General features: G+C 66.1%; 50 protein-coding genes, 2 pseudogenes and 1 other annotated feature (2 of these 53 cut by a window edge). Of the genes and pseudogenes, 26 read left to right on the plus strand and 26 right to left on the minus strand.

Annotated elements, in window-relative coordinates:
* Both ACXYX3_RS26225 and ACXYX3_RS26230 read right to left on the minus strand, forming a co-directional pair.
* On the minus strand, positions 1-442 hold the 5' portion of the coding sequence (locus ACXYX3_RS26225; RefSeq protein WP_458609614.1) for an ABC transporter permease. 665 nt of this gene lie to the left of the window's left edge; 442 of the gene's 1,107 nt are visible here — the first part of the coding sequence; the start codon lies at positions 440-442; its stop codon lies off the left edge, out of view.
* Complete coding sequence (locus tag ACXYX3_RS26230) at positions 439-1,980, minus strand: sugar ABC transporter ATP-binding protein (protein ID WP_458609615.1); 1,542 nt, start codon at positions 1,978-1,980, stop codon at positions 439-441. The genes ACXYX3_RS26225 and ACXYX3_RS26230 overlap by 4 nt, the downstream gene beginning before the upstream one ends.
* Before the next feature lie 142 nt (positions 1,981-2,122).
* On the opposite strand from ACXYX3_RS26230, the gene ACXYX3_RS26235 reads away from it, so the two are divergent.
* Positions 2,123-3,364, plus strand: a complete 1,242-nt coding sequence (locus ACXYX3_RS26235; protein WP_458609616.1) for an LVIVD repeat-containing protein — start codon at positions 2,123-2,125, stop codon at positions 3,362-3,364.
* Positions 3,365-3,375: 11 nt separating this feature from the next.
* The gene (locus tag ACXYX3_RS26240) at positions 3,376-4,533 is read left to right on the plus strand and encodes an MFS transporter (protein ID WP_036425668.1); all 1,158 of its coding nucleotides are present in this window, start codon (positions 3,376-3,378) and stop codon (positions 4,531-4,533) included.
* On the opposite strand, the gene ACXYX3_RS26245 is transcribed toward ACXYX3_RS26240, so the two are convergent.
* Positions 4,520-5,254: a GntR family transcriptional regulator gene (locus ACXYX3_RS26245; RefSeq protein ID WP_029372771.1), complete on the minus strand. Its 735-nt coding sequence runs from the start codon at positions 5,252-5,254 to the stop codon at positions 4,520-4,522. The genes ACXYX3_RS26240 and ACXYX3_RS26245 overlap by 14 nt on opposite strands.
* A 396-nt stretch (positions 5,255-5,650) precedes the next feature.
* Here ACXYX3_RS26245 and ACXYX3_RS26250 point away from each other — a divergent pair.
* Positions 5,651-6,913: pseudogene (locus ACXYX3_RS26250) on the plus strand (IS3 family transposase).
* A 39-nt stretch (positions 6,914-6,952) separates the two neighbouring features.
* Here ACXYX3_RS26250 and ACXYX3_RS26255 read toward each other — a convergent pair.
* The 5 genes from ACXYX3_RS26255 to ACXYX3_RS26275 form a co-directional block, all read right to left on the minus strand.
* Entirely contained in the window at positions 6,953-7,468 is a 516-nt protein-coding gene (locus ACXYX3_RS26255) for a TnsA-like heteromeric transposase endonuclease subunit (RefSeq protein WP_458609617.1), read from the minus strand.
* Between the two features lie 775 nt (positions 7,469-8,243).
* A protein-coding gene (locus tag ACXYX3_RS26260; RefSeq protein WP_458609618.1) for an IS3 family transposase occupies positions 8,244-9,505 on the minus strand; the annotation gives its coding sequence in 2 pieces (ribosomal slippage) (positions 8,244-9,202 and positions 9,202-9,505; 1,263 coding nt in all).
* Positions 9,075-9,206 (minus strand) — a sequence feature (AL1L pseudoknot). (Overlaps the previous gene by 132 nt.)
* Positions 9,506-9,696: 191 nt before the next feature.
* Positions 9,697-10,686: an IS481 family transposase gene (locus tag ACXYX3_RS26265; RefSeq protein ID WP_029372765.1), complete on the minus strand. Its 990-nt coding sequence runs from the start codon at positions 10,684-10,686 to the stop codon at positions 9,697-9,699.
* A gap of 197 nt (positions 10,687-10,883) precedes the next feature.
* Complete coding sequence (locus ACXYX3_RS26270) at positions 10,884-12,842, minus strand: YhgE/Pip family protein (protein WP_458609619.1); 1,959 nt, start codon at positions 12,840-12,842, stop codon at positions 10,884-10,886.
* Complete coding sequence (locus tag ACXYX3_RS26275; protein ID WP_458609620.1) at positions 12,842-13,486, minus strand: hypothetical protein; 645 nt, start codon at positions 13,484-13,486, stop codon at positions 12,842-12,844. Before ACXYX3_RS26275 ends, ACXYX3_RS26270 begins: the two co-directional genes overlap by 1 nt.
* A 245-nt stretch (positions 13,487-13,731) precedes the next feature.
* Here ACXYX3_RS26275 and ACXYX3_RS26280 point away from each other — a divergent pair, with 245 nt between their 5' ends.
* The 6 genes and pseudogenes from ACXYX3_RS26280 to ACXYX3_RS26305 all read left to right on the plus strand — a co-directional run.
* A complete protein-coding gene (locus ACXYX3_RS26280; RefSeq protein ID WP_458609621.1) occupies positions 13,732-14,757 on the plus strand; it encodes an alpha/beta fold hydrolase in 1,026 nt (341 codons plus the stop codon).
* A gap of 468 nt (positions 14,758-15,225) precedes the next feature.
* Entirely contained in the window at positions 15,226-15,933 is a 708-nt protein-coding gene (locus ACXYX3_RS26285) for a TetR/AcrR family transcriptional regulator (RefSeq protein WP_458609622.1), read from the plus strand.
* A 16-nt stretch (positions 15,934-15,949) separates the two neighbouring features.
* The gene (locus ACXYX3_RS26290) at positions 15,950-16,813 is read left to right on the plus strand and encodes a 3-hydroxyacyl-CoA dehydrogenase (protein ID WP_458609623.1); all 864 of its coding nucleotides are present in this window, start codon (positions 15,950-15,952) and stop codon (positions 16,811-16,813) included.
* A gap of 26 nt (positions 16,814-16,839) precedes the next feature.
* Positions 16,840-18,612 carry an oleate hydratase gene (locus ACXYX3_RS26295; RefSeq protein ID WP_458609624.1) on the plus strand — a complete coding sequence of 591 codons (1,773 nt, stop codon included), beginning with the start codon at positions 16,840-16,842 and terminating at the stop codon, positions 18,610-18,612.
* A gap of 750 nt (positions 18,613-19,362) precedes the next feature.
* Entirely contained in the window at positions 19,363-20,538 is a 1,176-nt protein-coding gene (gene istA / locus ACXYX3_RS26300; protein WP_458609625.1) for an IS21 family transposase, read from the plus strand.
* Positions 20,538-20,855, plus strand: a pseudogene (locus tag ACXYX3_RS26305) (ATP-binding protein); the annotation flags it as partial. The gene istA and the pseudogene ACXYX3_RS26305, both read left to right, overlap by 1 nt.
* Here the strand turns inward: ACXYX3_RS26305 and ACXYX3_RS26310 are convergent.
* The 8 genes from ACXYX3_RS26310 to ACXYX3_RS26345 form a co-directional block, all read right to left on the minus strand.
* Complete coding sequence (locus ACXYX3_RS26310) at positions 20,822-21,322, minus strand: TnsA-like heteromeric transposase endonuclease subunit (RefSeq protein WP_458609626.1); 501 nt, start codon at positions 21,320-21,322, stop codon at positions 20,822-20,824. The pseudogene ACXYX3_RS26305 and the gene ACXYX3_RS26310 overlap by 34 nt on opposite strands.
* A gap of 135 nt (positions 21,323-21,457) precedes the next feature.
* A complete protein-coding gene (dnaB, locus tag ACXYX3_RS26315; protein WP_458609627.1) occupies positions 21,458-23,659 on the minus strand; it encodes a replicative DNA helicase in 2,202 nt (733 codons plus the stop codon).
* A 471-nt stretch (positions 23,660-24,130) separates the two neighbouring features.
* Positions 24,131-24,586 (minus strand): 50S ribosomal protein L9, encoded by a 456-nt coding sequence (gene rplI, locus ACXYX3_RS26320; RefSeq protein WP_458609628.1) that lies wholly within the window; start codon positions 24,584-24,586, stop codon positions 24,131-24,133.
* Between the two features lie 11 nt (positions 24,587-24,597).
* The gene (gene rpsR, locus ACXYX3_RS26325) at positions 24,598-24,855 is read right to left on the minus strand and encodes a 30S ribosomal protein S18 (RefSeq protein ID WP_043403642.1); all 258 of its coding nucleotides are present in this window, start codon (positions 24,853-24,855) and stop codon (positions 24,598-24,600) included.
* Positions 24,856-24,905: 50 nt separating this feature from the next.
* Positions 24,906-25,418: a single-stranded DNA-binding protein gene (locus tag ACXYX3_RS26330; protein ID WP_241204395.1), complete on the minus strand. Its 513-nt coding sequence runs from the start codon at positions 25,416-25,418 to the stop codon at positions 24,906-24,908.
* Between the two features lie 66 nt (positions 25,419-25,484).
* Positions 25,485-25,775, minus strand: coding sequence for a 30S ribosomal protein S6 (rpsF, locus tag ACXYX3_RS26335; RefSeq protein ID WP_018603055.1), 291 nt, complete (start codon positions 25,773-25,775; stop codon positions 25,485-25,487).
* 113 nt (positions 25,776-25,888) lie between these two features.
* The gene (locus ACXYX3_RS26340; RefSeq protein WP_458609629.1) at positions 25,889-26,359 is read right to left on the minus strand and encodes a DUF5078 domain-containing protein; all 471 of its coding nucleotides are present in this window, start codon (positions 26,357-26,359) and stop codon (positions 25,889-25,891) included.
* Between the two features lie 86 nt (positions 26,360-26,445).
* Positions 26,446-26,745 (minus strand): hypothetical protein, encoded by a 300-nt coding sequence (locus tag ACXYX3_RS26345; protein WP_458609630.1) that lies wholly within the window; start codon positions 26,743-26,745, stop codon positions 26,446-26,448.
* A gap of 116 nt (positions 26,746-26,861) precedes the next feature.
* On the opposite strand from ACXYX3_RS26345, the gene ACXYX3_RS26350 reads away from it, so the two are divergent.
* Complete coding sequence (locus ACXYX3_RS26350; protein WP_458612240.1) at positions 26,862-27,671, plus strand: DUF1206 domain-containing protein; 810 nt, start codon at positions 26,862-26,864, stop codon at positions 27,669-27,671.
* Here ACXYX3_RS26350 and ACXYX3_RS26355 read toward each other — a convergent pair.
* The 3 genes from ACXYX3_RS26355 to ACXYX3_RS26365 form a co-directional block, all read right to left on the minus strand.
* Complete coding sequence (locus ACXYX3_RS26355) at positions 27,635-29,269, minus strand: glycosyltransferase family 87 protein (RefSeq protein WP_458609631.1); 1,635 nt, start codon at positions 29,267-29,269, stop codon at positions 27,635-27,637. The genes ACXYX3_RS26350 and ACXYX3_RS26355 overlap by 37 nt on opposite strands.
* The gene (locus ACXYX3_RS26360) at positions 29,266-31,626 is read right to left on the minus strand and encodes a transglycosylase domain-containing protein (RefSeq protein WP_241204390.1); all 2,361 of its coding nucleotides are present in this window, start codon (positions 31,624-31,626) and stop codon (positions 29,266-29,268) included. The genes ACXYX3_RS26355 and ACXYX3_RS26360 overlap by 4 nt, the downstream gene beginning before the upstream one ends.
* A gap of 154 nt (positions 31,627-31,780) precedes the next feature.
* Positions 31,781-32,212, minus strand: coding sequence for a DUF5318 domain-containing protein (locus ACXYX3_RS26365; protein ID WP_458609632.1), 432 nt, complete (start codon positions 32,210-32,212; stop codon positions 31,781-31,783).
* A gap of 110 nt (positions 32,213-32,322) precedes the next feature.
* Here ACXYX3_RS26365 and ACXYX3_RS26370 point away from each other — a divergent pair, with 110 nt between their 5' ends.
* The 3 genes from ACXYX3_RS26370 (at position 32,323) to ACXYX3_RS26380 (ending at position 35,011) form a co-directional block, all read left to right on the plus strand.
* A complete protein-coding gene (locus tag ACXYX3_RS26370; protein ID WP_458609633.1) occupies positions 32,323-33,192 on the plus strand; it encodes a DUF1707 SHOCT-like domain-containing protein in 870 nt (289 codons plus the stop codon).
* A gap of 114 nt (positions 33,193-33,306) precedes the next feature.
* Entirely contained in the window at positions 33,307-33,852 is a 546-nt protein-coding gene (locus tag ACXYX3_RS26375) for a PadR family transcriptional regulator (protein ID WP_046364566.1), read from the plus strand.
* Between the two features lie 70 nt (positions 33,853-33,922).
* Positions 33,923-35,011: an inositol-3-phosphate synthase gene (locus ACXYX3_RS26380; protein WP_241204387.1), complete on the plus strand. Its 1,089-nt coding sequence runs from the start codon at positions 33,923-33,925 to the stop codon at positions 35,009-35,011.
* Positions 35,012-35,085: 74 nt separating this feature from the next.
* On the opposite strand, the gene ACXYX3_RS26385 is transcribed toward ACXYX3_RS26380, so the two are convergent.
* Positions 35,086-36,276, minus strand: a complete 1,191-nt coding sequence (locus tag ACXYX3_RS26385; RefSeq protein ID WP_458609634.1) for an enhanced intracellular survival protein Eis — start codon at positions 36,274-36,276, stop codon at positions 35,086-35,088.
* Between the two features lie 69 nt (positions 36,277-36,345).
* On the opposite strand from ACXYX3_RS26385, the gene ACXYX3_RS26390 reads away from it, so the two are divergent.
* The 6 genes from ACXYX3_RS26390 to ACXYX3_RS26415 all read left to right on the plus strand — a co-directional run bounded on the left by ACXYX3_RS26390 (position 36,346) and on the right by ACXYX3_RS26415 (position 43,424).
* The gene (locus ACXYX3_RS26390) at positions 36,346-37,242 is read left to right on the plus strand and encodes an alpha/beta fold hydrolase (protein ID WP_458609635.1); all 897 of its coding nucleotides are present in this window, start codon (positions 36,346-36,348) and stop codon (positions 37,240-37,242) included.
* Between the two features lie 95 nt (positions 37,243-37,337).
* Positions 37,338-39,401, plus strand: coding sequence for a PhoX family protein (locus ACXYX3_RS26395; RefSeq protein WP_458609636.1), 2,064 nt, complete (start codon positions 37,338-37,340; stop codon positions 39,399-39,401).
* Between the two features lie 89 nt (positions 39,402-39,490).
* Positions 39,491-40,285 carry an LLM class F420-dependent oxidoreductase gene (locus ACXYX3_RS26400; RefSeq protein ID WP_241204383.1) on the plus strand — a complete coding sequence of 265 codons (795 nt, stop codon included), beginning with the start codon at positions 39,491-39,493 and terminating at the stop codon, positions 40,283-40,285.
* A gap of 84 nt (positions 40,286-40,369) precedes the next feature.
* Positions 40,370-42,169, plus strand: a complete 1,800-nt coding sequence (locus tag ACXYX3_RS26405) for an ABC transporter substrate-binding protein/permease (protein ID WP_458609637.1) — start codon at positions 40,370-40,372, stop codon at positions 42,167-42,169.
* Positions 42,169-42,915, plus strand: coding sequence for an amino acid ABC transporter ATP-binding protein (locus ACXYX3_RS26410; RefSeq protein ID WP_241204381.1), 747 nt, complete (start codon positions 42,169-42,171; stop codon positions 42,913-42,915). Before ACXYX3_RS26405 ends, ACXYX3_RS26410 begins: the two co-directional genes overlap by 1 nt.
* A gap of 68 nt (positions 42,916-42,983) precedes the next feature.
* Complete coding sequence (locus ACXYX3_RS26415; protein WP_241204380.1) at positions 42,984-43,424, plus strand: MarR family winged helix-turn-helix transcriptional regulator; 441 nt, start codon at positions 42,984-42,986, stop codon at positions 43,422-43,424.
* Positions 43,425-43,427: 3 nt separating this feature from the next.
* Here the strand turns inward: ACXYX3_RS26415 and ggh are convergent, their stop codons facing one another.
* Positions 43,428-44,768, minus strand: a complete 1,341-nt coding sequence (gene ggh, locus ACXYX3_RS26420; protein ID WP_458609638.1) for a glucosylglycerate hydrolase — start codon at positions 44,766-44,768, stop codon at positions 43,428-43,430.
* Positions 44,769-44,822: 54 nt separating this feature from the next.
* On the opposite strand from ggh, the gene ACXYX3_RS26425 reads away from it, so the two are divergent.
* A complete protein-coding gene (locus ACXYX3_RS26425) occupies positions 44,823-45,488 on the plus strand; it encodes an SDR family oxidoreductase (protein ID WP_458609639.1) in 666 nt (221 codons plus the stop codon).
* On the opposite strand, the gene ctaD is transcribed toward ACXYX3_RS26425, so the two are convergent.
* Positions 45,489-47,246, minus strand: coding sequence for an aa3-type cytochrome oxidase subunit I (ctaD, locus tag ACXYX3_RS26430; RefSeq protein ID WP_458609640.1), 1,758 nt, complete (start codon positions 47,244-47,246; stop codon positions 45,489-45,491).
* Positions 47,247-47,316: 70 nt separating this feature from the next.
* On the minus strand, positions 47,317-50,151 hold the full coding sequence (gene leuS / locus ACXYX3_RS26435; RefSeq protein WP_458609641.1) for a leucine--tRNA ligase: 2,835 nt from the start codon (positions 50,149-50,151) through the stop codon (positions 47,317-47,319).
* 208 nt (positions 50,152-50,359) lie between these two features.
* On the opposite strand from leuS, the gene ACXYX3_RS26440 reads away from it, so the two are divergent.
* Entirely contained in the window at positions 50,360-51,283 is a 924-nt protein-coding gene (locus tag ACXYX3_RS26440; protein WP_458609642.1) for an LpqN/LpqT family lipoprotein, read from the plus strand.
* Between the two features lie 75 nt (positions 51,284-51,358).
* Entirely contained in the window at positions 51,359-51,712 is a 354-nt protein-coding gene (locus ACXYX3_RS26445) for a hypothetical protein (RefSeq protein WP_241204375.1), read from the plus strand.
* A gap of 2 nt (positions 51,713-51,714) precedes the next feature.
* On the opposite strand, the gene ACXYX3_RS26450 is transcribed toward ACXYX3_RS26445, so the two are convergent.
* A complete protein-coding gene (locus ACXYX3_RS26450) occupies positions 51,715-52,320 on the minus strand; it encodes a YqgE/AlgH family protein (protein ID WP_241204374.1) in 606 nt (201 codons plus the stop codon).
* Positions 52,321-52,453: 133 nt separating this feature from the next.
* On the opposite strand from ACXYX3_RS26450, the gene ACXYX3_RS26455 reads away from it, so the two are divergent.
* Both ACXYX3_RS26455 and ACXYX3_RS26460 read left to right on the plus strand, forming a co-directional pair.
* On the plus strand, positions 52,454-53,761 hold the full coding sequence (locus ACXYX3_RS26455; RefSeq protein ID WP_458612241.1) for an MFS transporter: 1,308 nt from the start codon (positions 52,454-52,456) through the stop codon (positions 53,759-53,761).
* An 8-nt stretch (positions 53,762-53,769) separates the two neighbouring features.
* Positions 53,770-54,549, plus strand: coding sequence for a TIGR03084 family metal-binding protein (locus ACXYX3_RS26460; protein ID WP_458609643.1), 780 nt, complete (start codon positions 53,770-53,772; stop codon positions 54,547-54,549).
* Here ACXYX3_RS26460 and ACXYX3_RS26465 read toward each other — a convergent pair whose 3' ends face one another.
* Both ACXYX3_RS26465 and ACXYX3_RS26470 read right to left on the minus strand, forming a co-directional pair.
* Positions 54,550-55,044 carry a pullulanase gene (locus ACXYX3_RS26465; RefSeq protein ID WP_458609644.1) on the minus strand — a complete coding sequence of 165 codons (495 nt, stop codon included), beginning with the start codon at positions 55,042-55,044 and terminating at the stop codon, positions 54,550-54,552.
* Between the two features lie 5 nt (positions 55,045-55,049).
* Positions 55,050-56,516: a CCA tRNA nucleotidyltransferase gene (locus ACXYX3_RS26470; protein ID WP_458609645.1), complete on the minus strand. Its 1,467-nt coding sequence runs from the start codon at positions 56,514-56,516 to the stop codon at positions 55,050-55,052.
* 85 nt (positions 56,517-56,601) lie between these two features.
* Here ACXYX3_RS26470 and ACXYX3_RS26475 point away from each other — a divergent pair, with 85 nt between their 5' ends.
* Positions 56,602-57,375, plus strand: a complete 774-nt coding sequence (locus ACXYX3_RS26475; RefSeq protein WP_241204370.1) for an NUDIX hydrolase — start codon at positions 56,602-56,604, stop codon at positions 57,373-57,375.
* On the plus strand, positions 57,372-57,671 hold the 5' portion of the coding sequence (locus ACXYX3_RS26480) for a hypothetical protein (RefSeq protein WP_458609646.1). 2,073 nt of this gene lie beyond the right edge of the window; only the first 300 of its 2,373 coding nucleotides appear in the window; the start codon lies at positions 57,372-57,374; the stop codon falls past the right edge of the window. The genes ACXYX3_RS26475 and ACXYX3_RS26480 overlap by 4 nt, the downstream gene beginning before the upstream one ends.

Consider the following 57,671-nt stretch of genomic DNA (forward strand, 5'->3'; position numbering starts at 1 on the left):
TCGCGTAAATCACCTGCCCGGTGGCCAACGTGGCGATAAAGGCGTCAACTTGGGCCATCTCGATTAGTAAGGCATTGGCAAAGCCGATCAGCGCCCCGCCGGCCAACACCATGACGATGACCACTCGGTAGTCGAGCCCCATGATCTGCCACTTCAACGCCATGATCTGCCACAGACCGACCCCGTAACCGAACGATAGATCGATCTTGCCTGCGACCATCGGGATAGTCGCCGCGAGTGCCAGCATAAATAGTGTTGCGTTGCCGGCGGCGAGGACTTGGAAGTTGGTCAACGTCGGAAACGAGTCGGGCTTCGCTATCGAGAAGGCGAGCACGAGAAGAACGGTCAGGACGACCATGCCGTAGACCGGCACCAGCCGCCGATACCAATGCGCCCCTGACGGTGGTTCCAGGGCAGTAGATTTCAACGAGGCTTCACTCATGAGTTACTCCGTGCAGCAGTTGTTGTATCGAGGTCAGAAGCGGCAGCTACGAGGTTGCCGATGGAGAGATGGGGCCGCTCGATCTCAGCGACCACCCGGCCACGGCCGAACACCACGGCCCGGTGCGCCACCTTGGCGACTTCTTCCATATCGGTGGAGATCAGGACGACCGCAGTACTGGTGCTGGCGGCCTCGGCGAGCAACGCGTAAATATCAGCCTTGGCGCCGACGTCCACCCCCATCGTGGGTTCTTCGAGGACCAGTACCTTCCGTCCCAATCCGATCCACCGGGCAAGGATGACTTTCTGTTGATTGCCGCCAGAGAACGTATCCAGCGACAACTCCGGATCCGCGGGACGCACGCCAAATGGCGCGAGTACCTCTGTGGCGAACCGTGCTTCAGCATTGCGAGTGCTAGGCCGCCAAGAGGGACGACCCCACAAGCCCGGATTAAGGAACAAATTCTCACGCACTGTCAGACCGGCGGCGACGGCTTCCGATTCGCGGTTCGACGTACTGAATCCGATGCCGCTGGCGATTGCTCCGCGGCACGTCCGCAGATCAGCGGCGTCACCGTCGACCATGACTCGGCCCGAGCGCGGGGGCAACGCGCCCGCGAGGCAGCGACCGATTTTCTCTTGCCCAGCGCCGCGGAGCCCGCACAGTGCCACGATCTCGCCGGCCCGCACGGTGAGATCGATGGCCTCCATTTGCTCAAGCACAAGCTTGTCGATCCGGACTCGTTCGCGATCCTTCGGCGCCTCAAACACCGGGTCGTGGGCCGACGTACCGCAGATGAGTTCGACCAGATCGGCGTGTGGCAACGAATCGACCGGTCGATCGGCCACCACCGCACCGTTGCGCATGACCACCGCCCGAGAAGAGATCTCGTACACCTCGTCGAGGCGATGCGAGACGTAGATCATGCCCACGCCGGAGTCGCGAAGCTGACGCAGCACATCGAAGAGACGCTCGACATCTTGGGCGGGCAGCGAGGCCGTGGGCTCGTCCAGAACCAGCAGCTCCGGTTCGGTCACCAGACTCCTGGCGATGGCCAGCAGACTCCGCTCGGTGCGGGGCAGTGTCATAACGCGCGAGTCGGGGTCGATCTCTCCGCCGACCAGTGCCAGGATCTCCTCGGCTCGTCGACGCATCGCCCGGTAGTCGATAAGCCCGAACCTGCGCGGGTATCCGACGAGTTGGGCAATGTTCTCAGCGACGGTCATCCACTCCACCAGGCCGAGGTTCTGGTGCACGAATGAGATGCCGGCCCGGGTGTCGCCAGCCGCCAATTCCCGTCCGTTGAGCAGGATTTCACCGGCATCGGGCTTGTATGCGCCCGCGAGCATCTTGATGACAGTGGACTTACCCGCTCCGTTCTCGCCCAATAGCGCCACGATTTCACCCGCGCCCACTTCGAAGCTGACATCGCGAGCTGCGCGCGTTGCGAAGAACGACTTCTCCAGGCCGCGAATGCTCAGCAGCGGCAACTGCGAGGTATGGCCATCGCCGGTTGTCGCTTGTTGGTCGGAGGACATCGCATCAAAACCCCTTCTGCATGCGGACCGCACATGGACCCGGCAACCGAAGTACTGTAACATGTTACCTGTTAACTGCAATACATTTTTACGTGGATTGTGTCTACATCACACCCGCCTCGGATACTCAAGGAGCAAGATCATGACCCGCGAGACGCCCGACTACGCCCACAACGTGTCATTCCTCGGCTACACCGATCAGGCTGGCCGAGGCGACGGGCTCCAGGTGATGGTGTGGCGCGACCACGCGATCGTCGCGCACATGTTCTCCAACGGTTTCACCTCGATCGATGTCAGCGACCCACGCAATCCTCGTCCGGTCAGCTTCACGCCAGCACCACCACGAACGTGGAACCTTCACTTGCAGGCCGCCGACGACCTTCTGCTCGTGGTTAACGCCGCAAATCTTTTCGCGCACCCCGCTTTTGCTGACGAATCGAACTATTACGGAAAGTCCATCGGCGAGGTCTTCGCTGACCAGCCCGTCGACTACACGGCGGGTATGAGTGTCTTTGACATCTCCGATCCGGCGGCGCCTCGTCAGATAGGTTTCATGCCGGTCGACGGTGTTGGGCTACATCGGATCTGGTACACCGGCGGCCGATGGGCGTACGCATCGGCTCTTCTGCGCGGATTCACCGACTACATCTTCGTCACGATCGACATGTCCGATCCCACCAAGCCATTCATCGCCGGGCGGTGGTGGCTGCCCGGGCAGCATGTCGCCGGTGGTGAACATCCTTCCTGGGACGTGGTGCAATGGCGCTACGGCCTGCATCATGCACTGGTCGCTGGCGACACCGCTTATGGGGCGTGGCGCGACGGTGGATTGACACTGCTCGACATCAGCGATCGCACCGCACCATCGTTGATTGCGCATCGCAACTGGGCTGCGCCGTTCGGTGGCGGCACACACAGCCCGCTGCCGTTGCCAGACCGGCAGCTCCTTGTGGTGGCTGATGAAGGCATTGCCGACAATGCCGCCGATGGCATTAAGCGGACTTGGATCTTCGATATCCGGGAACCGGCGAATCCCATCTCTATCTCCACTTTGCCCCAGCCCGAGGACGCTGACTACATTGCCAAGGGCGCCCACTTCGGCCCGCACAATATGCACGAGAATCGTCCGGGATCGCTACAGACCAGCGATCTCGTTTTTATGACCTACCAAAACGCCGGATTGCGCGTCTATGACATCTCTGATGCCTTTAGGCCCCGGGAGGTGGGGGCCTGGGTACCCCCAGCTCCCGAGGTGATGTTCGACGTCAGGCCGAATCGTCCTCGCATCATCCAAAGCGCCGACGTGTTCGTCGATCCCCGCGGGGTGATGTACCTGACCGATTACAACGCCGGTATGTACATCCTTCAGTACGAAGGCGACTGAGGGTGGGTCGAATTAACCCGGCAGTCCTGGCTCTTGCTGTTGGTTCATTCGGCATCGGACTCACCGAGTTTGCAATCGTCGGGGTGCTTCCGCAGGTGGCGGAATCCTTCGGTGTAGGTGAGGCCATCGCGGGCTGGTTGGTCTCCGGCTATGCCGTCAGTGTCGCGGTGGGCGGCATTCTGCTTACCGTCGCCGCAACACGGGTCACGCAGAAGTCTGCGCTGCTGATGCTCATGGGCCTGTTCATCGTCGGGAACACCCTATCTGCCTTAGCCACAACGTATTCCACGATGCTCACCGGGCGGATCATCGCAGCCCTATGCCATGGCGCGTTTTTCGGCGTAGGTGCGGTCTTGGCCGCCGATCTGGCAGGCAAGGGTCGACGCGCTGGGGCGATCGCTTTGATGTTCGGGGGACTGACTCTGGCCAACGTCCTGGGCGTTCCGTTGGGAACGTGGATCGCCCAGACATGGGGGTGGCGCATGCTGTTCTGGGTCATCGTGGCCAATGGCATCCTCGGATTCGTCAGTATCTTGCTCTTGGTACCGCGCGCCAACACGCGTGAACAGATCACGGTGACAGTCGAATTCCGCACATTGACGCGGCCGAGTGTACTGGTGTCGCTAGGGATAACAGTGTTCGGCTTTGGCGGAATGTTTGGCGCATTTACCTACATCGCCTACACGCTGACTCGGACCAGCGGGTTCAGTGAGGCGGCGGTGCCCTGGCTGCTGGTGCTCTTCGGTGTCGGATTGGTACTGGGCAACCTGATGGGCGGACGGCTGGCCGACCGCCACGGCGAGGGTGCCTTAATCGCGCTACTTGTGCTGCTCTCGTTGAACCTGGCCGCTTTCGCTGCTTTCGCCAGATCGCCCGTCGCCGCTGCAGTCCTGTTGTTCGCAATGGGGTGCTTCGGATTCGCCACCGTACCCGCGCTGCAATCTCGGGTGCTCCGCCACGCCCACCAGGCGCCGACTCTGACGTCTGGGGCGAACATCGCCGCCTTTAACATCGGAAATGCGCTAGGGGCATGGTTGGGAGGCCTGACTGTTTCCGCGGGACTGGGTTACGCATCGACGTTCTGGGGCGCGACCGCGATGACCCTCGTTGCGCTAGTGATACTGGTGAGCGCGTCAGCGATCGATCGGCGGCGAGTCAGTTGGAAGTGAGGTAGACCTTGGCCGCCCAGAGTTGGCGTGCGGCCTCACCAGTGGAGTCGCCCAGAGCTTTGCGAATCAGTAGTTGTCCGGTGTTGGTCAGGTGCTCGCCCATGGCCTGGGCAGCCAGGCTGGCATTGCCGGCTAGAACGGCATCCACGATCGGAACATGTTCATGGTAGACCTCTCGTAGAGTTCGGAAATTTTCGAACGTCGAAGCGCCCACAAGTCGGGTGGCATCGCGGATGGACTCAACGATCTTTCGGGCATGCTGATTGCCAGCGGCCTCCAAGATTGAGCGGTGCAGCAATTGATCGTGTTGTTGGAAGAGCGCTTCTTGGTCGGTGATAGCTGCTTCGCGCATTTTCTCGAGTTCAGCCGAGATGACTGCGCGTTGCAGGTGAGATGCCTGTGCAGCGGCTGCTGCCGCCGCTGGGCATTCGAGGGCCATCCGCACGGCGAACATCTCCGCGAGATCGGTTGGGAGAGGCATCGTGATCCGGAATCCTCGGTTGCGCTCGAACTTGATCACTCCTGTCTCCTCCAATCGGAGCAATGCATCTCGGGCTGGACTTCGGGATACCCCGAGTTCGTCGGCCAGGCGCTTGACCGAGTACAGCTCTCCGGGCACCAATGCGCCATCATTGATCGCGTCGCGGATTGCTCTTATCGCTCGGTCAGTCAACGACTGTTCGGAGGAGGAAATGCGCTCGACGATCGGCCTGCCTACCATCACCCCAGAATACGTCTGCCGGTGACATGTTAGGTGCAACCTTGCTGCCCGTTGCGGTCAGCCGGCCTCGGCGCTGCGGGGCCCGAGCAGCTGGCCCAGCACCTTTGTTGGACGTGCTGTGCCCAGGGACGAGGTTGCGTGTCGCCTAACGGTTGCCAGGCCTCGTCCGCCGCCACGGGTCGATCCGGATGACCAAGCCTTTTGTAATGTTTTTTCGGTTTCGGTGTTGCCTCGATGGACAAGATCGGTCCCATGCCGGTACGCGCGAGCGAAGCACCATCGCAGGGATTGCCCTGGGTGAATCGCCCCGGGTTTGATGCGCACCGGTTATTGGTGTGCAGCCCTTGAGTCCCCCCGGCGAGTCCGGAGACTTCCCTTCTTGGGAAGGATGGGGTCATGTCAGGTGGTTCGTCGAGGAGGTACCCGCCCGAGCTGCGTGAGCGGGCGGTGCGAATGGTCGCCGAGATCAGCGATCAGCACGAATCGGAGTGGGCGGCGATGACCGAGGTCGCCCGGTTGTTGGGGGTCGGCACGGCCGAGACGGTCCGCAAGTGGGTCCGCCAGGCTCAGGTCGACGCCGGCGCCCGGCCCGGGACCACGACCGAGGAGTCCGCCGAGCTGAAGAAGCTGCGCAGCGAGAACGCTGAATTGCGCAGAGCCAATGCCATTTTGAAGACGGCATCGGCTTTCTTCGCGGCCGAACTGGACCGGCCACACCACTGATCTGCCGGTTCATCGCCGAGCATCAGGGCCATCGAGACGGCCCCGACGGTCTGCGGTGGGGTGTCCAGTCGATCTGCGCCGAGCTTGTCGGGCTCGGTGTTCAGATCGCCCCGTCCACCTACTACGAACACCTGGGGCGCCGACCCAGCCGCCGCGAGGTCCGCGACGAGGACCTCAGACCCGAGATCGCCCGTGTCCACGCCGCCAACTACGGGGGTCTACGGTGCCCGCAAAGTGTGGCTGGCGCTCAACCGCGAGGGCGTTGAGGTGGCCCGATGCACCGTCGAGCGGTTGATGGCTGAGTTCGGCCTGCGCGGGGCGGTGCGCGGCACGGTCAAACGCACCACGATCGCCGACCCCGAGGCCACCCGGCCGGCAGATCTGGTGAGCCGCCAGTTCGGACCGCGTGCCCCGGACCGGTTGTGGGTGGCGGATCTGACCTATGTGTCGACCTGGTCGGGATTCGCCTACGTCGCATTTGTCACCGACGCCTACGCCCGGCGGATCCTGGGCTGGCGGGTGGCGGCGACCATGGCCACCTCAATGGTGCTCGATGCGATCGAACAGGCCATCTGGACCCGCCAGAAGCAAGGCGTGAGTGATCTCAAAGATGTTGTCCACCATACGGATAGGGGCTCGCAATACACATCAATCCGGTTTACCGAGCGGCTCGCCGAAGCCCGTATCCAGCCGTCGGTCGGGGCGGTGGGCAGCTCGTATGACAACGCTCTAGCCGAAACGATCAACGGCCTGTACAAGACCGAGCTGATCAAACCACGTAAACCCTGGCGCACGATCGAGGACCTGGAGTTGGCTACCGCGAGATGGGTCGACTGGTTCAACCACCACCGGCTTTACGAGTACTGCGGCAACATCCCACCAGCCGAGCTTGAGGCCGCCTACTACGCTCAACGACAGAGACCAGCCGCTGGCTGAGTTCTCAGATCAGGAAGTCTCCGGACTCGCCGGGGGGACTCAGAGGAAGCGAAGATTCGCGAGTTCAATTGGCGGCGGCTCGGTCCACACTTCGTAGCGCCACCCCAACTCCTGGATGAGTTCCCGCGTCCACTTCAGGGCGTAAGAGACTTTGGGCGCAGTTGTACGGGCCATTGGTTTGACGTCGACCACCACCGGCCCGAGTGATGTTAGGAGCAGGTAGTCGGGGATGCGTCTCCGCCTCTCGCCGTCCACGACCGCCTCGATCAGGAAGGGCTGGGCGACAATAGAAGTCACTTCAGGGTCGTAGTCGGCGTAGATGAGCCTGGTTAGCTCGAGCCTGGATTCATAGATCACATGATCTTGCATTGTCGCGGACCAGTAGGTCCCGGAGTAGTGGTGCTGCCCGTACCACCACCGGAATGTCCGCCAGGGTGTGAGCGAGCACGTTGCGACGCCGTTCGCGTCATCCCAGTCGACTGTTTGGACGGCATCGTCATCACGAGTTTTGAAGGAGAGGGACGCGGCGATCGGAGGGGTGCGAAGTTCAGCCACCGGTAGCACCGCCGCGGCGCTGAGGTGTCGACACACGTGTCGGAGCGTTGACATGGGCGCAGGAATGCGTTGCAATCATGAGGTCCCTTCGGAGGGGCTTATCTGGAACTGCGGCCCTCAGGGCCGCTAGCGAGGGGCCGGGTGCCAGCCCGGCCCTTCGCCATATCTGGGGCCGCCGCTACGACGGCGACTTCTCTACGCCCGCCGAGTCGCATCCCCTCCGTCCATCGCTGGGTTGGTGGACGGGTTCAGACCAGCCGAGTCTTCTCGACACGAATCATCCACTAAGGCGCGGATTTTCGACTTCGAACCGAGGCTTGTGTAACCGGACTCGATGAGTCTGGATCCAGCTTCTGACAGGGACACGTCCCAATCATCGGCGCAGCGGTACGCGGCCTCAGCCACTTCGCGTGGTAGGCGGAATTCGACACGGACTCGATCTCGCGGACCTAGCTTTGGTCGGCTCATCTTCCGCACCTTCCTGACCACGGGTCACTTACGGCACCGGCATCGTGCCGTTGAAATGCCGATCGCCTAACGGCATCGAACACCCCGTGACGGAAGAATTGCTGCAGTTACCGTCGATTCGAATTACGCGTCGCAGCAATACAGTTCGATGTGATCAATTCCTGCACGCCGCCACGGTCTGTGTCTGTTTTGAATGAAAGCGCAGGTCACCTGCACACCCATGCGGAGCATCGTGGCATGCGAAGGTCGTTCCAAGACAGCCTAATTCAAGTGATGTGAACCGCCCTGGTTCTGCCGGAGGCTCGGGCTATTGGATTCCGATCAAAGGCTGATCGGTCCGGTATGCATCGTAGAAGGCGGCTTCGAACTCGACTGGCGGAATGTCGCCGAGGTAGCTGTGTAGCCGTGCGGTGTTGTGCCAATAGGTCCAGCTGAGGGTGGCCAGCTCGACGTCTTCGACGGTCTTCCACGGCCCGTTGCGGGCCGGTCCGTAGATCAACTCGGCCTTGTAGTAGCCGTTGACCGTCTCCGCGAGAGCATTATCGAAACTGTCCCCAACGGTACCGATCGAGGGCACCGCACCGATCTCGGCGAGTCGCTCACCGTAGCGAACGGACGTGAACTGCGACCCGGCATCGGAGTGACATATCAAGTCGTGCAACGCAGTTCCGCGTGACCATCGCGCCATCTCCAACGCGTCGAGGACCATCGAAGTCCGCATGTGACTGGCCACCCGCCACCCCACGATCATCCGTGAGTACGCATCGACGATGAAGCACACATACGCGACCCCGGCCCAAGTCGGCACGAACGTCAGATCCGTCACCCACAACTGATTCGGTGCGGTCGCGGTGAACTTCCGCTTCACAAGGTCCGGGTGCCGGGCCGCGGCTGGGTCGGGCTTGGTGGTGCGGACTCGTTTGCCGCGCCGCACCCCTTCGATGCCGGCGGCGCGCATCAGGCGGGCCACCTGATCGCGGCCGACGTCATGGCCGGCCCGGCGCGCGGTTTTCCAGAGCTTGCGGGCCCCGTAAACGCAGTAGTTGTCGGTCCAGAGCTGGCGCAACGCCGGGCCAAGGACGGCGTCCCGCTGAGCCCGCGCTGACGGCGGTCGGGTCTTGGCGTCGTAGTAGGTGCTCGGGGCCACCTGCAGGCCTGCGCTGCGCAGGACGGTGCAGATGGGCTCGACCCCGAACTCCTCGCGGTGGGTGTCGATGAAGTCGACTACTTCTTGTGTTGGCGGTCGAGCTCCGCCCCGAAGAAACTCGCCGCTCGCTTCAGAATTTCGTAAGCGCGCTTGAGTTCTCGGATCTCCTGTTCGAGTTGCTGAACCTTCTTTGACTCCAAGGTCGTCACCCCGGGGGCCAATCCTGCATCGATGTCGGCCTGGCGCACCCACAGGCGCACTGACTCCACGCCGTAGCCGAGCTGACTGGCCACCCGCGCCACCGTGCCCTGGTCGGTGCCCAGCTCGGCCCGTAACGCCCGGACCATCCACACCGCGGCGGCTTTCTCCTCGGCACTGTAACGGCGTGTCGTCGGCTTCCCGGGCGACTGTTCCTTCGGCATACCTGCATCCTCGTTTCCAAGGTCAGGAGCCTCCAACATTTCCAGGGCGATTCAAGAAGCGTTGACTCCATGGCCGTGCGCATCGCACCTAATCACCCTGCGCGGGTAATCAAGCTAGACACGCCAAACCCACTACTGCATCTGAAGCAGACAATAGCTGGTGCGGTAGGCCTGATAAACGGATCGCGCGGCTAGGTGTACTGACCTGAGAGGTTAGGTACACGGCTGGCTGGTGCTTGACCGCCGAGTGCTGTGTGGCCGCGGTGGTGATTGTAGGTGTGCAACCAGCGCGGGTACTCCTGGCAGCGTTGCTCGTCGTTCAGGTAGAGCTGGGCGTAGGCCCACTCGTCGGCCAGGGTGCGGTGGAAGCGCTCCACTTTGCCGTTGGTCTGCGGTCGATACGGTCGTGTGCGGCGATGCTCAATGCCATCGCCCAGCGCGTCCCGGAAGGCGTGCGACCGGTAACATGATCCGTTGTCGGTCCACACCTTTCGAACGAGGACCCCCTGTTCGAGGAACCAAGATTTGGCCGGTTTCCAGAACTCGGATGCGGTGTCTTTGCGTTCATCGGCCAGCATCTCGGAATAGGCCAAGCGGGAATGCGCGTCCAGGGCGGTGTGCAGAAAGTGATAGCCCCGCAACGGCTGACGGTGCTTGTTGGTCGCCCCGGTCTTGTCGGCTTGGGAATTGCGCCGACCCTTCGTGCGGCCCAGCTTGCGCCATCCTCCGCCGGCGGGGATCTTGCCCAGCTTTTTGACATCGACGTGCACCAGATCGCCGCAAGCCGCGGATTCCATGCGCCGCACGACGCGGCCGGTGGCGCGGTCAAGCCAGCGCAGTCGGGCGATGCGGTAGCGGCGCAGCACGTTGTGCACCGTGGAGACGTTGAGCCGTAGCAGGTAAGCGATCCGGGCCGGTCCCCAACGGCGGGTGACGCGCACACCGATGATGCGTCGCTCGGTCCGCGTGGGGGTGCGGTTGGGGCTGTGGTGCGGTCGTGAGCTGCGGTCGGCCATTCCGGCCGCACCCAGCTCGAGGTAGCGGTTCACCCACCGACAGACGGTGGTCACCGACACCTGGAAGCGTTCCGCCGCCCGCCGACGCGACCATCCGTCATCGACGACGCAACGAGCCAGACGCAGACGACCGGTTTCAGACAAAGGGGCATTACGGTGAACCACGAAGACCTCCGAGATCGGTGAGCGTTCCTAGACAGCTCGCACTCCACTCGGAGGTCTTCGTCTTGTCACCTCACCACGCCGTCACCAACGTCCGTGGTCAGTACAGCTAGGGCGGCCCGGTGCTGTCGAGTCAGGTCTCGCGTTGGCGCAGAGCGCCCGAGGTTTGGGAGTGCCCAAGTTCGACTGCGGCGACGTCGTCACATCTTGATCGCAGGGATTAATCTGATGATGTTCCATTGTCGGTTGCGTCGTGCCGACAGACATGAGATCGCTACGGCGACGAGTGCGATCGCCACAAGGACTCCGAGGGCTTGCCAGAGTCGGTAGTCGATGCCGCCGAGGACGAGTTCTCGTAATCCGTTGACGCCGTAGGCCATGGGGTCATACCGGTGCAGAACCTGGAATGGTCTGCTGGTGGTTTCGACTGGATACAGCCCGCCGGCGCTGACCAACTGCACCATCAGCAGCGCCATGATCAGGACGCGTCCCACCGCCGGTCCGACCAGAGCATTGACGGCTTGGGTGACGGCGACGAATACCCACGAGATGAGGATCATGAAGGCGAGCGTGGCCGCGGGGTGGACCAGATGTAACCCAAGGGCGAATCGCACTACGCAGTAGAGGATGACGGCTTGCATCGTCGCCAACGTGACCGCCGGCAAATAGCTTGCCAGTACGACGCGTAGAGCGATTACTTCAGCGGCGATGGGACGGGTTTGCAAGGGACGCAATACCATCCACAACACCAGAGCACCGAAGAATAGGGCCAGGGTGAGGAAGAACGGCGCCATCCCGGCGGCGAAGTTGGGGGCATCGTTGTCGTGCTCGGAAGTCAGTTGCACCGGGCCGCCGATGGTGTCGGCGATGGCATTCTTCTGCTGTGGTGTCCACGACGGGACCTGTCGCGCGCCGTCGGCGAGTTTGGTGGCAAGCTCGGCGGATCCACCGCGCAGCTGGGCAGTGCCTGACTTCAGTTGGTGAGTTCCATCGACCAGTTTGGTGATGCCGCTGGCCAATTGAGCGTTGCCCGAGGCGAGTCGATGCGCCCCGTTACGCAGTTGGGTGAGCTTGTCGGTCGCTGCCTGGCCGCTGCGCCCCAGGTCGTCGAGGGCCTGGCTCAATGGGCTGCCGGGGGTGCGCAGTGTTGAGGTCAAGGAGATGGCCGCCTGCTGCGCGTCGGTGAGGTGCTGGCGGATCTGCGGGGTGAATTGGTGGGTGTGCAGTTGGTCTCGGACGCCTGCGAGGGTGTTGGCGGCGCTCTGGGCGATCGGGTCGTTGCTGGTGTGCAGTTGGTCGATCACGGTGGCCAGCGTGGCCGCGGATGCGTCCTGGGCGGCGGCGATGCCGCCGATCTGGTCGGCGGCCTCTTGGAGGGCGTCGCCGCCTCGCTGGAGTTGGTCGGTGTCAGCGCCGATCTGCGCGGCGGCCTTGCTCAGCGTCAGCAGCGGGTCGGTCGCCTTGTCGATCCCCGATGAGAGCTGTTGTGCTCCCGCCGCGAGTTGGCGGGAAGCAGGCAGTGCGGTGTCGACACCCTGCACCAGCCGTCCAACGCCGTCGTCGAGGTCTGCTGCCCCGTCGGCGAGTTGGCGTGCGCCGTCGGCGGCTTGGGTGATACCCGCCCCGGAGGAGATGATGACCGAGAGCACCTGGTTAACCGCTTGCCCTGAGATCCTGGTGGACACCGCGTTGAGGATCTGGTTGATTGCGCTGCGCCCGATGGTCGTCGAGACGTAGTTGTTCGCGTCGTTGTAGATCGCGATGAGGTTTGCTTTGGTGGGTTGTCCGGTTGTCGGTGATGCGATCGCTTCGCTGAAGTCGGGCGGCATTTCGAGCATGAAGTAGTAGCGGCCGTGTTCGACGCCGCTGCGGGCTTCTTCGCTGTCTACCACGTGCCAGTCCAGGCTGGCGTCCGCGGTGATGCTTTTGACGATCTCGTCCCCGGCGTTGATGTGGTGTCCGGAGACCTCTGCGCCGCGGTCGTTGTTGACCAACGCCACGGGCATCTTGTCTACATTGCCGAACGGATCCTGGAATGCCCATAGGTAGAGCGCCCCGTACACCAGGGGCAGCAGCATCAGCACTACCATGGCGGCGCGGGTCATACGGCTGCGGCCGAATCGCTTGATCTCCGATCCGTATGCCAAGCCTGCCAACATCATTGATTCCTTCCGGTCAGGATGCGGTGATCATGCAGATCGTGCTCGGGTGCGTCATGGCCGAGCGGGTTGGTCACGCCCACCACGACGGTGAGGGTCGCCGCGATCGCACCGAGCCGGTCGACGGCGACGGCTCGGCGCTCGTTGTCGCGGACCTGTTCGAGATCGCCGACCACCAGCACCGGTCGATCGGAGAGCAGCGCCAAGGTGACTCGCAGCAGAAACAGGTCCAGATCGGACAGTTCGACGACAAAGCAGCCGGGTGCGGGCACGGGGTTATCGCCAAACACCTCCTGCAGCACTGTGGTTCCAGCGTCGGCCGAGATCCGCGCGTACCACGGCGCCAGCCACCGACACTGCTCGGTAACGACGGTGCGCACGGTGACGGATTCGTCGAGTTCGTCGATGTCGGTGAACGCGGCGATCGCACAGTGCCGTCGGATGGCACGCGGCCTCGTGTCCCCGAACACCGAGACGGTGCCGCGGGTCGGCGCGAAACGTCCGGCGATGGTCAACAACAGTGCGTCCTGCGCGGGGCCGCCGGGCATTTGAATAGCGTGAAACCCCTGCGACAACACCAGATCGACGTCGGAGAACAACGGACCGTGCTCGCCGTCCACCCCGAGGCCAGCAGCGATCACCACCGGCTATGCAGCCGACGGCGCCTCGTCGGCGGGCAGGTCTACACCTTCCTCGGCGGCCCCGTCATCAGCCTTTGCGTCCATCCGATCGGCCTCTCCTTCGGCTGCCCATCGACCCGCCGTCTGCGATTCTCAGGTCGTGGATGCTGTTGCGCTCGACACCACCGACTCGTTCCGGGGTGCAGTCATTAATGAGTATAGTCATAATTGTGTCTGGAAATGACATGACGACGACGAGGGACATCACCATGAAAGAACGGCAGGACCCCTCGGTGACGGTATCGCCCCCGGTGGTGCATCACAGCGTGGCGCTCGATGATGGGCACCGCGTCGGGGTGTCGATCAGTGGGCACGGCGTGCCACTCGTGCTTCAGCATGGCGTGGCGATGGACCGTCGCACTTATTTGCAGCTGCTGTCCCGGTTGGCCGAGTTGGGCTTCCTGGTGATCGCGCTCGATGCCGCCGGCCACGGGGAGACGGTCCCACTGCCCGAACCCCGCACGTTCTCCGGCATGAGCGCACTGACCATCCGCGCCCTCGACGCGCTGGGTGTTCGCCAGGCGGTGTTCATGGGTCACTCCATGGGCGGCCGGATGACCATCGAGCTGGCCGCTGGCCACCCCGAACGCGTGCTGGCCGCCGTGCTCGTCGATGCCGCAGCGGGAACCACGTTCGATCAGAAGGCGTTGCGCGCCAACACCGCACCGCACACCCTCGCCTGGGGGCTCGCCGCAGCCATGTGCGACGCGGTGCTGGAACAGCGGGCGCTGCGCGGGCGGGCGCATCTGCGTTATGCCCAACTGGTCGTGCAGACCGCGTGGCGCACCGTGCGTCAGCCCGCCGAACCGCTGTGGGCCATTCGGGCGATCGCCGCCGATAGCGATAGCAGTGCGAACCTGCGTCTGCTCGCGGCCAACCACGTCCCCACCTTTGTCCTTCATGCCCGCAATGATCTGATTGTGCCCTGGCAGAGCGCCCTCGACATGACCCGGCTCGCCCAGGCCACCCTGTACGAAGTGCCGGACGCCAGCCACGGCTGGATCCTGGCCGACCCGGACCGTGGCGCGACTATCATGGCGCGATTGCTCGACAACGAGCTCGAAGATGTCTTCAAGCGCGCCTGCACCCCGAACCGGAGAACGTCGCGCTCTCGCAACGCGTGGACCGACAGTCTGATTGCCGTCGACGCGCCCATCCGTCAGATGCTGGCAGGCGACCAAATCGCCGCGTCGGATTCCTCGGTATCCCCCCAGATTCCCGCGCCGAGAAGCTGAAGATTTTCAACGCAGCGCTTCCGGGATTGGTAGCTCCCCTGAGAAGATGCGCCAAGACACCACCTAATTGTTGTTGCGCAGCGCCGCCTTGGGTGCTGCCGTAACAGTTGACGACTCGCTAATCGACTTTCCACATCTGCGTCAAGGTTTGCCTTTTCGTAGACAGCGGCTCGCCGCAGGTCAGGATGGATCCTGTCGATGTCGCACCATCACAGACACCGCGAGCGACGTCGATGCGGCACTGGCCGCCGGCCGAGTGGTCCCGACGCCGCCGGGGATGCACAGTGAAGACCGACTCCTCACCGCCGGTGCCGAATTCGTCGCAGTCGGACCGCTGGAGCTTTGCACCGCACCGCCCTTCGCGCTTAGCACGCAGTTCGCCGCCCAGTCCATGGGTACCGGCTACGGCCGTAATGGCTGAGGTTGCCACCGACCAAATATTGAGTATGCTCATTGTTGAGAGGACTCATGGAGGCACTTGTGGCGTCGAAGATCGCAGACCAAACCGGTGATGGAGTGACAGGGCGCGGCGGGCGGCGACTGCGGAACATGCAGGACAAGCGCGACCGCATCTTCACCGCGGCCGCCCAGCTGTTCGCCGAACACGGCTTCGAGGCGGTCACGACCCAGCAGATCTCCGATCGCGCTGACATCGCCGCGGGCACGCTGTTTCGATACGCAACCTCCAAGGGCGACCTGTTGTTGATGGTCTATAACCAGCAGTTCCGAGCGGCGATCGACGCCGGCAAGACGGCGGCGAGCTTCTGCGACGACCCGACCGACGCGGTGTTCGCCATGGCCGCTCCCATCGTGCATGCCGCAGGACGCGATCCCGGGAACACGGTGCTCTATCAGCGGGAACTGCTCTTCGGGCCGCCCTCGGTCGGGCACCGGGCCGAGGGACTGGCACTCGTAGGCGAGCTGGAGAAATCTCTCGCAGAACGGCTTTCGGCCGCCATCACGAACCCGGACGTCAACCGCTCCGAGGTCAAGGTCGCTGCGATGCGGGCGGCGCGCAGCATCTTCGCCGTGGTGCACCTGCTGGTAGCGCAGCCGGCGACCGGAGCCCATCACGGCACCGATCCGATCCGCGAACTCAAAGAACAAGTCACCCAGATCGCGACGGGATTCGTCGCGACCACGACACTCCGCGAACAACGCCGCGGACGTCACTGAATCAAGGAGGTACACGATGTCCGACAACATCAGCGCGGTGACGGTGCTCGGCACCGGCGTGTTGGGATCGCAGATCGCATTTCAGACCGCCTACCACGGGCTCCCCGTGGTTGCCTACGACATCGACGACGACGCCCTGGCCGCAGGCCGCAAGCGCTTCACCAAGTTGATCGACACCTACGAAGCCGAGGTGGACGGCGCCGCCGACGGCAAGGCCAAGGAAGCATTCACGCGGATCCGGTTGACGTCGGATCTGTCCGATGCCGTCGCCAAGGCCGACTTGGTGATCGAAGCTGTCCCGGAAGTCCTTGATGTCAAGAAGGATACGTATCGCAAGCTGGCGACCCTCGCGCCGGAACGCACGATCTTCGCGACGAACTCCTCGACCCTGTTGCCGAGCGACCTCAAGGATCTCACCGGCCGCCCCCACCGGTTCTTGGCCCTGCACTTCGCCAATCAGATCTGGCGGTTCAACACCGCCGAGGTGATGGGCACCGCCGACACCGACCCCAAGGTATACGCAGCCGTCGTCGAGTTCGCCAATTCGATCGGCATGGTGCCAATCGAATTGCACAGGGAGAAGGCCGGTTACGTGCTGAACTCGCTGCTGGTGCCATTGCTGCACGCGGCTGCTGAGTTGGCCGCCGGCGGTTACGCCGACCCCGAGACCGTAGACAACACGTGGAGGATTGCCACCGGCGCCCCCGTCGGGCCGTTCCAGATCTTCGACATCGTCGGCCTGACGACACCGTACAACCTGTTGTCCCACGGAGACGAGGCGTCACAGCAGATCGCCGCCTGGCTCAAAGATAACTACATCGACAAGGGGCGTCTTGGTGTGGCCACCGGTCAGGGTTTCTACACCTATCCCACGAAATAGCCCATTTAGATATCGAGGAGAACGACATGTACTACAGCAGCGGCAACTATGAAGCATTCGCCCGCCCTCGTAAACCCCAAGGGGTGCAGGATAAGTCGGCGTGGTTCGTCGGGGCCGGTCTGGCATCCTTATCGGGTGCAGCGTTCCTGATCCGAGACGGCCAGATGCCCGGCAGCAAGATCACCATTCTGGAACGACTGAAACTGCCTGGCGGCGCGCTTGACGGGATCAAGGAACCCGAGAAGGGGTTCGTGATCCGAGGCGGTCGCGAAATGGAGGACCACATGGAATGCTTGTGGGACCTGTTCCGCTCGGTCCCGAGCATCGAGGTCGAGGGGTCCTCAGTGCTCGACGAGTTCTACTGGCTCAACAAGGACGACCCGAACTACTCACTGCAACGCGTCACCGAAAAGCGCGGCCAGGACGCCCACACCGACGGCCTATTCGGGCTCACAGATAAAGCGCAAAAAGACATTGTTAGGATCTTCCTGGCGACACGGGAAGAGATGGAAGGCAAACGCATCGACGAAGTCTTTGGGAAGGACTTCCTCGGCAGTAACTTCTGGCTGTACTGGCGCACCATGTTCGCGTTCGAAGAGTGGCACAGCGCCCTGGAGATGAAGCTCTACTTGCACCGGTTCGTCCACCACATCGGCGGCCTGCCCGACTTCTCGGCGCTGAAGTTCACCAAGTACAACCAATACGAATCGCTGGTGCTGCCCCTGACCCGCTGGCTGATCGACCAGGGCGTGACGTTCCGATTCGAAACCGAGGTCACCGACATCGATTTCGACCTCAGCTCCGGAGACCACAAAGTCGCGACCTACATTCACTGGACCGAAGGTGGCCAGCCTGGAGGCACCTACCTGTCGGCGAACGATCTGGTGTTCACCACGATTGGATCGCTGACCGAGAACTCCAACAACGGCGACCACCACACCGCCGCCCGTCTTGACGAAGGTCCCGCACCGGCGTGGGATTTGTGGCGAAGCATCGCCGCCAAGGACCCCTCGTTCGGTCATCCGGAAGTGTTCTGCGACAACATCGCGCAGAGCAAGTGGGAATCAGCGACCGTCACCACCATTGACGCCCGGATCCCCGAATACATTCAGAAGATCTGCAAGCGTGACCCGTTCAGCGGCAAGGTCGTCACCGGCGGCATCGTAACCGTCCGCGATTCGAGTTGGCTGCTGAGCTGGACCGTCAACCGCCAACCCCACTTCAAACAGCAGCCCGCCGATCAGATCGTGGTGTGGGTCTATTCGCTGTTCGTCGACCGCCCCGGAGATTTCATTAAGAAGCCGATGCAGGACTGCACCGGCGAAGAGATCACCCAAGAATGGCTGTACCACCTCGGCGTGCCCGAGGGTGACATCGCTGAACTCGCCGCCACCGGCGCCAAGTGCGTTCCGGTGATGATGCCGTACGTCACCTCGTTCTTCCTCCCCCGCCGGGCTGGCGATAGGCCCGACGTTGTCCCCTCTGGTGCAGTGAATTTCGCGTTCATCGGCCAGTTCGCCGAAACGACACGGGACACCATCTTCACCACCGAGTACTCGGTGCGCACCGGGATGGAAGCCGCCTACCAGCTGCTCAACATCGAACGTGGTGTCCCCGAGGTGTTCAACTCCACCTATGACATTCGTAAGTTGCTGTTCGCCACATCGCGCCTCCGCGACGGCGCAGAGCTTCCCTTGCCGGGGCCTGATTTCGTCCGGAACCGGATTGTGCGCAAGCTGGATCAGAGCGAAATAGGCGAACTGCTCACTGAGTTCGGACTTATCGCAGGAACGAACTGACTGACAGATCTCCGGGGCACCGGCTCTTCCATAACCGCCTGGGACCCTTGACACGCCGTGTCTGGCTCGCGAGCACACAGGATTTTAGGTGTGTTCGCGAGCCAGACACGGCGTTCTGCTTGATGCATGGTGCACTGTGGAGACCCTCAGCCGACAGTCGCTGAGGCCTGAGCGTACGCGTTCGAATCCGCGCGCAGGACATCGTTGCGATGGCCGAGTCCTGGCCCAAAACTCAGGGAGGGAAACATGCGACCCTAGGTTTAGTGCGACAGCCCACACCCGCAAAAAACCCTACGCTCTCTAAGATCTGGGTCCATCCCCTAAGTGGGATCGACAGTCCTTATCCGTTCGATTCCGAATGGTGATACTTGGCTTCGGATAGGCCTGGCAGCACCACCGTGATACCGACGGGTTCCATTTCTGCCTTCAAGATCTCGCTGGGCCGCCGACACCGAAACTTGGTCGCCGCGTAATCCCCCGAGACGGCCACGCCACGGGTGACGCCGTTGAGCGACGACATATTGACGATGTGCTCGCTTCCACTGACCTTCTGACCTGTCCCACAAACGTGTTGATCCAATTGAAGACTTCGGTCGGATTTGATGCCGACCATACGATCGAAGAACTCGTGTCAATTCTGGTCGAAAAGTGAGCAGGTGATTCCGGTCGAAAAGTGAGCACCCTTCTGATTGGAGAGTGATCACTGTGGAGGACTGGGCCGAGATCCGCCGGTTGTAACGGTCGGAGAAGTTGTCGCATGCTGAGATCGCGCGGCGGCTGAAGCTGTCGCGTAACACCGTGGCCAACGCGGTGCATTCGGAGTCGCCGCCACGCTATGAACGGGCGCCGGTGACGTCGTCGGCCTGGTTGGCGGTCGAGTCGGCGGTACGGGGGCTGTTGCGTGAGTATCCGACGATGGCGGCCTCGGTGATCGCCGAGCGGGTCGGCTGGAGCGGTGGGCACTCCTGGTTCGCGGAGAACGTGGCGAGGATCCGGCCGGAGTACGCCCCGGCCGATCCGTGTGACCGTCTGGTGCATCTGCCCGGGGAGCAGGTGCAGTGCGATCTGTGGTTTCCCGGTGCGCTGGTGCCCGATCACGCCGGGGTGCTGCGGTCGTTTCCGGTGTTGGTGATGGTCGCGGCGTATTCGCGGTTCATCGCCGCGGTGATGCTGCCGTCGCGGATCACCGGGGATTTGTTGGCCGGGATGTGGCAGCTGCTCTCCCGTGACTTCGGTGCGGTTCCTCGGAACTTGTTGTGGGACAATGAGTCCGGCATCGGTCAGCGTGGTCGGCTCGCCCAGGGGGTGTCCGGGTTCTGCGGGGTGCTGGGCACCCGGCTGATCCAGGCCCGCCCGTACGATCCCGAGACCAAGGGCGTGGTGGAGCGAGCCAACGGCTACCTCGGCAGATCGTTTCTTCCTGGTCGGACGTTCTGCTCGCCGGCGGACTTCAACGCCCAGCTCGTCGACTGGCTCAGTGTGGTGGCCAACGTGCGCCGCCATGCCACAACCCGGCTGATCCCGTCCGAGGCGCTGATCACCGACCGGGTGGCGATGGCCACCCTGCCGCCGGTCGCTCCGGCGACCGGGACCACGGTGAGCTCCCGGCTGGGCCGCGACTACTACGTGGCGATCGCCGCGAGTGCGTATTCGGTGCATCCCGAGGCGATCGGGCGGATGATTACCGTGACCGCCACCCTGGACAGGGTCCGCGCCCACTGCGGCGACAGGATGGTCGCCGATCATGAAAGGTTCTGGGGTGCACACGCATTGGCATCCGATCCGGCACACGTCGCGGCGGCCTCGGTGTTGCGGCAACAGTACCTGCACGGACGAACCGGCCCTGAGGGCCGATTGGAGGTCGACGTGGAGGTCGCCGACCTGAGCGATTACGACGCGGTGTTCGGGACCGGGGAGGTCGCCTGATGGCCGCTAAGCGGACCGCGGCGCCCGGTGAGGTCGACAAGCTGATCGCCCACCAGTCCCGACTGTTGAAGGCGCCGCGGATCGGCGGGCACTACGCCCGTCTGGCCGAGCAGGGCCGCGCCGCGGGGTGGTCGTTGGAGGACTACCTGGCCGCGGTGCTGGCGGTCGAATCGAACGCTCGCGCTGAATCCGTGGCACGGCAACGTATTCGGTATGCCGGGTTTCCGGCGATCAAGACGATCACCGACTTCGACTTCACCGCCCAACCCGCCCTCGATCGGGCTCAGATCGCCCGCCCCGAAGGCGGCGGCTGGCTCCATACCTCGTACCGCCATCCACGCCGTTCGACGAGCGTCCTTGTCCAGTCGAGAGTGAGCCTGACTTTTGGCTCATCGAGCTGAGAGCGCGGCTTCACATCAACGACTACCGGTCCATTGTCAGTCAACAGCAGGTAGTCCGGCACGTGCTTGCGCATACGCCTATCGATTAAGGTGCGAATCAGGAACGGCTGCGCAATGATTCGAGTAACCGCGGGATCAAAGTCCGCGAACAGCAGACGCGCGAGTTCCAGACGAGATTCGTAGATGACATGCGCCCGCTCGGTCGCCGACCAGTAAGTACCCGAATAGTGCTTCTGACCGTGGCGCCAGCGGAACGTCCGCCACGGCGCTGCATTGCTGATCAATTCAAGAGGAGCGCGATCCCATTCCATGCATGCCTCCGTCAAGGAGTCCCTTGAACGCACAGAGATATTCGGGAGTGGCGGTGCCCCCGCTTCCGGCATGCCGCCACCATCGCATCGCCGAAATGCCGCTGGGCGGATTCCACACGGCGTGTCTCAGGTTTTCTGCACAAGTGCAGCCGTGGTGCAGTCAGGCGTGAGAAAGTGCAGTCAAATTTGAGAACCTACAGGGCTGCCCTACTGCTTCGCCATATTCGCGAACCGCGAGAGATGCAGCTGGTGCGCCACGGTGACCGTCCGCGTCGGGCCGGCACGGTGCTTGGCGACGATGAGATCCGCTTCCCCACCGCGCGGGTCGTCGCTCTCGAAGGCGTCTGGACGGTGAAGTAGCACAACCATATCCGCGTCCTGCTCAATCGAACCCGACTCGCGAAGATCGGACAGCTGCGGCTTCTTGTCCGTCCGCTGCTCCGGTCCACGGTTCAGCTGGCTCATCGCCACCACCGGAACCTCCAGCTCTTTGGCGAGTAGCTTGATCTGCCGGGAGAACTCCGAGACTTCCTGCTGTCGTGATTCGACCTTCTTGCCCGACGTCATCAGCTGCAGGTAGTCGATCACCACGAGACGCAGGTCGGCCTTCTGCTTGAGACGTCTCGCCTTCGCGCGGATCTCCATCATCGTCAGGTTCGGCGAGTCGTCGATGTAGAGCGGCGCCTCGCTGATTTCACTCATCCGCCGAGCCAGGCGCGTCCAGTCGTCATCGCTCATGCGGCCAGATCGCATGTCGGCCAACTTGATCCGCGCCTCCGCGGACAACAGTCGCATGACTATCTCGGTCTTGCTCATCTCCAGCGAGAACACGATGCTCGGCAGGTGGTGCTTGATCGAGCACGACCGCATGAAGTCGAGGCCGAGTGTCGAGTTGTGCGTCGGGATCATCGACCGGCTCGCCAGATACATGTGGCTGGCATTGTCGACCTCCACGCACCGCACCGGCACGCTCGCCACCGGCCGCACGTCGACGATCGCCCGCGCCGCGGCGCCCGTCGCCCGTCGCTCCTTGTGCAGCATTTCCTTGCGGTGCACGCGGAACACACTGTCGCCGGTGATGATTCGAAGTGACGCCGGCGCCACCGACACACAGGAGTACCCCAACGACGCGACCAGTTCCGCGACGTCGCGCGCGAGGCTCTCGCCAGCCATCTCGAGCTCAATCGAACCGTCATCTGCGATGATCCCCGAAGCATCGAGCAACCCCGCCAGCAGACTCCGCCGCTGCGCCTCTGACGCGCGCAGGTACTGCGCCGGGATACGGTCCCGAGCGACAGCCCCCGGCTCATTCGACTCCGCCTCGATCCACATCTGGATCTCCGGGTCGTATGTTGATTCACCGAGCGAAGCACCGAACGCGTACGGCGGTAGCGAAAGGTCGGCATCCGCGCGCTGAATCGCCACGGTGTTCGTCACGGTGTGGCCGGTGGGCAGCGTCTCGGCGATGTCCCGCGTCGTACGGATGGCACCGGACGTCAACCACTGGTGCTCCGCGTCGGCGACGATCACTGTGCCATCGGAGAATTCGACCTCGAAGCACGGCCGCTCGGTCATCACCTCGGTCGCGGCGACCACCCGCGTCGGCAAGCCATCGGGCCCGATCAGCTCGTCCCCGACGGCGACCTCGCCCATGGTCGTCCACCCCGACGGCGTCGGCAGCGGGGTGTCCAACGCCAGCGCCTTCCCCATACCGGGACGTGCGGCCACGACGATCATCTGCCCGGGATGCAGCCCGTTGGTCAGCTCATCCAGCTCGGTGAAGCCCGTCGGCACACCCTTGGAGATGCCGCCCTGGGACGCGATCGCGTCGATCTCGTCCATCGTCGGCTGCAGCAGCTCTTCGAGCGGGACGAAATCCTCGGTGGCCCGGCGCTCGGTGACGTCATAGATCTCGGCCTGCGCACGGTCCACGATCTCGTTGACGTCAGCACCCTCGGCACCGGCGTAGCCGTACTGCACCACCCGGGTGCCGGCCTCCACGAGCCGGCGCAGCAGCGACTTCTCCGCCACGATCTCGGCATAGAACCCGGCGTTAGCCGCCGTCGGCACCGTGGAGATCAGCGTGTGCAGATAGGGCGCGCCGCCGACCCGGCGCAACAACCCCTTGCGGTCCAGTTCTGCCGCGACGGTGACCGCGTCAGCAGGCTCCCCGCGGCCGTACAGATCCAGCACCGCGTCGTAGACCAGTTGGTTGGCCGGCTTGTAGAAGTCACCGGGGCGCAGCCGCTCCAGAACATCGGCGATCGCGTCCTTGCTCAGCAGCATGCCGCCCAGCACGGCCTGCTCGGCCGCCAAATCCTGCGGGGGCTGCCGACCGAACTCCTCGTTCGGAGGAGGCTCCATGGCCGCGTGCTCATCGGGCCGGCCCAAGTCATCGACGACAGCCACGCGGTGCCCTCACCCCTCCCCAAATCGGTGTCGAACGGACGTTCGATGGAACTGTATGTCGGTGCACCGACATCGTCCCCGCGGCGCCCGCATCGTGTCCGCGACGGCCAACGCTAGACGTTGCTACGCGAGACGCAACCACCCCTTGTTGACAGACCTGGGGATGGCGTGTGGATAGGTCTGGTGAGCCATGTTGAGGTACTGGGGACAACTTGTGGATCAACACTGTGATCTGGTCCGTTTCCGCAGCTGAACGCCTGTTGAGACGGGGTCGACTCTGTGGATGGTAAATCAGTCGGCGTGTCGACCCGGGTTGCCTTCTCGGGCGTGTTGCGTTTCCATCGCGGGCCGGGCAGGTTAACACCGGGTTATGTTCGCTGTGACGGAATCGGCCAGAACAGTTCGCCGAAAGCACGACAACGGCCGGGCTCGGACCTCTCGGTCCTCACCCGGCCGTTGACTCGTCAGTTGTTAGTTGGCGACCACGTTCAGCGACACGGTCGCGGCCACATCGTGGTGCAGCCGGATCGTGACGGCGTGGGTGCCCACGGTCTTGATGTGCGACTTGGGCAGCTGCACGGTCCGCTTGTCGAGGTTCGGACCGCCGGCCTTCTTGATCGCGCCGACCACGTCGGCCGCGGTCACCGAGCCGAACAGCTTGCCCGAGTCCCCGGCGGTCTTCACCGAGAGCTCGACGCCGTCGAGGCCCTCGAGTGCGGTCTTGAGTTCATTGGCGTGCTCGAGGCTCTTGACGCTCTTGAGCTCCTGCGCGCGCCGGATGTCCTCGGCCTGGCGAGCAGCGCCACGGGTGGCCACGATCGCCAGCCCGCGGGGCAACAGGTAATTACGGCCGTAGCCGTCCTTCACCTCGACCGCGTCGCCGGCCGTTCCGAGGTGCTCCACCTCGGCAGTCAGAATCAGTTTCATCTCAATCGTCCTTATCGCGTCGACGAGCTGAACGGCAGCAACGCGACCTCGCGGGCGTTCTTCACCGCGATGGCGATATCGCGTTGGTGCTGAACGCAATTGCCGGTCACCCGACGGGCACGGATCTTGCCGCGCTCGCTGATGTAGGTGCGCAGCAGCGCGGTGTCCTTGTAATCGATGTTCTGCCCCTTCTTCGAGCAGAACACGCACTTGCGTGTCTTGACCGGCTTCTCCGGAGCCGGACGCCTCTTGGTGGAGGACTTGGCCATGTGTCTAACTCTTTCTTGAAATGTCTCGGAATGTTCCGAAATGTGTTGTCTCAGAAGGGCGGTTCGTCGTCGGCACCGCCGAAGGAGCCCGACGCGGGCGCGCTGCCCCACGGGTCGTCCTGCGCCCCCGACCTGGGCTGCTCCGAGCCGCGCGACGATCCGCCGCCGCCGCCGAAACCGCCCCCGCCGCCGCCACTGCGGCTCGCCTTGTTCACCTTCGCGGTCGCGTAGCGCAGCGACGGCCCGATCTCGTCGACCTCGACCTCGACCACCGTGCGCTTCTCGCCCTCGCGGGTTTCGAAGGAGCGCTGCTTGAGCCGGCCCGTCACGATGACGCGCGACCCGCGGGTCAGGCTCTCGGCCACGTTCTCGGCGGCCTCCCGCCAGATGTTGCACCGCAGGAACAGCGCTTCGCCGTCCTTCCACTCTCCGCTCTGCCGGTCGTAGATGCGCGGGGTGGACGCAACGGTGAAGTTGGCCACCGCGGCACCGGACGGCGTGAAACGCAGTTCCGGATCGGCGGTCAGGTTTCCTACGACGGTGATGGTGGTGTCACCAGCCACGAGTTCCTCCTAGGTGAGCGGACGTTGGGCGCGAGCCTACGCAGCGGCTCCGACGATCGGCACTCTTTAGTGCTTGTCGGTCCGCATCACCTTGGTCCGCAGCACGGACTCGTTGAGGTTGAGCTGACGGTCGAGCTCGGACACCGTCGCGGGCTCTGCTTTGACATCGACCACCGCGTAGATGCCCTCGGCATGCTTGGCGATCTCGTAGGCCAGCCGGCGCCTGCCCCAGATGTCGACCTTGTCGACGCTGCCACCGTCTTTGCGGATGACGTTCAGGAACGTCTCCAATGACGGAGCAACGGTGCGCTCGTCGAGTGTGGGGTCGAGGATGACCATGATTTCGTATGGACGCATAGGGAACCCATCACCTCCTCTGGTCTGACGGCCACGGCGTGTCCGTGGCAGGAGGGTCGCCTGCGTCGGCAACCGGCCCAGGCTACATGACCAGGGAGGGAGGAACGAAATCGCTAACGGCGAACGGGCCAGTCCCAGACGGACATGTCGCCCTTGGGGTAGTTCATGCAGACGTCGGTGGCATGCGCCACGACACCCTTGTTGTTGAAGAACAGCTTCGCCCAGTTACCCCAACGCGTGGCCGTCTGCTCGTAGAAGACGTTGGTCGCGGTGTCCTCGGAGTACTGGCGCCTCGCGACCGGGTCGAGGGAGAAGAACCAGTGGATCCGGTCGAAGGCCATCTTCTGCACATCCGCCGGCCGGTTGCTCCGGTCGATCATGTAGCGCTCGAAGTACACCGGGCTGGTGTCGCGGGCGGCAGCCATGTACTGCTCGACGTCACAGGTGGTGACGATGATGCGGTGCGGAATCGGATAGTCGTCGGTCGAGTCCGCCTGGGCGGTACCCGCCGCGCCGAACAACGCCCCTGCGGCCGCCGCCGTCGCCAGCGCGGTCCGCAGCACCCGACTCACCATTCCGGTCATGGTTGCTCCTACTTCGTCGAATGCCTGCGCGCGTCGCGCCGTGGGCCAACTATATAGCGCAGCTAGGCAGCTGCCCAGTCCGATGCTCAGCCGCCGTTGGTGACGGGGTTGGACGACAGCGTGATGAATTGGCCGTGCTTCCACACACCCCAGCGGCCACCCCACATCGACGTCCACACCACGGGCTCGCCGTTCCACATGTCGGCCGGCTTGCGCGGCGCCCAGTTCGGCACCGGCTCGCCCGGCGGGTTCGGGGGGAACTCGGCCGGTCCGGGAGGCGGGGGCGGCGGCTGGGCGACCGACGTCGCCGCGCCGAGGCCCAACGCACCCGCGGCGAAGCCGCCCAGGAGGACCGCGACGGGCACGGTCTTGGTGAGGAAACTCATGAGACGACTCCAGCCTGTGAAACATCGAGTTGTTAGCAAATATAACCATCGGCGCAAGGGGGCAAACACCGCCCGGGAGCTCTCGTTTCGCCGACCACCATCGCGGGTAGTGCGCTCTGGTGTCCGAGCCGCTCCCCATCGACCGGCTCGTCCAGCACAACGGTATCCGCCGCGCGGCGCGTGCGGGTTTCATCGCGAGCGGCTCCCTGCACTTCTTGATCGCCTACGTGATCGTCAGGATCGCCTCCGGCCTGAGCGGTAACGCCGACCCGTCGGGAGCGATGGCGACCGTGGCCAGTACCACCGACGGCGCGGTGATCCTGTGGGCGATCGCCGTTGCTCTCGTGCCGCTGGCCGCCTGGCGTCTGGCGGAGGCGATCTTCGGGCTGCATCCCGCCGAGCGCGGCAGCGATCCGGAAGACACCAGCCCCGGTAATCGCCTCAAAGCCCTCGGCCTGGTGGCGGTCTACTGCAGCGTCGGCTATACCAGCGTGCGCTTCGCCGTCGGCAGCCGTCAGCCCAGCAGCGAGCGGAACTCCGGTCTCAGTTTCGTTCTGATGCAGACTGTTTGGGGTCGGGCCGCACTGATCGCAGTCGGCGTCGTCATCGCCGTCATCGGCGGGTACTACGCGTACAAAGGCGCGTCCCGACGATTCGTCGACGATCTGACGATCTCGGGCGGCCCGGTCGTCGTGGTGCTGGGAACGTACGGGTACGTCGCCGAGGGACTGGTGTACGCGTTGACCGGCATCCTGGTGATGATCGCCGCAGTGCGCACCGATCCGTCCCAGGCCGCCGGGCTGGACGCGGCGGTCAAGACCCTCGGCGATTCGCCTGCCGGGGGCGTGCTGCTCGGGTTCGCCGCGCTCGGCTTCGCGTGCTACGGGCTCTACAGCTTCGCGCTGGCCCGGTGGGCCCGTATGTGACCCCGTGGCTGCAACCAGTCCGGCACCCACGGCGGATACGCATCGGGAGCCCGGTCGAACGGCCCGCCGGCCGGATCGTCGATGCCCTCGTCGCGCACCAGATCCAGCTCCGGACGGTAGATCTGGCGAATGATCAACGCGCACAACACCACCACCGCGATGTCGCGAAGCAGCACCGTGGCGGTGAACCACTGCTCGGGCAGGCCCTTGTTCTGCTCACCGAACAGGTAGAGCATGCGCGGCACCCAGACCAGCATGTCGATCGTCATCCAGGCCAGCAGCACCCGCCGGTGCGGCAGCGCCAACACCGCCAGCGGCACCAACCACAGGGAGAACTGCGGACTCCACACCTTGTTGGTCAGCAGGAACGCGGCCACCACCAGGAACGCGATCTGGGCGACGCGCGGTCGGCGCGCGGCGGTCAGCGTGATGTACGCGATCGCGATGCAGCACGCCACGAACAGCGCGGCGGTGACGGTGTTGAGCACCACCGGCGGCTCCCAGAAGCCGAGATCCGGGTCGAACCCCTGCCACCCGGTGAACGACTTCACCACGTTGTAGAGCGAATCCATGTCGTCACCGCGACGGGTGTTGAGCCGGAAGAACTCCGACCATCCCCGCGGGAACAGCACCATGATCGGCAGGTTGACCACCAGCCAGGTCACCGCGGCCGCGAGCGCCGTCTTGGCGAGCTCGCGAAGCCGTGACGTGCGAACAGCCAGCAGCAGCAAGGGGATCAGCAGCAAAAGCGGATAGAGCTTCGCGGCCACCCCCAGGCCGATCAGCACGCCCGCCAGGACAGGTTTTCGGCGCGCCCAGGCCAGCAGTGCACCGGCGGCGGCCGCGGTCGCGAGCGCATCGAAGTTGGTGAAGATCTGGAAGATCACCAGCGGAGAAGCCGCGACCAATGCGGCGTCCCAGATGCGCCGGGCGCCGGCCAGCAGCGCCGTCGCCCACACGGTGGTGAGCCAGGCCAGCGCGAGGCCGAACGCGGAGATGTTGAAGAACATCACCACCTCGGCGATGATCGGCACCGACGTCAGCTTGGTCAGGGTCGTGTACGTCTTGGCCAGCGACATCGACAGGTACTGGTAGATCCCGGTCAACACCGGATACTCCATGTACCGCACCGCGGGGGTGCCGTCGTACTGGACCCGGGGCATGCCCTTCTCGTCGGTTTCCAACCAGCTCGACTTGTACGGGAACTTCCCGAGATTGAGCAGCTCGGCCGTGTAGAGCGGCACGGTGTCGGAGTAACAGAGCTCGTAGTAGGCCCGGTTGTTGGCCCAGTTGCCGACCCGCTGATCGGCTGTCCCCGTGCCGGTCGTCTGCAGGCATGCCGCCTTGGTGGAGTAGCCCAACGCCAGGAACACCAGCGCGATGATCAGCATCACCCGCAGCGGGGTCAGGAAACGAGTGCGGCCGATCAGCGCGTGCCGACCGACCGGACCGCCGATGGTGCCCGACAGCGCGGCACCGAGAGTGTCAGTGCGGCTGGGAAAGTCGCGGTCGTCGAGGCTCCGGCGATCCTCGGCCAGCGGAGCCGGCGATTCGACTGGTGCCGGCGACTCGGTGGCCGACGGAACCGGTGACGTCACGGAGGCGGCGGCGCGCCAGGCACCAGCGGAGCCGGAGCGCCGGGCGGCGGAACGGCGGGCGACGGCGCGCCTGGCACCACCTCGGGACCGGGGGCCGCCCCGTCCGGTGCGGGCGCGGGCGTTGCCGGCACCGTCGTCGGCGGGCCCCACGGGATCGTGATGCCGGGCGCGATCTCGAGAGTCGGCTGGATCACCGTGTTGGACGGCGGCGGCGCCACCGTGGTCGACGGCGGTGGTGGCGGGGCCTGTGGCACACCGGCGTACCCGCCGATCTCCTCCGGCTTCGGGAACGACTCGTTGTCGGTGCCGTCCAGCGCACCGTCCATCGTGGCCTTCCAGATGTCGCTCGGGATACCCGATCCGTACACCGGTGAGCCCCACTTGTTCTCGAGCGGCTTCGTGCCGTCGACGGTGCCGACCCAGACGGCCGTCGACAACGACGGCGTGTAACCGACCATCCAGGCGTCGCGGTTGGCACCGGTGTCACCGAGCTGATTGGTTCCGGTCTTGGCGCCCGACGGGCGACCGCCGGCCAGCGCGTGACCGTTCGAGTACCCGGCGATCGGCTGCATGGCCGCGATGACGTTGTCGGCCACGGCCTTGTCGATGCGCTGCTCGCCCGCGTTGTCCTCCTGGGTCGCGTCGAACAGGACAGTGCCCTCGGAATTGACGACCTTCTGCACGAAGTGCGGCTTGTGGTACACCCCGGACGCCGCGATCGTCGCGTAGGCCGAAGCCATGTCGATCACCCGGGACTGGTACTGGCCCAGCACGATGCCGTTGTTGGGCGGGCCGCCCTTGCCGTCCTCGGATAGCGTGTGCTCGACACCGGGGAAGCTCTCGGCGATACCGGCCGCGTGCGCGGCATCGGCCACATCCTGGGGACCGTTCTTCAGCTTGAGCATCAGCCGGTAGTAGCTGGTGTTCAGCGACCTCTTCAACGCCTCGGCGATGTTGCAGTTGCCGCAGCTGCTGCCCTCGACGTTCGTGATCTTGATGCCGTCGACCGTCAGCGGCGAGCTGTCCACCTGGTAGCCCAGACCCATGCCCTGCTGCAGCGCGGCGATCAACGCGAACACCTTGAACGACGATCCGGTCGGCAATCCGGCCTGGGCGAAGTCGAATCCGTTGGCGTCCGAGCCGCCGTAGTAGGCCTTCACTCCGCCGGTCTTGGGGTCGATGGACACCACCGCCGTGCGCATGTCCGGGTCCTGACCGTCCATGTACTCGTCGACCGCGTCCAGAGCAGCCGACTGCGCCTTCGGGTCGATGGTCGTCGTGACCTGCAGGCCCTCGGTGTTGAGCTGCTGTTCGCTGATGTTGAAGATGTCCATCAGCTCGTTGATCACCTGGCGTTCGATCAGGCCGTTGGGCCCGGTCGTCTGATTCTGGGTGGTCGCCGCGTCCGGCGGGATCGTCGGCGGGAACACCTGCGCTGCGCGGTCCTTGGCCGACAGCGCGCCGATCTCCACCATGCCGTCGAGCACCCAGTTCCACCGGTCGTTCGCGGCTTCGGGGTCGACGGCGGGATCGAGCGCCGACGGCCGCTGGATCAGCGCAGCGAGCAGTGCACCCTCGGCGACGGTGAGTTGCTCGACGGGCTTGTTGAAGTACGCCTTCGACGCAGCGGCCACGCCGTAGGCGCCGCGACCGAAATAGATGATGTTCAGGTAGGACTGCATCACCTGGTCCTTGGACCACTCGCTGGACATCTTCGTCGAGATGACCAGCTCCTTGGCTTTTCGGACCAGCCCGCCCACGCCCGACCGAGCGTCGCCGACCAGAGCGTTCTTCACGTACTGCTGGGTGATCGTCGACCCGCCCTGCAGGTCGCCGCCGAACAGGTTGTTCTTGAAGGCGCGCAGGAAGCCGGTGAACGAGAAGCCCGGATTGGAGTAGAAGTCGCGGTCCTCGGCGGCCATCACGGCGTCGCGCACATGCACCGGAATCTGGTCGATGCCGACGTCGATCCGGTTGCCCTCGGGCGGGACGATCTTCGCGATCTCCGATCCGTCGCTGGCCAGGATCGTCGACACCTGCGCGGTGCGGATGTCGCCCGGGTTGGGCACGTCGACGATGAGGTACGCCATGCCGAACGTCAGCAGCGGCAAGACGATGAGCACGGCGGCGGCGGCGACCAGGCCGCGGCGCACCCACCTCCAGTTGATCTGCTCGCGCCAGCCGGGTCGATGACCCGACGGACCGCCCCCGCCCGGACCGCCACCGCCCGTCGGGCGACGCGGCGGCGGCGGCGGTTGCTTCGGCGGACGACCGTCGAGCGCCCGCTTGACGTCGTCGATCGGATCCTTCAGATGCCGCGGCCGCTCCTCGCGAACCGGCGGCAACACCGTCGTCAACCGGTCGTCGGGACGTGGGCGCGCAGGACCGTCGGACCGATGCCGTGGAGCATCGGGCCGCTGCTGCGGTCGGGGTTGGGGTCGCGCGCCACTGCCATCGGCCGGTCTGCGCCCATCACGGGCTCTCTCGGCGGAATGGTCGGGGCGCCCCGGGTTATTCACTGGCCGTCCGCGCCGTGCCGCGCGCGGTCTGCGTGCGGCGCGGACGGGATCCCTTGGGCGGCGGAATCGCGCCCAGCACGTAGGACTTCACCAGGTGATTCCAGCTGCACGTCCGGCATACCTCCACAACGTGAACCGAGAATTCGTCGTAACGCGTCGCCAGCAGGACGAGCTCTTCGGCGGTGCGCGCCGACCCGGACACTGCGCCGAGGTGATCGCCGAACACCCACGACACGAGCGTCAGCTGCTCCTTCCGGCAGATCGGACACATCACCGAACTGGGCTTGCCGTGGAACTTCGCGGCGCGCAACAGATAGGGATTCGCGTCGCAGACCTCCGTGACGCCGGTGCGCCCGGAATACACCTCGGCCAGCAGCGACCGGCGCCGCAGGGCGTAGTCCACCACCTGTCGCTGCAATCGCACGCTGACCAGAGTACGTCGGCGCCGGGGCGGCGGAGGCGCGACGGGCACCCGAGGCCGTCGGGTCGGTCACGGGCCTGCGGGATCAGTGACCCAACTCTTACGATCTCGTCGTGGCTCCCGGCAGCTCAGCTCGCGGTACGTCCTGGACACGCGCAAAAGACAGTGACCGCACCGACACGTGCCAGATCCTCGACACGGCGCTGGCCGAGGGTCAACTGTCGATGACCGAGCACGGAGAGCGGGTGAAATCCGCGACCAACGCGGCCACGCTGGGTGAGCTGCAGCAGCTCGTCGCGGATCTGCAGACCGGCAATGCGCCCACCCAGCTGCGCACACCTCCGCGCCGGCTGCCGTCACTGCCGGGTGGCGTCGGCATCCGGATCGCGATGGCCGCGGTGCTGGTGATCTTCGGGATCGCCGTCGGGTGGGGCCTCTACGGCAACACGCCGTCGCCGTTGAACTTCACCTCCGACCCCGGAGCGAAGGACGACGGCATTCCCGCCGAGGTGCTCACCCCACCCCGGCAGCTGCACTCCCTCGGCGGACTCACGGGTCTGTTCACCCAGATGAAGCAGAAGTTCGGCGACACGATGGGCTACTCGATGACCATCTACTCCGACTACGCCTCGCTGGAGCGGCCCGACCCGACCGAACCTCGGCGGGTGCTGAGGTACTCCTATCGGGGCGGGTGGGACGACCCGGACGAGACGAGTGTGAGCTCCGACGCTCGTGTCGTCGATCTCGGAGCGTTCGACATCGCGAAGCTCGTCGGGATCGTGCGCGGCGCCCCTGAGACGGTGGGCATCGATCCGAAAGAAGTGAAGACGACGTACATCAGCATCGAGGCCAACAGCGATATGACGGCGCCACCGGAGAGCATCGAGATCAGTGTCTACGTCAGCCCCAACTTCGGGAACAGCGGTTACCTGGAGCTCAACGGCGATCTGACCGTCAAACGCGTCAGCTACGCCAACGACTGACGCTTTCCCGGCACTCCCTCCCGGGCACCCCTGTGGCGATCAATATATCGGCGCGATACTATTGCGCGAGGTGTCGAACCGTCGTAGCGGCTGATTCATGAAGGAGGTGCCCGAATGCTGGAACTCGCCATTCTCGGGTTGCTCCAGGAATCGCCGATGCACGGCTACGAATTGCGCAAGAGGTTGACGGGCCTGCTGGGGGCGTTCCGCGCGTTCTCCTACGGTTCTCTGTATCCCGCGTTGCGCCGCATGCAGGCCGATGGGCTGATCGTCGAGGACGCGGCACCGGAGGGCACCCTCAAGGTGCGCCGTGCGCGTCGCGTCTACCAGCTCACCGAGGCCGGCAAGCAGCGCTTCACGGAACTGGTGGCCGACACCGGCCCACAGAACTTTTCCGACGACGGGTTCGGCGTACACCTCGCCTTCTTCAACCGCACCCCGGCAGAGGCCAGGATGCGGATTCTGGAAGGCCGCCGCCGTCAGGTGGAAGAGCGCCGCGAAGGTCTGCGTGAAGCAATCGCGCGGGCGAGCAACTCGTTCGATCGCTACACCCGCCAGCTCCATCAGCTGGGCCTGGAATCGAGCGAACGCGAAGTCACCTGGCTCAACGAGTTGATCGCGGCGGAGAAGTCGGCGCAGGGCCGTGCTGAACAGAGTTGAGCCGTAGCACCACCCACACAGCCAAGTACCACCCACACAGCAGTGAAGTAGGACAAGAGGAGAAGTCGTCATGACCGCAAGCAATGACGTCCGGGTCGCGATCGTCGGCGTGGGTAACTGCGCGTCCTCGCTCGTACAGGGCGTGCAGTACTACAAGGACGCCGACGAGAACGCCAGCGTGCCCGGCCTGATGCACGTCAAGCTCGGCCCCTACCACGTGCGCGACGTGAAGTTCGTCGCCGCGTTCGACGTGGATGCCAAGAAGGTCGGCTTCGACCTGTCCGAGGCGATCTTCGCGTCGGAGAACAACACCATCAAGATCGCCGACGTGCCGCCCACCGACATCGTCGTGCAGCGCGGGCCGACCCTGGACGGCATCGGCAAGTACTACGCCGACACCATCGAGGTGTCCGACGCCGAAGCCGTTGACGTCGTCAAGGCGCTCAAGGACGCCGAGGTCGACGTGCTGGTGTCCTACCTGCCCGTGGGCTCCGAAGAGGCCGACAAGTTCTACGCCCAGTGCGCGATCGACGCCGGCGTGGCCTTCGTCAACGCGCTGCCGGTGTTCATCGCCTCGGATCCGGTGTGGGCCAAGAAGTTCGAAGACGCCGGCGTGCCGATCGTCGGTGACGACATCAAGAGCCAGGTCGGCGCGACCATCACCCACCGTGTGATGGCCAAGCTGTTCGAGGATCGCGGCGTCACGCTGGACCGGACCTACCAGCTCAACGTCGGCGGCAACATGGACTTCCTCAACATGCTCGAGCGCTCACGCCTCGAGTCGAAGAAGGTGTCCAAGACCCAGGCCGTCACGTCGAACCTGTCCGGCTCGCTGGCCGGCAAGGTGGAGGACAAGAACGTCCACATCGGCCCGTCCGACCACGTCGCGTGGCTCGACGACCGCAAGTGGGCCTACGTGCGCCTCGAAGGCCGCGCCTTCGGTGACGTGCCGCTCAATCTGGAGTACAAGCTCGAGGTGTGGGACTCCCCCAACTCCGCCGGTGTGATCATCGACGCCGTGCGCGCGGCGAAGATCGCCAAGGACCGCGGCATCGGTGGCCCCATCGAAGCCGCCTCGGCCTACCTGATGAAGAGCCCGCCCAAGCAGCTCGCCGACGACCTCGCGCGTGAGCAGCTGGAGAAGTTCATCGAGGGCTGAGTTCTCGCGTCGAGACTGCGGGGAGATCGCCATTCCACCGGGATGGTCGATCTCCCCGCAGTCTCGTTCTGGGCTCAGAAACCGAACCCGAGTTCGGCCGGCACGTCAGTGGCGAAGGCCTTGTCGAGCGCGATGACGACTCCGGTGTCGCTGCAGCGCAGTCGCTGTGCGGCGGCGAACGACGACGCGCGATGCGTGCCCAAATAGAGGCTTCCCAACACCGAGACATCGAGGTGGACATCCGCCGCAGCCCCGGTGCGCTCACACCGCGCGCGGCCGTTGCGCACCGTCACCGCGAAACGCCCACCGCGGCCGAGGAACTCGTCGGACACCTCGAACACCACGCTCAGATCCGTCGAATAGGTACGCGCCTGCAGCACCGCGGGAATGTCGAGCATGCGCAGCCACAACCCGTCGAAGACGTCCGTGGTGCGCGCCAACCGCGGATCGGTCATTAGATAGCGCAGCACGCTGTCGGGATGGGTGTGGATGCCGACGACCTTCTTGAGGTCGAGCCCCAGCAGCACCCGCCAGAGCGCGATCTCCGCCTCCGCGGTCACCGCCGCGAACTTCGTCACCTCGGCGGTCGTCTTCTCGTCGCTGCCGAACAAGCGGTAGAACGCGTACCCGTCCCGATGCAGAAGGCAATAGCGCTGAGTCCCACCACTTCTCGACTCCTCACGGTCTGCGAGCACCTCATCCCAGAGCCGAGCCGGCGTGTGCAGCCCGCCGGGGGTGCGCAGACGCCACCGCTCGTCGATGTCCTCCAGCTGCGCGCGATGCTCGACCGAGCGCACGATGCGCACACCACCGGGATCCGGAACGCCGCGATGCACGCGCGCGCCGCGCCGGTGTACTTCGAGCCGCTCCCACACCGTCGCCGGGCCGTACCCGAAGCGTCCGTAGATCTCGGCTTCACTGGCCTCCAGACCGGCGATCGGATAGGCGTCCATCCGCCGATGCAGTTCGTCGAGCATGCCGCTCAGCGCACCCCGCCGACGATGCGTCGGGGCGACCGCAACCATCGACACACCGGCCATCGGCAGCACGGCTCCACCCGGCACCGTCAACTCCAGATCCAGGAACAAGGCGGTACCCACCACGTCATCGCCGTCGCACGCGACGACGGCACCGTTCGAAGCGATCAGCGAACGCCAGGCCTGCGCCGTCTCCTCGGACTGTTGGAAGCCGAACGCCGCCGCCGTGATCAGACCCATCGCGGGCCAGTCGGCCTCTACTGCACTTCGGAAGGTGATCGCGGACATGGCCTCGACGGTGGCACACACCCGATACCGGCCGCATCCCAATAACTGCGCTGTGCGTAGTGTCCAACCATGGACGACAGCGACGACGAACTGGCCGGCCTCTCCGAATTCGTCTTCCTGCACGAGAACGCGCGGCAAGCCGGCGTCGTCGGTGAGCCCATGTCGGCGGAACGGGTCGAGCACGGCCCGGTCAGTGCGCTGCGGTTCGGAGATGACCCGGTCCGGGTGGTGTTCCTGCACGGCGGTGGTCAGAACGCGCACACCTGGGACACCGTGATCCTCGGACTGGGCCTGCCCGCACTGGCGATCGATCTCCCGGGCCATGGACGTTCCGCGTGGCGCGAGGACGGAGACTACGGCCCGGTGCTCAACGCCCACGCTGTCGAACCGGTGGTCCGTGACCTGGCCCCCGACGCCGAGCTGGTGGTCGGTATGTCGCTCGGCGGGCTGACCGCGCTGCGGCTGGCGGTGCACGCCCCCGAGCTGGTGCGCCGCCTGGTCCTCGTCGACGTCACCCCGTCGGCACCCGAACGGCACCAGCAGATGACCGACGCCCAGAAGGGCACCGTCGCCCTGGTCCAGGGCGAGCGCACCTTTCCGTCCTTCGCCGCGATGCTCGACGTGACCGTCGCCGCCGCTCCCCACCGCGACCGGGAGTCGTTGCGGCGGGGGGTGTTCCACAATTCGAAGCGGCTCGACGACGGCTCATGGACGTGGCGGTACGACTCCATCCGCACGGGCAAGGGTTTCGAAGGCCTGTGGGACGACGTGCCGCGGTTGCACACGCCGACGACGTTGATCCGCGGGGCGAAGTCGTTCTTCGTCGACGACGACGACGCCGCCGAATTCGCCCGCAGAGCGCCAGGATTCCGGGGCGTGCATGTCGTCGAGAACTCGGGGCACTCGGTGCAGAGTGACCAGCCGCAGGTCCTGGTGGAGCTGCTGCGGGGCGTGCTGGCCGGCTGACCCTGGACACTTGCTGTTCACTCTCTGGTGGTCTGCTGCTGGTTCGGGTGTCGTAGGTTCGCGCGGTCCGCGCCGGTAGCAACCCGAGGGAATTCATGACGCTCCTGCCGTTGAACCTGTTCGTCAGCCACGACGGGAAGTCCCGCCGCCAGCACGTCACGTGCGTGTACAAGTGTGGGGACGCCTGCTCGAAACCCGTACCCAACCGCAGTGACAACGAGTACTTCGGAGACATCGCCAAGGCGGTGTCTCGCCGCTCGATGTTGCAGGCGGGCGGTGTCGCCGTGCTGGCCGTCGGCGCAGGCTCCGCGCTGGCGGCCTGCTCCTCCCCCTCCCAGCCCGCACCCACCACTTCGTCGGCGGCACCGGCGCCCGGACCGCTGCCCGGCATGAACTTCGCCTCGGTCGCTCCCAACAGCGAGGACGCCGTCGTCGTCGCCGACGACTACCGGCACGCCGTCGTCATCAGCTGGGGGGACCCGATCCTGCCCGGCGCGCCGGCGTTCGACGTCAACCGGCAGACCGGTGCGGCCCAGCGCGGACAGTTCGGCTTCAACAACGACTTCGCGGGTTTGCTGCCGATCCCCGGCAAGCAGAATCGCTTCCTGCTGGTGACCAACTTCGAATACGTGACACCGCAGTTCATGTTCCCGGGCTTTCAGCCCGACGCCCCTACCCGGGAGCAGTTCGAGGTCGAGACCGCGGCCGTCGGCATGGGGGTTGTCGAGGTGGAGCGCACCCCGGACGGCCTGAAGCCGGTGATGGGCAGCTACAACCGACGCATCACCGCCGACAGCCCCTTCGCTCTCGTCGGGCCCGCCGCGGGTAGCGATTTCGTCAAGACCGCTGCCGACCCCGAGGGCCGGACCGTCGCAGGCACATTCGCGAACTGCTCGGGCGGGGTCACCCCGTGGGGCACGGTGCTGTCGGGCGAAGAGAACTTCCACGAGTATTTCGGCGCACCCGAGGGCGCCCGCAAGCCCGGACCCGTCGATGCCGACCGGATGGATCGCTACGGCGTGGAAGCCGAACCGACCGCGCTGAAGTGGGAGACCTTCGATCCGCGGTTCGACCTCACCCAGAATCCCAACGAGGTGAACCGCTTCGGCTACGTCGTGGAGCTCAACCCGTGGGATCCGGCGTCGACCCCGGTGAAGCACACCGCTCTGGGCCGGCTCAAGCACGAAGCCGCGACCATCTACGTGACCGACGACGGCACCGTCGTCGCCTACACCGGCGACGATCAGCGCTTCGACTACATGTACAAGTTCATCTCGTCGAAAAAGGTTCAACCAGGGGCCGGGGCGATTGCCCACAACATGTCGATCCTCGACGAGGGCACGCTGTACGTCGCGAAGCTCTCCAGCGACATCCCGCCGGCACAGATCGACGGCTCGGGCACGCTGCCGGAAAGGGGCTCGTTCAGCGGTACCGGCACCTGGCTGCCTCTGCTGCGCAGCGGCCCCGGCGGACAGGCCGAGTCGCTGGTCGACGGCATCACGGCGCAGGAGGCCGCGGTGTTCACCCGGATGGCCGCCGACAAGGCCGGTGCCACCAAGATGGACCGGCCCGAGGACTTCGAGGCCAACCCCAAGACCGGCAAAGTCTATGTGGCACTGACGAACAACGACGAACGTGGCGCACCCGGCGAGGCCGCCCCCGACGCCGCGAACCCCCGCAACGACAACAAGAGCGGGCAGATCCTCGAGATCACCGACAACCACGCCGGTACCGATTTCACCTGGGAGCTGCTGCTGGTGTGCGGCGACCCCGCCGCCGCCGACACCTACTACGCGGGCTTCGACAAGAGCAAGGTCAGCCCGATCTCCTGCCCGGACAACCTCGCGTTCGACAGCCACGGCAACCTGTGGATCTCGACCGACGGCAACGCGCTGGACTCCAACGACGGATTGTTCGCCGTCGCGCTCGACGGCCCCAATCGCGGTGAGGTGAAACTGTTCCTGACCGTGCCGATCGGAGCGGAGACCTGCGGGCCCGTCGTCACCGACACCCTCGTCACCGTGTGCGTACAGCACCCCGGCGAGAACGACGACAACAGCATCGACGACCCGCAGTCTCGCTGGCCCGAGGGCGGCAACGGCACCGCCCGGCCGTCGGTGGTGGCGGTGTGGAAGGACAACGGGCAGATCGGCGTGTAGTTCTCTCCCGCGAGCAGACGCGAACTCGAGTGTTTTGGGGCCACAGGAGCTCGAGTTTGCGTCTGCTCGCCAGGGGCTACTGTCCTGGAATGACCAGCCGTCCTGTGCGCATCGGCGTGCAACTGCAGCCCCAGCATTCGACCGAGTACCGCCACATCCGCGACGCCGTGCGCCGCTGCGAGGACATCGGCGTCGACATCGCCTTCAACTGGGACCACTTCTTCCCGCTCTACGGCGACCCCGACGGCGCGCACTACGAATGTTGGACCATGCTCGCCGCGTGGGCGGAGCAGACCTCGCGCATCGAGTTCGGCGCTCTGGTGACATGCAACTCCTACCGCAACCCCGAGCTCCTCGCCGACATGGCCCGCACCGTCGACCACATCTCCGACGGCCGGCTCATCCTCGGCATCGGATCCGGGTGGAAAGAAAAGGATTACGACGAGTACGGCTATGAGTTCGGCACCGCGGGCAGCCGGCTCGACGACCTCGCTGCCGCGATGCCCCGAATCACGTCACGGCTGTCCAAGCTCAACCCGGCGCCGACGCGCGACATCCCGATCCTGATCGGCGGGCAGGGCGAGAAGAAGACACTGCGCCTGGTCGCCGAGTACGCCGACATCTGGCACGGCTTCACCGACGCCTCCACCTATCCGCGCAAGGCCGAGGTCCTCGACGGCCACTGTGCCGACGTCGGGCGGGATCCCTCGGCGATCGAACGGTCCTCCGGCGTCCCCGAGGGCAGCGAGGACGAGATGCTCGCCGGTGCGGAATCGCTCGTCGGGCTCGGCGTCACGCTGCTGACCATCGGTGTCAACGGCCCCGACTACGACCTCTCCAAGGCTGAGGCGCTGTGCCGGTGGCGCGACCGGCGCGAGAGCTGACGGGCGGCCCGATTCGGCACCCCATTCGGCTTTGAATGAGCCGAACCAACCGGGCGCGCCGAGCCGCCCACTACGTTGCTTGAGATGAGCAGCAAGCGGATGCCCGGTCTGATCGTGAAATGGTTCGCAGTGCTGTGGGTGGCCGGGTTGCTCGCGGCGATGGGTCTCGCCGCCCCGGCAGGCGCCCAGAACGACCAGTGCGCCCCGCCGGGCGAACAGAGCGCCAGCGCGCTGCCCACCAACCTCTCTGCGGCGGCCGGCGGCCCCGATGACGACAAGTACACGACCCCCGGGGTCAAACCGCTGCAGGACATCGACGTCAACGCGCTCGGGCTCTCGCGCCCCGGCACGCTGACCGTCGGCACCCTGTCGGACGCCCCGCCCAGCATCTGTATCGACTCGTCCGGGCAGTTCACGGGTTACGACAACGAATTGCTGCGGGCCGTCGCCGACAAGCTCGGTCTGCGCATCGAGTTCGTCGGCACCGAGTTCAGCGGCCTGCTCGCGCAGGTGGCCTCCCGGCGGTTCGACGTCGGCTCGTCGTCGATCACCACCACCGACGCCCGCCGGCAGACCGTCGGCTTCACCAACGGCTACGACTTCGGATACTTCTCCCTGGTTGTCCCGCAGGGCTCACCGATCACCGGCTTCGACGAGCTGGCCGAAGGACAGCGGATCGGCGTCGTGCAGGGCACTGTGCAGGAGTCCTACGTCATCGACACGCTGAAGCTGCAGCCCGTCAAGTTCCCCGACTACAACACCGTCTACGCCAGCCTGAAGACCGGGCAGATCGACGCGTGGGTGGCGCCGTCGCAGCAGGCGCAGGGCACGGTGCAGCCGGGCGATCCCGCCCAGATCATCGAGAACACGTTCAGCCTGGACAATTTCGTCGCGTGGGCGGTCGCCAAGGACAACCAGCCGCTGATCGACGCGCTCAACTCTGGCCTGGACGCGATCATCGCCGACGGCACATGGTCGCGGCTGTACTCCGATTGGGTGCCCCGCGCACTGCCCCCGGGTTGGAAGCCCGGCTCGAAAGCGGCCCCGGTGCCGCAGCTGCCCGACTTCGCCGCGATCGCTGCGCAGAACAACGCCGCCGAGACGCCAACCGAGCCCGCCGCCCCGAGATCTGTGCTGTCTCAACTCGCGGCGTCGTTCCTCGACTGGGACCTCTACCGCCAGGCGATCCCCGATCTGCTGACCACGGGCCTGCCCAACACCGTGATCCTGACCGTCGCGGCCAGCGTGATCGGGCTGGTGCTGGGCATGGTGCTGGCGGTGGCCGGCATCTCGAGCTCGCGGTGGTTGCGGTGGCCCGCGCGGGTCTACACCGACATCTTCCGCGGACTTCCCGAGGTGGTCATCATCCTGTTGATCGGGCTGGGCGTCGGTCCGGTCGTCGGGCATCTCACCGGGAACAACCCCTACCCGCTGGGCATCGCGGCACTGGGGTTGATGGCCGCCGCCTACGTCGGTGAGATCTTCCGGTCCGGCATCCAGAGCGTCGACCCCGGCCAATTGGAAGCGTCCCGGGCTCTGGGGTTCAGCTATGCCACCTCGATGCGTCTCGTGGTGGTCCCCCAGGGTGTGCGACGGGTGTTGCCCGCGTTGATGAACCAGTTCATCTCGCTGCTCAAGGCATCCTCGCTGGTGTACTTCCTCGGGCTGATCGCCAACCAGCGGGAGCTGTTCCAGGTGGGCCGGGACCTCAACGCGCAGACCGGGAATCTCTCCCCCCTCGTCGCTGCCGGCCTCTTCTACCTCGCGCTGACGATCCCGCTGACCCACCTGGTGAACTTCATCGACGCGCGCCTGCGTCGGGGTCGCCGGCCCGACGAGGAAGACGATCCGTTGCTGACCTCGACCGCGCAGGAGATGAACTGATGGCGACGTCCACCGGAACCGAGCCGGTGTCGCTGGCCGCCACCGACCTTCACCTGTCCTTCGGCCCGAACGCCGTCCTGCGCGGAGTCGATCTCGACGTCGCCGCGGGCACGTCGACGGCCGTCATCGGACCGTCAGGATCGGGAAAGTCCACGCTGTTGCGCACCCTCAACCGCCTCTACGAACCCGATCGCGGTGACATCCTGCTCGACGGGCGGTCTGTGCTCGGTGACGATCCAGATCAGCTGCGCCAACGAATCGGCATGGTGTTCCAGCAGTTTCAGCTGTTCCCGCACAAGACGGTGCTGGAGAACGTCACGTTGGCCCCGCGACGCCTCAAGGGCCTCGACGCCGACGCGGCCCGCGAACTCGGTCTGACACAACTCGACCGGGTCGGGCTGCGGCACAAGGCGGAGGTGCGGCCGTCGACCCTGTCGGGCGGTCAGCAGCAGCGCGTCGCGATCGCGCGTGCGCTGGCGATGTCTCCGCAGGTGATGTTCTTCGACGAGGCGACCTCGGCACTGGACCCCGAACTCGTCAAAGGGGTGCTGGCGCTCATCGCCGAACTCGGCGCCGACGGGATGACGATGGTGATCGTGACCCACGAGATGGACTTCGCGCGGTCCTTCGCCGACACCGTGGTGTTCATGGATCGTGGCCGCGTGGTCGAGACCGGACCGCCCGAGCAGATCTTCGAGAAAGCCGAAACGGAGCGGCTGCAACGTTTCCTCTCACAAGTGCTGTAGCACTATTTGCTCCGAAAGCGTCTGACCAGGCGTCGCGGCGGCCCGCGACCCGTTAGACTGCCAAAATTATGGTGACCACGGACGCCCAGGTCAGCGACGTTGCCGGCGATCTGCAGCGCGTGCTCGCCAAGTTGATGTCCGTGCTGCGCCACACGGGGAAGACGCCCACGGCCGGCGATCTGACGTTGGCGCAGCTGTCGATCCTGTTGACTTTGCTCGACCGCGGCCCCATGCGGATGACGGAGCTGGCCGCTCACGAGCGTGTCCGCACCCCCACCACCACCGTCGCCATCCGGCGTCTCGAGAAACTGGGCCTGGTCAAGCGGTCCCGCGATCCCTCGGATCTGCGGGCTGTGCTGGTGGAGATCACCCCCGAAGGCCTGGCCCAGCATCGCGATGCCCTGGCCTCCCGGCAGGCCCATCTGGCGCAGCTGCTGAGCAAGCTCAGCGAAGAGGAGCTCGCGGCGCTGTCGAACGCTCTGGCGCCGCTCGAGCGCATCGCCGAATAGTTCTCACCCCAGCCAGTCGAGCACCGCGGCCGCCGTCCACGACTGCTGCATGCTGCCCAGCGGCTCCCCGGTGAACGGTTCGTAGTACTCGGCGAACGTGCCGTCGCTGGCCTGGCGTAAGCCCTCGCGTCGCAGCGCCGACGACCGCTCCGCCCAACCGCGCCGGGCGAAGCACCAGGAGAACAACCACGTCATCACCGGCCACACCGGTCCGCGCCAGTACTCGCGGGACCGGAAGTCGCGCGACACCGGCGACGTCGACGGGATCAGCGCGTACGCCAGATCCGGATGCCCGCAGAACCGAGGCCCCTCGAGCAGCCGGATCAGCGAGCGTTCCCGCTCGTGCGGGAGGCCTCCGCACAGCAGCGGCGCGAACTGCGCCGCCGTCTCGGTGCCGATCCACCGGTCGCCACGGACGTCGAAATCCCTTGCCGCGCCCGTCCGTTGATCGGTGGTGTCGATCACGCCGGCCCGGAACCGGTCGGCCCAGGAATACAGGTCCTTGACGTCGGCGTGCGGGCGCTTGTGGTCCTCGCCGATCTCGGCGAGCACCTGGCAGGCCACGGAGAAGATCGCCGAGACGAACACGTCCTCGACCGCGAAGCTCATCGCATTGGCCAGCAGCCGATCGTCGTAGCGAACGGACTTCATCTCCTCGACCAGCCACAGGTAGCGGTCGTATTCCAGATCGCTGGGACGCTGGCTGGCGTCGGTGTTGATCTTGTTGTCCTCGCGTTGATACGGCGGTACGTCACCGGGAATCACGTTGGCATACGGGCCATCCCAGCGCGGTGAATTGTCCATGCCGGACTCCCACCCGTGGTACACCGTGATCCGGCCGTGCTCCTTCTGGTCTCGGCACTCGGCGAGCCATCGATGCCAGCGCACCATATCGCCCCACCGGCGATCCAGGAACGCGTCCGCGACCGCGCGCGTGGAGCGGCCGCGCCGCCGCGCATGGTCGAGAATGCGCTGCACGGCGATCGCGTGCACCGGCGGCTGCGTGATACCCGAGGTGTGCCTGCCGCGGGGAGCGTCGGGCGAGAGCGCCGACGCGGCCCACCGGGCCGGCCCCGGGAAGTAGCCGTCGACGCCGTTGGCGAACACGATGTGCGGGATCATGCCGTTGCGCCATTGCGCCGACAGCAGGGTGTCCAGTTCCACCACGGCTCGCTCGACCGACAGCGGAGCTAGGCCGATCGCGACGAACGCGGCGTCCCAACTCCACATGTGCGGGTACAGCAACGGCGCCGCGGTGGTCATCGTGCCGAGATCGTTGCCGCGCAACAGGTAGGCCGCGCGGGCGGCGAGTTGCGTCGGGGCAAAGCTCGGATCGTGTGGCATCGCCTCCCATGATGCGACGAGTTGGGACGCGGCGCAGGTCGGTAGGGTGCGAATGTGCCGACCGCCATGATCACCGGCGCTGCCGGAGGCGTCGGAGCCGCGCTCGCCGAGGCGCTGGCCCCGACCCACACCCTGTTCCTCGCCGGGCGACCCTCGGACCGTCTCGACGCAGTCGCCTCGCGGTGCGGGGCGACGACGTGGCCGATCGACCTGGCAGATCCGGATGCGATCCCCGCCGTGGTGGAGCCGATCGTCGAACTCGACGTGCTGATCCACAACGCCGGTGTCGCCTACCCGGGCCGGGTCGGGGAGAGCACCGTCGACCAGTGGCGGTCCACCATGGCCGTCAACGTCGTCGGCGCCGTCGCCCTCACCCTCGAACTGCTGCCCGCGCTGCGCGCCGCGGCCGGGCACGTCGTGTTCATCAACTCCGGCGCCGGCATCAACGCCTCACCAGGGCTGGCGTCCTACTCGGCGAGCAAGTTCGCGCTGCGCGGGTTCGCCGATTCCCTGCGCGCGGACGAACCGTCGCTGCGGGTGACCTCCGTGCACCCCGGCCGGATCGCCACCGCCATGCAAGAGGACCTCGTCGCCTACGAGGGTCGCGACTACGACCCGTCTCAGTTCCTGAGCCCGCAGACCGTCGCAGCCGTCACCGTCGACGCGATCACCTCACCCCGCGACGCCCATATCCACGAGGTCGTCGTCCGGCCCCGCTGATCAACGGTCGGGTTCGGTGCGCGGCCCGTATCCCCCTGGCGACTCACCCGCGGTGGCATGGCGGCCGATGTGCGCCTCGTCCCGCATCCGTTCGACCATGTGGGGATAGTGCAACTCGAAAGCCGGCCGCTCCGAACGGATTCGAGGAAGTTCGGTGAAGTTGTGCCGGGGCGGTGGGCAGCTGGTCGCCCACTCCAGCGAATTGCCATGCCCCCACGGATCGTCGACCGTCACCGGCTCGCCGTAGCGCCAGCTCTTGAAGACGTTCCAGACGAACGGCAACATCGACACCCCCAAGATGAACGCGCCGATCGTGGACGCGATGTGCATGCCGGTGAAGCCGTCGGTGGGCAGATAGTCGGCGTAGCGGCGCGGCATCCCGGCATCACCGAGCCAGTGCTGGATCCCGAAGGTCAGGTGGAAGCCGATGAACGTGAGCCAGAAGTTGGCTTTTCCCAGCCGCTCGTCGAGCATGCGGCCGGTCATCTTCGGGAACCAGAAGTAGACGCCGCCGTAGGTGGCGAAGACGATCGTGCCGAACAGTACGTAGTGGAAATGCGCGACGACGAAGTAGGTGTCGGTGACGTGGAAGTCCAGCGGCGGACTCGCCAACAGCACACCCGTCAGACCACCCAGCAGGAACGTCACCAGGAAACCGATCGACCACAGCATCGGTGTCTCGAAACTCAACTGGCCTTTCCACATCGTGCCGATCCAGTTGAAGAACTTGATGCCCGTCGGAACCGCGATCAGATAGGTGGTGAATGCGAAGAACGGCAGCAACACCGCACCGGTGGCGAACATGTGGTGCGCCCAGACGACCACCGACAGCGCACCGATTCCCAACGTGGCGTACACCAGCGTGGTGTAGCCGAAGATGGGTTTACGGCTGAAGACCGGAATGATCTCGGTGACGATCCCGAAGAACGGCAACGCCACGATGTACACCTCGGGATGGCCGAAGAACCAGAACAGGTGCTGCCACAGGATTGCACCGCCGTTGGCGGCGTCGAAGACGTGGGCGCCGAGATGCCGGTCGGCCGCCAGCCCGAACAGCGCTGCGGTCAGGATGGGGAACGCCATCAGCACCAGAATCGACGTCACCAGGATGTTCCAGGTGAAGATCGGCATCCGGAACATCGTCATGCCCGGGGCCCGCATGCACACCACAGTGGTGATCATGTTGACCGCGCCGAGGATCGTCCCCAGACCTCCGATGGCCAGGCCCATGATCCACAGATCGCCGCCCGCGCCGGGCGAGTGTGTCGAGTCCGTCAGCGGGGAGTACGCAGTCCACCCGAAGTCCGCAGCACCGCCGGGGGTGATGAACCCTCCCAGCGCGATCAACGCGCCGAAGAGGAACAGCCAGTAGGAGAACGCGTTCAACCGGGGGAACGCGACGTCAGGCGCGCCGATCTGCAGCGGCAGCACCAGATTCGCGAAGCCGAACACGATCGGTGTGGCATAGAACAGCAGCATGATCGTGCCGTGCATCGTGAACAGCTGGTTGTACTGCTCGTTGGACAGGAACTGCAGACCCGGCACCGCGAGCTCGGTGCGCATCATCAGCGCCATCAACCCGGCAAGGAAGAAGAAGGCGAAGCACGTGACGACGTACATGATGCCGATCAGCTTGTGATCGGTGGTGGTCACGAGGCGGTAGATCAGGCCGCCGACCGGTTTCAGACGCAGCGGGAAGGGCCTCCGGGCTTCCAGGGTGCGCAGGGTGACGGCATCAGGGGCGGCATCGGTGACCATGCGGACGCGCACTACCCGCGATTTCGGCGGGTAAACCGTCGCTCAGCGACGAAAAGCACGCCGAGATCGCTCAGACGACGACGTTGACCAAACGGCCGGGCACCACGATCAGCTTCTTGGGGGTGCGGCCCTCCAGGAAGCCCGCGACCTTCTCGTCGGCCAGCGCAGCCGCCTCGACCACTGCCGGGGCGGCGTCGGCCGCCACCGTGACCCGGCTGCGCACCTTGCCGTTCACCTGCACCGGGTACTCGACGGTGTCCTCGACCAAATAGGCCGGATCGGCCACCGGGAACGGGCCGTGCGCCAGCGACCCGTCATGCCCCAGTCGCGACCACAGCTCCTCTGCGAGGTGCGGAGCCAACGGCGCCACCATCAGCACCAGGGGTTCGAGCGCCTCGCGCGCGGTCACCGATTGCTTGGTCAGGTGATTGGTGTACTCGATCAGCTTGGCCGCCGCCGTGTTGTTGCGCAGTGCCGCATAGTCCTCACCGACTCCGGAGATCGTGCGGTGCAACAGCTTTCGCGTGTTGTCATCGGCGTCGCCTGCGGTGGCACGCAGCTCACCCGTCGTCTCGTCGACCACCAGGCGCCACACCCGCTGCAGGAAGCGATGCGCGCCGACGACGTCCTTGGTCGCCCAGGGCCGCGACGCCTCCAGCGGACCCATCGACATCTCGTACACGCGCAGTGTGTCCGCGCCGTACTCCTCGCAGATCTCGTCGGGCGACACCGAGTTCTTCAAGCTCTTGCCGATCTTGCCGAACTCCTGGTTGACCTCGGCGCCGTCGTAGAAGAACTTCCCGTCCCGCTCGATCACGTCCGCGGCCGGCACGTACGCACCGCGCGAATCCGTGTAGGCGAACGCCTGGATGTAGCCCTGGTTGACCAGTCGCCGGTACGGCTCGCGCGAGCTCACGTGGCCCAGGTCGTAGAGCACCTTGTGCCAGAAGCGGGAGTACAGCAGGTGCAGCACGGCGTGCTCGACCCCACCGACGTACAGATCGACACCGCCGGGGTCCTGGGCGCCGTGCTCGGCCGGGCGCGGACCCATCCAATACGCCTCGTTCTCCTTGGCACACATCGCTTCTGTGTTGTACGGATCGGTGTAGCGCAGCTCGTACCAGGAGCTGCCGGCCCACTGCGGCATCACGTTGGTGTCGCGGGTGTAGGACTTGCGCCCGTCACCGAGGTCCAATTCGACATTGACCCAGTCCGTGGCCTTGGCCAGCGGCGGCGACGGCTCGCTGTCCGCATCGGTGGGGTCGAAGAGCACCGGCGAGTAGTCCGGCACGTCGGGCAGTTCGACCGGGAGCAGCTCCTCGGGCAGCCCGTGGGCGCGCCCGTCGGAGTCGTAAACGATCGGGAACGGCTCGCCCCAGTAGCGCTGACGGGCGAAAAGCCAATCCCGCAGCTTGTACTCGACGCGGGCCCGGCCGCGGCCCTGTGCGACCAGCCGCTCGGTGATCGCCTCCTTGGCCGCCGCCACGTCCATCCCGTCGAGAAAGTCGGAATTCACCAGGGGCCCGTCGCCCGTGTAGGCGGCCTCCGAAACATCGCCGCCGGCAACCACTTCCACGATCGGCAAGCCGAACTCGGTGGCGAAATCCCAGTCACGTTGATCACCACCGGGCACCGCCATGATAGCGCCGGTGCCGTAGCCGGCGAGCACATAGTCGGCGATGAACACCGGGACCCTCTGATCGTTGGCCGGATTCACCGCATACGCGCCCAGGAACACCCCGGTCTTGGTCTTGTTCTCCTGCCGCTCCAGATCCGACTTCGCCGCGATCGACGCGCGGTAGGCGGCGACGGCCTCCCGCGGCGACGCCGCACCGAACGTCCACCGTTCGTCCACGCCGTCGGGCCACTGCTCGGCGACCAACCCGTCGACCAGATCGTGCTCGGGAGCCAGCACCAAGTAGGTCGCCCCGAACAGCGTGTCCGGGCGGGTGGTGAACACCTCGACGTCGCCGGCGTCCGTGCCGAACAGCACGCTCGCGCCGGTCGACCGCCCGATCCAGTTGCGCTGCATGGTCTTGACCTTGTCCGGCCAGTCCAGCACGTCGAGATCTTCGAGCAACCGGTCGGAGTAGGCGGTGATGCGCATCATCCACTGCCGCAGGCGTTTCCGGAACACCGGGAAGTTGCCGCGCTCACTGCGGCCGTCGGCGGTGACCTCCTCGTTGGCCAGGACCGTGCCCAGTCCGGGGCACCAGTTCACCACCGAGTCGGCGAGATAGACCAGGCGGTGATCGGCCAGGACATCGGCACGTTCGCCGCTGCTCAGCGCCGACCAGCTACGGCCGTCACCGACCTCCCGTTCGCCGTTCTCGAACTCGGCGACCAGGTCGGCGATCGGTCGCGCCTTGTTCTGGACCGGGTCGAACCAGGCATCGAAGATCTGCAGGAAGATCCACTGCGTCCACTTGTAGAAGTCGACGTCGGTGGTGGAGAAGCTGCGCCGGGTGTCGTGCCCGAGTCCCAGCCGGCCCAGCTGGCGGCGGAAGTTGACGATGTTGGCTTCCGTGCGGGTGCGCGGGTGGGTGCCGGTCTGGATCGCGTACTGCTCGGCAGGCAAGCCGAACGCGTCGAAACCCAACGCGTGCAACACGTTCCGACCGGTCATGCGGTAGTAGCGGGCGTAGACGTCGGTGGCGATGTAGCCCAGCGGATGACCGACGTGCAGCCCCTCCCCCGACGGGTACGGGAACATGTCCTGCACGAACATCTTGTCGGCGGGGATCGGCGTGCCGTCGGCGGGTGCGAGCTCGCCGACCGGGTTGGCCACGTTGAAGGTGCCGCGCTGCGCCCATTGCTGCTGCCACGACCGCTCGATCTCCCCGGCCAGCTCCGCGGTATAGCGGTGGCGGGGGGTGTCATCGGTTCCAGTCGGCGCGTCGGTCACGCCAACAGGGTATAAGCCGCAGCTCGGCCGCCCCGCGGGCCACGGGTTGGTATCGGTTCCGTTGCGGATGCGTCAGGGGTTGGTCCCAGCTCGATTCCAGCCCTGGTGACCGGCTCAGCGGCGTGGATACATTTCTCGCCTGACCCCGGTCGCGTCTGTACACGAGGCGCCAGGGAGTCGGTGACACTAACTGGGAGGACTTCACTCGATGAGCGAAATCGCCCGCGGCTGGCGGGTTCTGGCAGAAGGACTGGGTGCGTGCGCCGTCGCTGTGGCAGGCGTGCTCACCGTCACGCTCACTGTCGCGGCGACCGCGTCGGCGCAGCCGCTGCCGGTGCAGCCCACCCAGCCGTCGCCGGCGACCATCGCGGCGCCGGGCGTCTCCGCGGTGCCCGCGGGTGTGGCACCCGTCACGGCGGGAATGGCCGCGGTACCCGCCGGAGTCACCGCTCCCGCAGTCGTCCAGCAGCCGCAGCTCGCCCCTGCCACCTCGGGCACGCTCACCGACTTCTTCACGGCCAAGGGCGTCACCATGCAGCCGCAGTCGAGCCGCGACTTCCGCGCCCTGAACATCGTGCTGCCGATGCCGCGCGGTTGGCAGCACATCCCCGATCCGAACGTGCCCGATGCGTTCGCAGTGATCGCCGATCGCGTCGGCGGCAACGGGTTGTACTCTTCGAACGCCCAGGTGGTGGTCTACAAGCTGGTCGGTGACTTCGACCCGCGAGAAGCGATCAGCCATGGGTTCATCGACGCCCAGCAGCAGCCGGCGTGGCGCGCCACCGACGCCTCGTTCGCCGACTTCGGCGGGATGCCGTCGTCGTTGATCGAAGGCACGTACCGCGAGAACGCGATGACGCTGAACACATCGCGCCGCCACGTCATCGCGACCGTCGGTCCCGACCGGTACCTGGTGTCACTGGCCGTCACCACGAGCGTCGACCAGGTCGTCGCCGCCGCGGACGCGACGGAGGCGATCATCAAGGGCTTCAAGGTGAGCGTGCCGTCCGCGGCGCCCGCCCCCGGTGCGCCGCTGGGCGCGCCCCCTGCGCCGGCACCACCGGCGCCCCCGGCTCCTGCTCTCCCCGCTGCGGTGGCCCCCGCGCCGCAGCTGCTGGGACTGCAGGGTTGAGCGGCGTCGTCCCCCGGGCGAAGCCTGGCGCCCGGGGGACGGCGGCCCGCCTCGGAGGCCGTATCCTCGTATCTCGTGATGGTCGCCGCAGTGTTGTGCCTGGGCGTTGCGTTTCTGACAGCGGCGCTGGGTGTCTGGTCGCTGACGCGGCCCGCCCCTGACGGTGACTTCGTCCGGCAGGTCCTGCGCGGGGTGGCTCCGATTCAGTTGGCCGCGGCCGTCATGCTCGCCGCGGGCGCGGCCGTCGCGTTCGCCGCACCCGCCTCCACGGCGGCCGTGGTGCTCACGGTCTGCGTTCTGGGGGCTGCAGCGACCGTGGCTGCCGGCTGCTGGCAGAGCGCCAAGGTCGTGGCCCGCGCCAACGCGCGGCAGAGCGCCGACGCCGGCTGTGCCGGCTCGTGTGCGGCCTGCACCTTGTCGTGCCGATGAGATCAGTTACGGCTGAGGTCGATCGGGTGCGTGGCGAGCAGCGGTAGCGGCATGGGCTGACGACGCAGCACCCGCCCCCACAGATCTGTTCGGGGCTCGGCGAGCACGTCGGACGGCAGCGCCGACAGCACGATCCAGTCGTCGCGCTCGATCTCCCCCTCCAGCTGGCCGATGGTCCAGCCCGAGTATCCGGCGAAGATGCGGACGCCTTCCACCATCGGCGCCACCGCCTCGGGGTCGGCATCCAGATCGACCATCGCGATCCGACCCTGAATGTGGCGCAGCCCGGGCGCGCCGGCCACGTCGACGCCGGTACGCAGCGTCGCGAGGCAGAGCGCGGCGTCACGCTTGACCGGACCGCCGACGAACATCGTCTTCGGCTTGGTGGCCAGCTTCACCCATTGCGGAAGCACGTTGTAGACGGCGGTCTCGCTGGCCCGGTTCAGCACCACCCCGAGCGTGCCGCCGTCGTTGTGCTCGACGACGTAGATCACGCTGCGACGGAACGTCGGCTCCAACAGATCGGTGTTGGCCAGCAGCAATGTCCCCGCGCGCACCCGGTGTGCCGCTGGGGCGACGAAATCCTCCGGGTCCTCTGGCTGTGGCACCGAACCATTCTGTCATCACCGCCATCGCGTGGAGGCGAACAAGCGGCGGGCGGCGCGATATTTGTACTGTGGTGTCCGGTCGGCTCCTGCCGGCCTTCTTCTCTGCCACCCACTCTGCTAGGACGTGACCTCCGTGCCCGACGATCGCGCCTCCCGCGCAGCGTGGCGTTCGGTGTGGAAGAGAACACTGCAGTCGACGACGTCGCTGCCCGGCTTCCGCCGCCTGCTGGAGTTGCGGGCGGTCAGTCAGTTCGGCGACGGGCTCTTCCAGGCCGGACTGGCCGGCGCGATCCTATTCAACCCGGAGCGCGCCGCCGACCCGTGGGCGATCGCGGCAGCGTTCGCCGTGCTGTTCCTGCCGTACTCGGTGCTCGGGCCGTTCGCGGGGGCGCTGCTGGACCGCTGGGACCGGCGGGTGGTGCTCATCGGCGCCAACACCGGCCGCCTCGTGCTGGCCGTCGTCGTCGGCACGTTGCTGGCGGCCGGCCTGGGTGATCTTCCGATCCTGTTGGGCGCGCTGGTGGTCAACGGGATGACCCGATTCGTCTCGTCAGGTCTGTCGGCGGCGCTGCCCCACGTGGTGCCGCGCGAGCAGGTCGTGGCGATGAACTCGATCGCGACGGCCACGGGAGCGGCGGCCGCGTTCTTCGGTGCGAACTTCATGCTGCTGCCACGCTGGTTGTTCGGCTCCAGCGACTCCGGCGCGTCGATGATCATCTTCTGCGTGGCGGTGCCGGTGGCCCTGGCGCTGTGGCTGTCGGTGCGCTTTCCGCCCCGGATGCTGGGCCCCGACGAGAGTGTCCGCGCCGTGCACGGCTCGGTCGCCTACGCCGTCGCAACCGGATGGCTGCACGGGGCGCGCACGGTGCTCGCGGTGCCGACGGTGGCGGCGACCCTGTCGGGGCTCTCGGCGCATCGGATGGCGTTCGGCCTCAACACGTTGCTGGTGCTGGTGACCGTGCGGCACACCGACGCGGCCGCGGTGGCAGGGCTGGGGACCGCGGTGCTGTTCGTGGCGGCGACCGGCATCGGGTCCTTTCTGGCGACGGCCCTGACGCCCGTTCTGGTGAAGCGCTGGGGCCGGTACGCGACCCCGATGGTGGCGCTGGCCTTCGCGGCCGCGGTCCAGTTGTGCGGGGCGACGTTGAAACTGCCGGTCATGATCGTGTGCGGCTTCCTGCTCGGCGGGGCCGGCCAGGTGGTGAAGCTGTGTGCCGACACCGCGATGCAGATCGACGTGGACGACGCGCTGCGCGGCCACGTCTTCACCGTGCAGGACGCGCTGTTCTGGATGGCGTTCATCCTCGCGATCGCCGCGGCCGCGTTCGTCATCCCGGCCGACGGGCACGCGCCCGGTATCGCGATCGCCGGCACCGCGCTGTACCTGGTTGGGCTGGCCGTCTACGCGACGGTGGCCCGGCGGCAACGCCCGGCGGGCTAGGGTGATGCATGGCCGGAGCCGCACCGATCGTCGCTGACCTGCGCGCCGAGAGCGACGAGCTGGATGCGCTGGTCGCCGACCTGCCGGCGCAGCGCTGGGCGACCGCCACCCCGGCGGCCGGGTGGACCATCGCCCATCAGATCGCGCACCTGCTGTGGACCGACCGGGTCGCGCTGATCGCCGTCACCGACGAGGCGACGTTCACCTCCGAGGTGGTGTCCGCCGCGGCGCAGAATCCGACCGGCTTCGTCGACGCCGCTGCCGAGGAGTTGGCGGCGACGGCGCCGGCCGACCTGCTCGCTGACTGGCGCAGCACCCGGGCCGCGCTGCACGACGCGCTGCTGACTGTCCCCGAGGGACGCAAGCTGCCGTGGTTCGGGCCGCCGATGAGTGCGGCGTCCATGGCCACCGCCCGGCTGATGGAGACCTGGGCGCACGGCCTCGACGTGGTCGACGCGTTGGGGACGAGCAGGCCGCCGACGGCCCGGCTGCGGTCGATCGCCCACATCGGGGTGCGCACGCGCGACTTCGCGTACGCCGTGCACGGCCTGACCCCGCCCGCCGACGTGTTCCACGTGAAACTGCGTGCCCCCGACGGCAGTGACTGGACCTGGGGTCCCGAGGATGCGGCCCAGCGGGTGGAGGGCTCGGCAGAGCACTTCTGCATGCTCGTGACGCAGCGCCGGCCGCGCGCCGCGCTCGACGTGGTGGCCGTCGGCCCGGACGCCGAGCAGTGGCTCACGATCGCGCAGGCGTTCGCCGGACCGCCCGGGCCGGGCCGCGGCTGATCAGAGCGGGGTGGCGCTGTCGGCCGCGCCGTCACCGTCGGCGTCGACGAGGCGCACGTCCCAGCGACCGTCACCGTCGGTATCGGCCCAGGCCGTCCCCGACCCGAACGCCCGGTCGGCGAGCCCGTCACCATCGGTGTCGACCAAGCGCTCGCCGGCCTGGCCGTCACCGTCCAGATCCACCGCGGCACCGCCGGCCGGGTGCTCCACGCCGTCGAGCCCGAGCCAACGCAACGCCGCGCCGCGATCCAGGTGCACCGCCCACGTACCCGTCCCGTCGTCGCCGACGTCGACGGCGCCCGCTCCCCCGAGCCCGAGGACGCCGCGCTCGGCGAGCCCGTCGGCATCCAGATCGGCCAGCGCATCGTCGACCAGACCGTCGTGATCCAGATCGAGCATCACCGCATCCAGCACGCCGTCACCGTCGACGTCAGTGCTCGGATCCGCGCTCCACATCGTGGCGCCGCCGTCGAGGTCGCCCAGGCAGTACTCCATGACTGTCAGACGCGCGACTGGCCCCGCTCGTTCCACCACCTGAGCAATTCCTCGACCGCCTCCTCGTGGCTCAGCGGGCCGCGGTCCAGACGCGCCTCTTTGAGGTGGTTCCACGCCTGCCCGACCTCGGGGCCGGGCGGGATGCCGAGGATCTGCATTATCTCGTTGCCGTCGATGTCCGGCCGGACCCGCGCCAGGTCCTCCTTGGCCGCCAGCTCGGCGATGCGGTGTTCGAGATCGTCGTAGTTGGCCTGCAGGCGCGCCGCGCGGCGCTTGTTGCGCGTCGTGCAGTCCGCTCGCACCAGCTTGTGCAGCCGGCTCAGCAGCGGACCGGCGTCGGTCACGTAGCGGCGCACCGCCGAATCGGTCCACCGGCCCTCCCCGTACCCGTGGAACCGCAGATGCAGGTACACCAGCTGCGACACGTCGTCGACCATTTGCTTGGAGTACTTCAGCGCGCGCATCCGCTTGCGGGTCATCTTCGCGCCGACCACCTCGTGGTGATGGAAGCTCACACCGCCATCGGGTTCGTGGCGCCGGGTCGCAGGCTTGCCGATGTCGTGCAGCAGCGCCGCCCAGCGCAGCACCAGATCCGGGCCGTCCGTCTCCAGGTCGATGGCCTGGCGCAGCACCGTGAGCGAATGCTGGTACACGTCCTTGTGCTGGTGGTGCTCGTCGATCGCCATCCGCATCGCGCCCACCTCGGGCAGCACGATCTCGCCCAGCCCGGTCTGCACCATCAGATCCACGCCCGCCACCGGATCGGCACCCAGCAGCATCTTGTCCAGCTCGGCCGCCACCCGCTCGACGCTGATCCGCGCGAGCTGCGGTGCCATCTCGGTCAGCGCGTGGCGCACCCGCGGGGCCACCGTGAATCCCAGCTGCGCGGTGAAGCGTGCGGCCCGCAGCATGCGCAGCGGATCGTCGGTGAAGCTCACCTCGGGCTCGGCCGGCGTGTCCAGCGTGCGGGCCTGCAGGGCGGCGAGCCCGCCGAGAGGATCGAGGAACTCCCCGAGGCCACCCGGCATGTCCGGATCCAGCCGCACCGCCATCGCGTTGACGGTGAAGTCGCGACGGATCAGGTCGTCGGCGAGGTCGTCGCCGAAGCGCACCTCGGGGTGACGGGTGACGTGGTCGTAGGAGTCGGCGCGGAACGTCGTGAGCTCCAGGCGGTCGCCGTTCTTGCCGGCGCCGACGGTGCCGAACGCGATCCCGGTGTCCCACAGCGCGTCCGCCCAGTCGGAGAGCAGGGCCTGCATCTGCTCCGGCCGGGCGTCGGTGGTGAAGTCGAGATCGGTGCCGAGCCGGCCCAGCAGTGCGTCGCGCACACTGCCGCCCACCAGATAGACGGAGTGGCCCGCATCGGTGAACAGCCGGCCGAGCGCCTGCAGCACGCTGTGGTGGCGCCCCAGGGACACCTGCGCGGCAGCCAGTAGTTCGGCGACATCTTGTCCGGGCGAGGGCTCAGGCACGTCCGATGAGCCTACTGGTCACAGGCATGTCACCGACCGGCGAGTGCGGCGTGGCCGGTAGTTCACGGCAGCTACTATCGCTTGGGTGTCGGACGGCGAGCAGCCAAAACCTCGACGTCGCCGCGGGCGGCGTCGCGGCCGACGCGCGGCAGGACCACCCGAGGCAGGCGCCCAGGAGGCGGCCGGCACCCGAGAGAAGAGCCCCACAAACGCCTCATCCGCGACTCCCAAACCGCAGCGCTCCGGTCCGCGCCGCCCCACCGAACGCCTGCGCACCGTGCACGAGACGTCGGCGGGTGGCCTGGTCATCGACGGACTCGACGGACCCAAGGACAGCCAGATGGCCGCGTTGATCGGCCGGATCGACCGCCGCGGGCGCATGCTGTGGTCCCTGCCCAAGGGCCACATCGAACGCGGCGAGACCGCCGAACAGACAGCGATCCGTGAGGTGGCCGAGGAGACCGGCATCCAGGGCAGCGTGCTGGCCGCCCTGGGCAGCATCGACTACTGGTTCGTCACCGAGGGCCGTCGCGTCCACAAGACCGTGCACCACTATCTGATGCGATTCGCCGGGGGCGAGCTGTCCGACGAGGACGTGGAGGTCACCGAAGTCGCCTGGGTGCCCCTGCGGGAACTGCCGAAACGACTCGCCTACGCCGACGAACGCCGCCTCGCCGAGGTCGCCGACGAGCTCATCGACAAGCTGCACAGCGACGGGCCCGCGGCGCTGCCGCCCTTGCCGCGCAGCACGCCGCGGCGCCGGGGACAGACGCACTCGCGCACCCGCAACCACCGGACTGATCCGACGGCGCAACCCCAGCCGGGCCGACGGGCGAACGGCTACGGTCAGGGTCCGTGATCGGCCTGCCCGCGCGCCTGCTCGCCGCGGTCGTCGCGCTGCTGGCTGCCGTCCTGCCGATCGTCGGCCCCGCCGTCGCGGACGCCCAGCCGGCCACGCAGTCGTCGCCCCTGCCGTTCCTCACCGTCCAGATCGACGGCATCACACCCGATGTCGTCACCACCACCAGCGACCCGATGGTCACGGTGACCGGCACCATCCGCAACGTCGGTGACCGCGCGGTCCGCGACGTGGTGGTGCGCCTCGAACGCGCCGGTCCGGTCGCCTCGTCGACGGCGCTGCGCACCGACCTCGCC

This window comes from Mycobacterium sp. Panama NTM2 (assembly GCF_054355555.1).

Bases quoted from the DNA above. Each gene is read 5' to 3' on its own strand.
- ACXYX3_RS26440 (WP_458609642.1), top strand. From the start codon at position 50,360: ATGAGCGAAATCGCCCGCGGCTGGCGGGTTCTGGCAGAAGGACTGGGT.
- ACXYX3_RS26310 (WP_458609626.1), bottom strand. From the start codon at position 21,322: ATGCCGGAAGCGGGGGCACCGCCACTCCCGAATATCTCTGTGCGTTCA.
- ACXYX3_RS26290 (WP_458609623.1), top strand. From the start codon at position 15,950: ATGTCCGACAACATCAGCGCGGTGACGGTGCTCGGCACCGGCGTGTTG.
- ACXYX3_RS26395 (WP_458609636.1), top strand. From the start codon at position 37,338: ATGACGCTCCTGCCGTTGAACCTGTTCGTCAGCCACGACGGGAAGTCC.
- ACXYX3_RS26465 (WP_458609644.1), bottom strand. From the start codon at position 55,044: ATGGAGTACTGCCTGGGCGACCTCGACGGCGGCGCCACGATGTGGAGC.
- ACXYX3_RS26415 (WP_241204380.1), top strand. From the start codon at position 42,984: ATGGTGACCACGGACGCCCAGGTCAGCGACGTTGCCGGCGATCTGCAG.
- ACXYX3_RS26235 (WP_458609616.1), top strand. From the start codon at position 2,123: ATGACCCGCGAGACGCCCGACTACGCCCACAACGTGTCATTCCTCGGC.
- ACXYX3_RS26410 (WP_241204381.1), top strand. From the start codon at position 42,169: ATGGCGACGTCCACCGGAACCGAGCCGGTGTCGCTGGCCGCCACCGAC.
- ACXYX3_RS26400 (WP_241204383.1), top strand. From the start codon at position 39,491: ATGACCAGCCGTCCTGTGCGCATCGGCGTGCAACTGCAGCCCCAGCAT.
- ACXYX3_RS26270 (WP_458609619.1), bottom strand. From the start codon at position 12,842: ATGTTGGCAGGCTTGGCATACGGATCGGAGATCAAGCGATTCGGCCGC.
- ACXYX3_RS26285 (WP_458609622.1), top strand. From the start codon at position 15,226: ATGGAGGCACTTGTGGCGTCGAAGATCGCAGACCAAACCGGTGATGGA.
- ACXYX3_RS26295 (WP_458609624.1), top strand. From the start codon at position 16,840: ATGTACTACAGCAGCGGCAACTATGAAGCATTCGCCCGCCCTCGTAAA.
- rpsF (WP_018603055.1), bottom strand. From the start codon at position 25,775: ATGCGTCCATACGAAATCATGGTCATCCTCGACCCCACACTCGACGAG.
- ACXYX3_RS26345 (WP_458609630.1), bottom strand. From the start codon at position 26,745: ATGAGTTTCCTCACCAAGACCGTGCCCGTCGCGGTCCTCCTGGGCGGC.
- rplI (WP_458609628.1), bottom strand. From the start codon at position 24,586: ATGAAACTGATTCTGACTGCCGAGGTGGAGCACCTCGGAACGGCCGGC.
- ACXYX3_RS26245 (WP_029372771.1), bottom strand. From the start codon at position 5,254: ATGGTAGGCAGGCCGATCGTCGAGCGCATTTCCTCCTCCGAACAGTCG.
- ACXYX3_RS26230 (WP_458609615.1), bottom strand. From the start codon at position 1,980: ATGTCCTCCGACCAACAAGCGACAACCGGCGATGGCCATACCTCGCAG.
- ACXYX3_RS26405 (WP_458609637.1), top strand. From the start codon at position 40,370: ATGAGCAGCAAGCGGATGCCCGGTCTGATCGTGAAATGGTTCGCAGTG.
- ACXYX3_RS26385 (WP_458609634.1), bottom strand. From the start codon at position 36,276: ATGTCCGCGATCACCTTCCGAAGTGCAGTAGAGGCCGACTGGCCCGCG.
- ACXYX3_RS26460 (WP_458609643.1), top strand. From the start codon at position 53,770: ATGGCCGGAGCCGCACCGATCGTCGCTGACCTGCGCGCCGAGAGCGAC.
- ACXYX3_RS26340 (WP_458609629.1), bottom strand. From the start codon at position 26,359: ATGACCGGAATGGTGAGTCGGGTGCTGCGGACCGCGCTGGCGACGGCG.
- ACXYX3_RS26390 (WP_458609635.1), top strand. From the start codon at position 36,346: ATGGACGACAGCGACGACGAACTGGCCGGCCTCTCCGAATTCGTCTTC.
- ggh (WP_458609638.1), bottom strand. From the start codon at position 44,768: ATGCCACACGATCCGAGCTTTGCCCCGACGCAACTCGCCGCCCGCGCG.
- ACXYX3_RS26380 (WP_241204387.1), top strand. From the start codon at position 33,923: ATGACCGCAAGCAATGACGTCCGGGTCGCGATCGTCGGCGTGGGTAAC.
- ACXYX3_RS26375 (WP_046364566.1), top strand. From the start codon at position 33,307: ATGCTGGAACTCGCCATTCTCGGGTTGCTCCAGGAATCGCCGATGCAC.
- ACXYX3_RS26280 (WP_458609621.1), top strand. From the start codon at position 13,732: ATGAAAGAACGGCAGGACCCCTCGGTGACGGTATCGCCCCCGGTGGTG.
- ctaD (WP_458609640.1), bottom strand. From the start codon at position 47,246: ATGGTCACCGATGCCGCCCCTGATGCCGTCACCCTGCGCACCCTGGAA.
- rpsR (WP_043403642.1), bottom strand. From the start codon at position 24,855: ATGGCCAAGTCCTCCACCAAGAGGCGTCCGGCTCCGGAGAAGCCGGTC.